This is a genomic window from Neobacillus sp. DZ-9 (genome assembly GCF_059587065.1).
In genome coordinates, this window is the sequence record NZ_JCAIOL010000001.1 from 471,629 (window position 1) to 529,299 (window position 57,671).

The 57,671-nt window shown below is 40.3% G+C and carries 55 protein-coding genes (1 of these 55 cut by a window edge); 44 read left to right on the forward strand and 11 right to left on the reverse strand.

Annotated elements, in window-relative coordinates; genetic code table 11:
• The 14 genes from accB to spo0A form a co-directional block, all read left to right on the forward strand.
• Positions 1-433, forward strand: partial view of an acetyl-CoA carboxylase biotin carboxyl carrier protein gene (accB, locus tag AC59HZ_RS02395; RefSeq protein WP_496544295.1) — the 3' portion only. The gene continues 77 nt to the left of window position 1, outside the view; the window shows 433 of its 510 coding nt (coding positions 78-510); the start codon falls outside the window, past its left edge; the stop codon is at positions 431-433.
• A 14-nt stretch (positions 434-447) separates the two neighbouring features.
• Positions 448-1,803 carry an acetyl-CoA carboxylase biotin carboxylase subunit gene (gene accC, locus AC59HZ_RS02400; RefSeq protein ID WP_496544296.1) on the forward strand — a complete coding sequence of 452 codons (1,356 nt, stop codon included), beginning with the start codon at positions 448-450 and terminating at the stop codon, positions 1,801-1,803.
• A gap of 18 nt (positions 1,804-1,821) precedes the next feature.
• The gene (locus tag AC59HZ_RS02405; RefSeq protein WP_430072335.1) at positions 1,822-2,229 is read left to right on the forward strand and encodes an Asp23/Gls24 family envelope stress response protein; all 408 of its coding nucleotides are present in this window, start codon (positions 1,822-1,824) and stop codon (positions 2,227-2,229) included.
• A gap of 212 nt (positions 2,230-2,441) precedes the next feature.
• Entirely contained in the window at positions 2,442-2,840 is a 399-nt protein-coding gene (nusB, locus tag AC59HZ_RS02410; RefSeq protein WP_496544297.1) for a transcription antitermination factor NusB, read from the forward strand.
• Positions 2,841-2,878: 38 nt separating this feature from the next.
• The gene (gene folD, locus AC59HZ_RS02415; protein WP_496544298.1) at positions 2,879-3,736 is read left to right on the forward strand and encodes a bifunctional methylenetetrahydrofolate dehydrogenase/methenyltetrahydrofolate cyclohydrolase FolD; all 858 of its coding nucleotides are present in this window, start codon (positions 2,879-2,881) and stop codon (positions 3,734-3,736) included.
• A 66-nt stretch (positions 3,737-3,802) separates the two neighbouring features.
• Positions 3,803-5,161, forward strand: coding sequence for an exodeoxyribonuclease VII large subunit (xseA, locus tag AC59HZ_RS02420; RefSeq protein ID WP_496544299.1), 1,359 nt, complete (start codon positions 3,803-3,805; stop codon positions 5,159-5,161).
• Positions 5,151-5,384 (forward strand): exodeoxyribonuclease VII small subunit, encoded by a 234-nt coding sequence (locus AC59HZ_RS02425; protein WP_335715157.1) that lies wholly within the window; start codon positions 5,151-5,153, stop codon positions 5,382-5,384. The genes xseA and AC59HZ_RS02425 overlap by 11 nt, the downstream gene beginning before the upstream one ends.
• A 2-nt stretch (positions 5,385-5,386) precedes the next feature.
• Positions 5,387-6,280, forward strand: coding sequence for a polyprenyl synthetase family protein (locus tag AC59HZ_RS02430; protein WP_496544300.1), 894 nt, complete (start codon positions 5,387-5,389; stop codon positions 6,278-6,280).
• A gap of 240 nt (positions 6,281-6,520) precedes the next feature.
• Positions 6,521-8,416: a 1-deoxy-D-xylulose-5-phosphate synthase gene (gene dxs, locus AC59HZ_RS02435; protein ID WP_496544301.1), complete on the forward strand. Its 1,896-nt coding sequence runs from the start codon at positions 6,521-6,523 to the stop codon at positions 8,414-8,416.
• Positions 8,417-8,419: 3 nt separating this feature from the next.
• Positions 8,420-9,250 carry a TlyA family RNA methyltransferase gene (locus AC59HZ_RS02440; RefSeq protein WP_496544302.1) on the forward strand — a complete coding sequence of 277 codons (831 nt, stop codon included), beginning with the start codon at positions 8,420-8,422 and terminating at the stop codon, positions 9,248-9,250.
• Between the two features lie 151 nt (positions 9,251-9,401).
• Positions 9,402-9,851, forward strand: coding sequence for a transcriptional regulator AhrC/ArgR (gene ahrC, locus AC59HZ_RS02445; protein ID WP_223591477.1), 450 nt, complete (start codon positions 9,402-9,404; stop codon positions 9,849-9,851).
• Positions 9,852-9,866: 15 nt separating this feature from the next.
• Complete coding sequence (recN, locus tag AC59HZ_RS02450) at positions 9,867-11,555, forward strand: DNA repair protein RecN (protein ID WP_496544303.1); 1,689 nt, start codon at positions 9,867-9,869, stop codon at positions 11,553-11,555.
• Between the two features lie 122 nt (positions 11,556-11,677).
• Positions 11,678-12,967, forward strand: a complete 1,290-nt coding sequence (gene spoIVB, locus AC59HZ_RS02455; protein WP_496544304.1) for a SpoIVB peptidase — start codon at positions 11,678-11,680, stop codon at positions 12,965-12,967.
• Positions 12,968-13,252: 285 nt separating this feature from the next.
• Entirely contained in the window at positions 13,253-14,047 is a 795-nt protein-coding gene (gene spo0A / locus AC59HZ_RS02460) for a sporulation transcription factor Spo0A (protein ID WP_496544305.1), read from the forward strand.
• A 74-nt stretch (positions 14,048-14,121) separates the two neighbouring features.
• On the opposite strand, the gene AC59HZ_RS02465 is transcribed toward spo0A, so the two are convergent.
• Entirely contained in the window at positions 14,122-14,262 is a 141-nt protein-coding gene (locus tag AC59HZ_RS02465) for a YycC family protein (RefSeq protein ID WP_430072305.1), read from the reverse strand.
• Between the two features lie 39 nt (positions 14,263-14,301).
• Here AC59HZ_RS02465 and AC59HZ_RS02470 point away from each other — a divergent pair, with 39 nt between their 5' ends.
• A complete protein-coding gene (locus AC59HZ_RS02470; protein ID WP_496544306.1) occupies positions 14,302-15,030 on the forward strand; it encodes a glycerophosphodiester phosphodiesterase in 729 nt (242 codons plus the stop codon).
• A 13-nt stretch (positions 15,031-15,043) separates the two neighbouring features.
• Here the strand turns inward: AC59HZ_RS02470 and AC59HZ_RS02475 are convergent, their stop codons facing one another.
• Positions 15,044-15,277 (reverse strand): DUF2627 domain-containing protein, encoded by a 234-nt coding sequence (locus AC59HZ_RS02475; RefSeq protein WP_496544307.1) that lies wholly within the window; start codon positions 15,275-15,277, stop codon positions 15,044-15,046.
• A gap of 222 nt (positions 15,278-15,499) precedes the next feature.
• Between AC59HZ_RS02475 and AC59HZ_RS02480 the strand changes: the two genes are divergently transcribed.
• From AC59HZ_RS02480 to AC59HZ_RS02565, 18 genes are all read left to right on the forward strand, one after another.
• A complete protein-coding gene (locus AC59HZ_RS02480) occupies positions 15,500-17,575 on the forward strand; it encodes a sigma-54 interaction domain-containing protein (protein ID WP_496544308.1) in 2,076 nt (691 codons plus the stop codon).
• Between the two features lie 132 nt (positions 17,576-17,707).
• A complete protein-coding gene (yqiS, locus tag AC59HZ_RS02485) occupies positions 17,708-18,607 on the forward strand; it encodes a phosphate butyryltransferase (protein WP_496544309.1) in 900 nt (299 codons plus the stop codon).
• A gap of 35 nt (positions 18,608-18,642) precedes the next feature.
• The gene (bcd, locus tag AC59HZ_RS02490; protein ID WP_496544310.1) at positions 18,643-19,746 is read left to right on the forward strand and encodes a branched-chain amino acid dehydrogenase; all 1,104 of its coding nucleotides are present in this window, start codon (positions 18,643-18,645) and stop codon (positions 19,744-19,746) included.
• A gap of 98 nt (positions 19,747-19,844) precedes the next feature.
• The gene (buk, locus tag AC59HZ_RS02495; protein ID WP_496544645.1) at positions 19,845-20,948 is read left to right on the forward strand and encodes a butyrate kinase; all 1,104 of its coding nucleotides are present in this window, start codon (positions 19,845-19,847) and stop codon (positions 20,946-20,948) included.
• A 22-nt stretch (positions 20,949-20,970) separates the two neighbouring features.
• Positions 20,971-22,392 carry a dihydrolipoyl dehydrogenase gene (lpdA, locus tag AC59HZ_RS02500; protein ID WP_496544311.1) on the forward strand — a complete coding sequence of 474 codons (1,422 nt, stop codon included), beginning with the start codon at positions 20,971-20,973 and terminating at the stop codon, positions 22,390-22,392.
• A gap of 40 nt (positions 22,393-22,432) precedes the next feature.
• Complete coding sequence (locus tag AC59HZ_RS02505; protein WP_496544312.1) at positions 22,433-23,431, forward strand: thiamine pyrophosphate-dependent dehydrogenase E1 component subunit alpha; 999 nt, start codon at positions 22,433-22,435, stop codon at positions 23,429-23,431.
• 2 nt (positions 23,432-23,433) lie between these two features.
• Entirely contained in the window at positions 23,434-24,417 is a 984-nt protein-coding gene (locus tag AC59HZ_RS02510) for an alpha-ketoacid dehydrogenase subunit beta (protein WP_496544313.1), read from the forward strand.
• A gap of 39 nt (positions 24,418-24,456) precedes the next feature.
• Positions 24,457-25,755, forward strand: a complete 1,299-nt coding sequence (locus AC59HZ_RS02515) for a dihydrolipoamide acetyltransferase family protein (RefSeq protein ID WP_496544314.1) — start codon at positions 24,457-24,459, stop codon at positions 25,753-25,755.
• A gap of 114 nt (positions 25,756-25,869) precedes the next feature.
• A complete protein-coding gene (locus tag AC59HZ_RS02520) occupies positions 25,870-27,738 on the forward strand; it encodes a methylmalonyl-CoA mutase subunit beta (protein ID WP_496544315.1) in 1,869 nt (622 codons plus the stop codon).
• Positions 27,739-27,793: 55 nt separating this feature from the next.
• Positions 27,794-29,917 (forward strand): methylmalonyl-CoA mutase, encoded by a 2,124-nt coding sequence (scpA, locus tag AC59HZ_RS02525; protein ID WP_496544646.1) that lies wholly within the window; start codon positions 27,794-27,796, stop codon positions 29,915-29,917.
• Positions 29,918-31,042: a methylmalonyl Co-A mutase-associated GTPase MeaB gene (meaB, locus tag AC59HZ_RS02530; protein WP_496544316.1), complete on the forward strand. Its 1,125-nt coding sequence runs from the start codon at positions 29,918-29,920 to the stop codon at positions 31,040-31,042. It begins immediately after the preceding gene.
• Between the two features lie 78 nt (positions 31,043-31,120).
• Complete coding sequence (locus tag AC59HZ_RS02535) at positions 31,121-31,558, forward strand: BrxA/BrxB family bacilliredoxin (protein ID WP_496544317.1); 438 nt, start codon at positions 31,121-31,123, stop codon at positions 31,556-31,558.
• A gap of 123 nt (positions 31,559-31,681) precedes the next feature.
• Complete coding sequence (locus AC59HZ_RS02540; protein WP_496544318.1) at positions 31,682-32,854, forward strand: M20 family metallopeptidase; 1,173 nt, start codon at positions 31,682-31,684, stop codon at positions 32,852-32,854.
• A gap of 234 nt (positions 32,855-33,088) precedes the next feature.
• Positions 33,089-33,865 carry a transporter substrate-binding domain-containing protein gene (locus AC59HZ_RS02545; RefSeq protein WP_496544319.1) on the forward strand — a complete coding sequence of 259 codons (777 nt, stop codon included), beginning with the start codon at positions 33,089-33,091 and terminating at the stop codon, positions 33,863-33,865.
• A gap of 27 nt (positions 33,866-33,892) precedes the next feature.
• Positions 33,893-34,552, forward strand: coding sequence for an amino acid ABC transporter permease (locus tag AC59HZ_RS02550; RefSeq protein ID WP_496544320.1), 660 nt, complete (start codon positions 33,893-33,895; stop codon positions 34,550-34,552).
• Positions 34,545-35,267 (forward strand): amino acid ABC transporter ATP-binding protein, encoded by a 723-nt coding sequence (locus tag AC59HZ_RS02555; protein ID WP_496544321.1) that lies wholly within the window; start codon positions 34,545-34,547, stop codon positions 35,265-35,267. Before AC59HZ_RS02550 ends, AC59HZ_RS02555 begins: the two co-directional genes overlap by 8 nt.
• A gap of 258 nt (positions 35,268-35,525) precedes the next feature.
• The gene (locus tag AC59HZ_RS02560) at positions 35,526-36,515 is read left to right on the forward strand and encodes an aromatic acid exporter family protein (RefSeq protein WP_496544322.1); all 990 of its coding nucleotides are present in this window, start codon (positions 35,526-35,528) and stop codon (positions 36,513-36,515) included.
• A gap of 18 nt (positions 36,516-36,533) precedes the next feature.
• Positions 36,534-37,052: a L,D-transpeptidase gene (locus tag AC59HZ_RS02565; protein WP_496544323.1), complete on the forward strand. Its 519-nt coding sequence runs from the start codon at positions 36,534-36,536 to the stop codon at positions 37,050-37,052.
• Positions 37,053-37,092: 40 nt separating this feature from the next.
• Here the strand turns inward: AC59HZ_RS02565 and prli42 are convergent, their stop codons facing one another.
• Positions 37,093-37,191 (reverse strand): stressosome-associated protein Prli42, encoded by a 99-nt coding sequence (prli42, locus tag AC59HZ_RS02570; protein WP_496544324.1) that lies wholly within the window; start codon positions 37,189-37,191, stop codon positions 37,093-37,095.
• Between the two features lie 159 nt (positions 37,192-37,350).
• Between prli42 and mce the strand changes: the two genes are divergently transcribed.
• The 4 genes from mce (at position 37,351) to AC59HZ_RS02590 (ending at position 41,887) form a co-directional block, all read left to right on the forward strand.
• Positions 37,351-37,764: a methylmalonyl-CoA epimerase gene (gene mce, locus AC59HZ_RS02575; RefSeq protein ID WP_496544325.1), complete on the forward strand. Its 414-nt coding sequence runs from the start codon at positions 37,351-37,353 to the stop codon at positions 37,762-37,764.
• 1 nt (position 37,765) lies between these two features.
• Positions 37,766-39,316: an acyl-CoA carboxylase subunit beta gene (locus AC59HZ_RS02580; protein WP_496544326.1), complete on the forward strand. Its 1,551-nt coding sequence runs from the start codon at positions 37,766-37,768 to the stop codon at positions 39,314-39,316.
• A 99-nt stretch (positions 39,317-39,415) separates the two neighbouring features.
• Positions 39,416-40,537: a tripeptidase T gene (locus AC59HZ_RS02585; protein WP_496544327.1), complete on the forward strand. Its 1,122-nt coding sequence runs from the start codon at positions 39,416-39,418 to the stop codon at positions 40,535-40,537.
• 72 nt (positions 40,538-40,609) lie between these two features.
• Complete coding sequence (locus AC59HZ_RS02590) at positions 40,610-41,887, forward strand: DNA polymerase IV (RefSeq protein WP_496544328.1); 1,278 nt, start codon at positions 40,610-40,612, stop codon at positions 41,885-41,887.
• Positions 41,888-41,930: 43 nt separating this feature from the next.
• Here AC59HZ_RS02590 and zwf read toward each other — a convergent pair whose 3' ends face one another.
• Positions 41,931-43,412 (reverse strand): glucose-6-phosphate dehydrogenase, encoded by a 1,482-nt coding sequence (gene zwf, locus AC59HZ_RS02595; protein ID WP_496544329.1) that lies wholly within the window; start codon positions 43,410-43,412, stop codon positions 41,931-41,933.
• A gap of 214 nt (positions 43,413-43,626) precedes the next feature.
• Between zwf and rnz the strand changes: the two genes are divergently transcribed.
• On the forward strand, positions 43,627-44,550 hold the full coding sequence (gene rnz, locus AC59HZ_RS02600; RefSeq protein WP_496544330.1) for a ribonuclease Z: 924 nt from the start codon (positions 43,627-43,629) through the stop codon (positions 44,548-44,550).
• 46 nt (positions 44,551-44,596) lie between these two features.
• Here rnz and namA read toward each other — a convergent pair whose 3' ends face one another.
• The 3 genes from namA to proC form a co-directional block, all read right to left on the reverse strand.
• Complete coding sequence (gene namA, locus AC59HZ_RS02605) at positions 44,597-45,616, reverse strand: NADPH dehydrogenase NamA (RefSeq protein ID WP_496544331.1); 1,020 nt, start codon at positions 45,614-45,616, stop codon at positions 44,597-44,599.
• A 76-nt stretch (positions 45,617-45,692) separates the two neighbouring features.
• A complete protein-coding gene (locus tag AC59HZ_RS02610; protein WP_496544332.1) occupies positions 45,693-46,841 on the reverse strand; it encodes a glycosyltransferase family 2 protein in 1,149 nt (382 codons plus the stop codon).
• A 68-nt stretch (positions 46,842-46,909) separates the two neighbouring features.
• Positions 46,910-47,752 (reverse strand): pyrroline-5-carboxylate reductase, encoded by an 843-nt coding sequence (proC, locus tag AC59HZ_RS02615; protein ID WP_496544333.1) that lies wholly within the window; start codon positions 47,750-47,752, stop codon positions 46,910-46,912.
• 438 nt (positions 47,753-48,190) lie between these two features.
• Between proC and AC59HZ_RS02620 the strand changes: the two genes are divergently transcribed.
• The 3 genes from AC59HZ_RS02620 to AC59HZ_RS02630 all read left to right on the forward strand — a co-directional run bounded on the left by AC59HZ_RS02620 (position 48,191) and on the right by AC59HZ_RS02630 (position 53,241).
• Entirely contained in the window at positions 48,191-49,159 is a 969-nt protein-coding gene (locus tag AC59HZ_RS02620) for an MBL fold metallo-hydrolase (RefSeq protein WP_496544334.1), read from the forward strand.
• Positions 49,160-49,177: 18 nt separating this feature from the next.
• Positions 49,178-49,975: an SDR family NAD(P)-dependent oxidoreductase gene (locus AC59HZ_RS02625; protein WP_496544335.1), complete on the forward strand. Its 798-nt coding sequence runs from the start codon at positions 49,178-49,180 to the stop codon at positions 49,973-49,975.
• 98 nt (positions 49,976-50,073) lie between these two features.
• Positions 50,074-53,241 (forward strand): DEAD/DEAH box helicase, encoded by a 3,168-nt coding sequence (locus tag AC59HZ_RS02630; RefSeq protein WP_496544336.1) that lies wholly within the window; start codon positions 50,074-50,076, stop codon positions 53,239-53,241.
• Between the two features lie 351 nt (positions 53,242-53,592).
• On the opposite strand, the gene AC59HZ_RS02635 is transcribed toward AC59HZ_RS02630, so the two are convergent.
• On the reverse strand, positions 53,593-53,784 hold the full coding sequence (locus AC59HZ_RS02635) for a YqzH family protein (RefSeq protein ID WP_430062341.1): 192 nt from the start codon (positions 53,782-53,784) through the stop codon (positions 53,593-53,595).
• Positions 53,785-53,946: 162 nt separating this feature from the next.
• Here AC59HZ_RS02635 and AC59HZ_RS02640 point away from each other — a divergent pair, with 162 nt between their 5' ends.
• Together AC59HZ_RS02640 and AC59HZ_RS02645 are read left to right on the forward strand one after the other, a co-directional pair.
• Complete coding sequence (locus tag AC59HZ_RS02640; protein WP_496544337.1) at positions 53,947-55,206, forward strand: Y-family DNA polymerase; 1,260 nt, start codon at positions 53,947-53,949, stop codon at positions 55,204-55,206.
• Positions 55,207-55,296: 90 nt separating this feature from the next.
• Positions 55,297-55,635: a YolD-like family protein gene (locus tag AC59HZ_RS02645; protein ID WP_496544338.1), complete on the forward strand. Its 339-nt coding sequence runs from the start codon at positions 55,297-55,299 to the stop codon at positions 55,633-55,635.
• A gap of 37 nt (positions 55,636-55,672) precedes the next feature.
• Here AC59HZ_RS02645 and AC59HZ_RS02650 read toward each other — a convergent pair whose 3' ends face one another.
• Positions 55,673-55,879, reverse strand: a complete 207-nt coding sequence (locus AC59HZ_RS02650) for a CDGSH iron-sulfur domain-containing protein (RefSeq protein ID WP_496544339.1) — start codon at positions 55,877-55,879, stop codon at positions 55,673-55,675.
• Between the two features lie 65 nt (positions 55,880-55,944).
• On the opposite strand from AC59HZ_RS02650, the gene AC59HZ_RS02655 reads away from it, so the two are divergent.
• Positions 55,945-56,277, forward strand: coding sequence for an iron-sulfur cluster biosynthesis family protein (locus AC59HZ_RS02655; protein WP_496544340.1), 333 nt, complete (start codon positions 55,945-55,947; stop codon positions 56,275-56,277).
• 18 nt (positions 56,278-56,295) lie between these two features.
• Here AC59HZ_RS02655 and AC59HZ_RS02660 read toward each other — a convergent pair whose 3' ends face one another.
• Both AC59HZ_RS02660 and AC59HZ_RS02665 read right to left on the reverse strand, forming a co-directional pair.
• On the reverse strand, positions 56,296-57,216 hold the full coding sequence (locus tag AC59HZ_RS02660; RefSeq protein WP_496544341.1) for an alpha/beta hydrolase: 921 nt from the start codon (positions 57,214-57,216) through the stop codon (positions 56,296-56,298).
• Between the two features lie 297 nt (positions 57,217-57,513).
• Positions 57,514-57,654: a hypothetical protein gene (locus tag AC59HZ_RS02665; protein WP_496544342.1), complete on the reverse strand. Its 141-nt coding sequence runs from the start codon at positions 57,652-57,654 to the stop codon at positions 57,514-57,516.
• Positions 57,655-57,671: the final 17 nt, after the last annotated feature.

Below are 57,671 nucleotides of genomic sequence, written 5' to 3' on the forward strand. Positions count from 1 at the left end.
TGACGGTTCTAAAATTAAAATGAAAAAGAACGGAGCTCAAGTGGTAACGGCTGTACAACCAATTCCACAAGCTGCAGCTCAAGTGGCGGCTGCACCTGTTCAACCAATCCCAGTTGCACCTGCTGCGGCAGTAGAGGTAGTAAAGCAGGAATCAGCAAAAGTGGAAGCAACTTCTCAAGCTGATACAGCAAATTTACACAAGATCACTTCGCCGATGGTTGGAACTTTCTATGCGTCACCAACTCCAGATGCTGATGCTTATGTTAAGGCAGGTACAAAGGTATCCAAGGATTCCATTGTTTGTATCGTAGAAGCGATGAAATTATTTAACGAAATTGAAGCAGAAGTAAATGGAGAAATTGTTGAAGTTCTTGCCAAGAATGGCCAATTAGTAGAATACGGACAGCCTTTATTTTTAGTAAAGCCTGAATAAGGAGCGATAACAGGATGATTAAAAAACTGTTAATTGCAAACAGAGGAGAAATTGCAGTTAGGATTATCAGAGCCTGCCGAGAAATGGGAATTGAATCAGTTGCCGTATTTTCTGAAGCAGACCGCGAAGCATTACATGTACAGCTTGCCGATGAAGCCTACTGTATTGGACCAACTTCATCAAAAGACAGTTATTTAAACGTTACCAATATTATTAGCGTTGCAAAGCTAACCGCTTGTGATGCCATACATCCAGGATATGGTTTCTTAGCTGAGAACGCTGATTTTGCAGAGTTATGCAGAGAATGCAATATCACCTTTGTTGGACCAAGTCCAGAGGCCATTAACAAGATGGGAACCAAGGATATTGCAAGGGAAACGATGCGGGAAGCAGGCGTCCCAATTGTTCCAGGGTCAACGGGCATCATTAATAATATTGATGAAGCACTTGAGCTTGTAAAAAAGATTGAATATCCCGTTATCATTAAAGCAACAGCCGGCGGAGGCGGTAAAGGTATCCGCGTTGCTAAAAATGAACAGGAATTAATTAAAGGAATCAATATTACTCAGCAGGAAGCATTAACAGCATTCGGGAATCCAGGTGTTTATATTGAAAAATATATCGAGGATTTCCGCCATGTTGAGATACAGGTGCTAGCTGATAATTATGGAAACACGATCCATTTAGGAGAACGTGATTGTTCCATCCAACGCAGACTTCAAAAACTTCTCGAAGAAACTCCTTCACCTGCATTAGATGGCGAAATTCGCACAGAAATGGGAAATGCAGCTGTTAAAGCGGCGAAAGCAGTTGATTATTCAGGTGCCGGCACGGTAGAATTTATTTATGACTATCGTAATCGAAAGTTTTATTTTATGGAGATGAACACTAGGATTCAGGTGGAGCACCCTGTTACCGAAATGGTCACAGGAATCGACCTTATTAAAGAACAAATTCGTGTTGCAAATGGTGAAAAGCTTTCCTTAAAACAACAAGATGTCACCTTCACAGGCTGGGCAATTGAATGTCGGATTAATGCAGAGAATCCGGAGAAGAATTTTCTCCCTTCTGCTGGGAAAATCAAAATGTACTTACCGCCAGGCGGTTTGGGTGTTCGGATTGATTCAGCAGCGTACCCAGGATATACAATTCCACCATACTACGATTCGATGATTGCGAAAGTTATCACATATGGAAGCAGCAGGGAAGAGGCAATTTCAAGAATGAAGCGCGCTTTAAGTGAATTTGTGGTGGAGGGAATTCAAACAACCATTCCGTTTCATTTAAAACTGCTTGAGCATGAAAAATTCGTAGAAGGCCAGTTTAATACGAAATTCTTAGAATTGCATGATGTGATGAAATCAGTCTAAAATCTGGAGGTGTTTTTGATGAGCGAATTCAGCATCTTGGAAATGGAACAAGGTAATAACGGCCTTGGGAAAATTGAGATTGCTCCTGAAGTAATTGAAGTTATTGCAGGTATTGCCGCATCCGAGGTGGATGGTGTTGCAGGCATGCGCGGAAATTTTGCAACAGGTGTAGTTGAGCGCCTTGGGAAGAAAAACCATGGTAAAGGCGTGAAAGTGGAGCTAACCGAATCAGGAATAAAAGTAGACGTCTATTGTTTAATGAAATTTGGCGTTTCTATTCCAACGGTTGCTGGGAAAGTCCAAGATAATATTCGTCAGGCGCTGCTTAATATGACGGCATTGGATGCGGAAGAGGTTAACATTCATGTTGTTGGCATCCAATTTGAAACCCAAAAAATCGAGCCTGAAATTGATTCAGAAGTATAAAATGAAAACCAAAGGAGCCAATTCCTTTGGTTTTTTCCTTTTTTTAAAATAAAAGCGGTTGCAAATTAGAAAATTGTCTTTGTAAATGTGCGAATCGTTTTTAGTTATGCTATTATCATTTTATGTGTAAGGTTTCACGATTACCTTAATACTATATCTTGTATATAAAATAGACAAATTTACTTAATATCCCTAAAGGAGTTAAAGGTATAATGAAAAGAAGAACAGCCAGGGAAAAAGCGTTGCAGGCGCTTTTTCAAGTCGATGTAAGCAATACTGAACCAGGATCAGCTATTGAACATGTTTTGGAAGGAGAGGAAGGCGACGAATATCTATCAAAGCTTGTTTTAGGTGTGGTTGAGCACAAAGATGAAATTGACAAATTAATTATCGAAAACCTTGAAAAATGGTCTATGGACCGGCTGGCAACAGTTGATCGAAACTTACTAAGAATTGCAGTGTGTGAACTAAAATTTTATCGTTCTGAAGTACCAGAAAAAGTTATTTTAGATGAGGCCATTGAAATCGCAAAAATTTTCGGAGATGACCAATCAAGCAAATTTATTAACGGTGTTCTTTCAAAGGTAAAAGAAAAAATTCTTAATGATTAATTGATTGGGTTTTCTCTAGGGTTAGGGAGAGAAGGAAAATGACCGCTGAAATTATTAATGGAAAAGAAATTGCTGCAAAGAAACGATTAGAAATTGCTGTAGAGGTTCAAAAACTTAAAAGTCAAGGAGTCACCCCAGGATTATCCGTTATTCTTGTTGGAAATAACGATGCTTCCCGGACATATGTTAAGAGCAAACAAAAAACATGTGAAGAGCTTGGGATGTACTCCCTTTTGATTACGATGCCAGAGGCAGTTTCTGAAGAGGAACTTTTGTCAAAAATTGAAGAGTTGAACGCAGATCCATCCATCCATGGAATATTAGTCCAACTGCCACTCCCAAAACATATTGATGAAACAAGGGTAATTGAGTCGATTTCTCCGTTAAAAGATGTTGATGGCTTTCATCCGATTAATATTGGCAGAATGATGACTGGACAGAATGCTTTTCTACCATGTACTCCTTACGGTATTTTGGTACTTCTTGAAGAAACAGGTATCCAGGTAGAAGGAAAGCATGTGGTTGTTGTTGGAAGAAGTAATATTGTGGGCAAGCCGGTAGGACAACTTCTTCTTAATAAAAATGCAACAGTAACGTATTGTCACTCCAAAACAGAAAATTTAGCAGTACATACAAGGCAGGCAGATATTTTAATTGCTGCTGTGGGAATTCCGAATTTTATCAAAGCTGACCATGTAAAAGAAGGCGCGGTAGTCATCGATGTCGGAATAAATCGCAATGAGGCAGGTAAGCTCTGTGGTGATGTTGCTTTTGATGATGTTAGCGAAAAAGCCGGCTATATTACTCCAGTTCCAAAGGGAGTTGGCCCGATGACGATTACTATGCTTATGTACAATACCTTAAAATCGGCTTCTGAAAGTATCGGAGGGTTTTAAGCAGGATCTTGTCCTTATCATCGATAAGGACAGTTTTATTCTCTAGGTTAAATAAAAGGAGCGGCCATGCAGGAACAACCATATTTATCTGTGAATGCTTTAACCAAATACATAAAAAGAAAATTTGATGCGGACCCACATTTACGTGATATCCATGTAAGAGGGGAAATTTCGAACTTTAAACAGCATTCGAGTGGACATATGTATTTTACCTTAAAAGACGAAAAAGCCCGCATACTAGCCGTTATGTTCTCCGGTCATTCAAGGTTTATGAAGTTTTCGCCTGAAAACGGAATGAAAGTGATTGTCAAAGGTGACATCACTGTATATGAACCAGGTGGTCAATATCAAATTTATATAAAAGAAATGCAGCCGGACGGAATTGGAGAATTATTTTTGGCATTTGAGCAATTAAAACAACGGCTTGAAGCAGAAGGCTTATTTGCTTTGGAAACCAAAAAAGCCCTTCCGTTATTTCCTAAAACTGTAGGAATCATCACATCTCCAACCGGGGCAGCGATAAGGGATGTTATTACCACAATTAAAAGGCGGTATCCCATTGCTAATATCCTTGTTTTCCCTGCACTTGTGCAAGGTGAGAACGCTGCCCCGTCAATTGCCAGGCAAATTGAAAGAGCAAATACTATGAAAGAAATTGATGTATTGATTGTCGGCCGCGGCGGTGGATCAATTGAGGAGTTGTGGGCGTTTAACGAGGAACTTGTAGCCCGAGCGATCCATCAATCGCAGATTCCAATTATTTCAGCCGTCGGACACGAAACCGATTTCACGATTGCCGATTTTGTGGCTGATCTAAGGGCGCCAACTCCAACGGGTGCCGCTGAACTTGCTGTTCCCCATATTGAGGAATTAATGGATAGGGTTCTGCAGCGCCAAACACGGCTGATTAGGGCGATGCAGGAAAAATTTCGGTTTGAAAAGGAACGATTAAGCAGAGTACAAAAATCGTATGCTTTCCGTTATCCTCATCGTTTATATGAACAAAAATTGGAGCAGGTCGATAAGCTAACTGAACTGCTTGTACGTGGAAGTTCTCGCTTGGCTTCGATTAAAAAGGGACAGCATGACCTTCTTCATAAACGTTTGCAGAGGAATCACCCGAGCGAGGCCTTAGCTGCAGCCAAAAAAAGTTTTGACCGTACACAAAAAGACATGAACCGTGCAATGCACAAAATATTATCCAAAAAACAAACAGATTTTGATCGACTAGTATCAACTTTACAGGCATTAAGTCCGTTGAAAATAATGGAACGCGGTTACAGTTTAGCTTATTCAGCAGAAAATCGTCTGGTCAAAAGTGTCAGCCAGGTAAAAGTGAATGAACAGGTACAGATTCAATTAACAGATGGCAGTCTTTACTGTAAAGTGGAGAACATAAAGGAGAGCGAAAAAAGTGCCGAATGAAAATAAATTATCATTTGAAGAGGCAATGACGAAGCTCGAACAAATCGTCGATAAACTTGAAGAAGGTGATGTTCCTTTAGAGGAAGCGATTATCTTCTATAAAGAAGGTATGGAATTATCCAAACTTTGTCATGATAAATTAAAAAGCGTAGAAGAACAGCTGACGCAAATCATTACGGAGGATGGACGCACGGAGAATTTTTCCGTTGCTGAGGAGGAATAGACTTGGAAGCCGGTTTACTTCATACATTTTCACAAGATTATAAGCAGCTCCTTGAGAATAAACTTAAATCTCTGGTTGAAGAGCTCGATGCACCCTCTATCATCAAAGAATCAATGATCTATTCCCTTGAAGCAGGAGGAAAAAGAATTCGTCCCTTATTATTATTCGCAACATTGGATGCGTTTGGAATGGACCCAAACCAAGGACTTTTTGCTGCAGCTGCAATTGAAATGATACATACTTACTCCTTAATCCATGATGACCTGCCAAGTATGGATAATGACGATCTTCGAAGGGGGAAGCCAACCAATCATAAAGTGTTTGGAGACGCCATCGCAATTCTGGCTGGGGATGCATTACTAACCTATAGTTTTGAGGTTGTTGGTAAAATGCCAAATGAATATGCCACCCCTGAGACAAAGCTAAAGTTAATGATAGAAATGGCAAAGGCTGCAGGAACGGAAGGAATGGTAGGCGGTCAAGTAGCAGATATGGAAGGAGAGGGGAAAGCCCTTTCCCTAGCGGAATTAGAATATATCCATATTCATAAAACTGGGAAACTGTTGAAATATAGTGTTTTAGCCGGAGCGATTATCGCTGGTGCCAATCAAAGTCAACTAGAAAATTTATCAGCATTTGCCCATCATCTTGGTCTTGCTTTTCAAATTCAGGATGATATCCTTGATGTGGTTGGAAATGAACATTTAATTGGAAAGCCAGTTGGAAGTGACAACACAAATCAAAAAAGCACTTACCCGCTATTGTTATCTCTAGATGGGGCTAAAGATGCTTTACAAAGGCAAATAAAACTGGCAGAGGAACATTTGGAAAAGACAGGTTTAGATACGGAATTACTGTTGGAATTAACGGAATTAGTTGCTTCGAGAGACCATTAAGATTGGCTATTTGAGGCAATGAAATAAGTGTGTTATAATTGTTTTCAATGTAGAAAACGTTGTCAATGCCGTTATCACTTTCGTGTTAGCGGCTTTTTTTAGAAGGCTATGATAAATGGAATGGTTGATTTTTTAAAACTGTTGATTGGAGCGGAAATCGAAGCGCCTGGAGCGCAAATCAACAACCAAGTTTACCAGAACCTTTTAGTATGAAAAAGTATGAAAGTGAGTGGTCCAAACATGGATCTATTATCAATAAAAGACCCATCCTTTTTAAAAAGGATGTCAAACAAACAACTGGAGGCTTTAAGTCAGGAAATTCGCCAATTCTTGATTGAAAAGTTATCTGTAACTGGAGGCCATATTGGACCTAATTTAGGTGTAGTAGAATTAACAATTGCCTTACATAAATGCTTTGAAAGCCCAACTGATAAAATTATTTGGGATGTGGGCCATCAATCCTATGTCCATAAAATTTTAACGGGAAGAGCTTGTGAGTTCGATACTTTAAGACAGTTCAAAGGCCTTTGCGGCTTTCCAAAACGAATTGAGAGTGAACATGACGTATGGGAAACAGGACATAGTTCAACATCTCTTTCTGCTGCTATGGGAATGGCGATTGCAAGAGATTTAAAAAAGGAAAAGTCATTCGTTGTTCCTGTAATTGGTGATGGTGCCTTAACCGGAGGTATGGCTTTAGAAGCTTTGAATCATATTGGTCACGAGAAAAAAGATATGATTGTGATTTTAAACGATAATGAAATGTCAATTGCACCGAATGTAGGTGCCCTGCATAATATCCTTGGTCAATTACGTACAGCAGGAAAATACCAATGGGTGAAAGATGAGTTAGAAGTGTTATTAAAGAAGGTCCCTGCTGTTGGTGGGAAACTGGCTGCAACGGCAGAGAGAGTAAAAGACAGCCTAAAATATTTATTTGTTTCTGGCATGTTTTTTGAAGAACTTGGATTTACATATTTAGGTCCAATTGATGGCCATAACTTTGATGACTTATTTGAAAACCTTAGCTATGCGAAAAAGACAGAAGGCCCAGTACTCCTTCATGTGATTACGAAAAAGGGTAAAGGATATCAACCTGCTGAAACCGATAAGACCGGTACATGGCACGGTACGGGTCCATATAAGATGGACACTGGTGCTTTTGTTAAACCTGATAAAAAGCAGCCGCCAGCCTGGAGCAGCCTAATAAGTGAGACGGTTCGAAGGCTTGCACGTGAGGATGAACGTATTGTCGCTATAACCCCGGCGATGCCGGTAGGTTCCAAGCTTGAAGGTTTTGCCAGTGAGTTTCCTGACCGAATGTATGATGTAGGAATCGCGGAACAGCATGCTGCAACAGTTGCTGCAGGATTAGCTACTCAAAACATGAAACCTTTTTTAGCCATTTATTCAACGTTTCTGCAACGGGCTTATGATCAAGTGGTTCATGATATCTGTCGGCAAAATTTAAATGTGTTTATCGGAATTGATCGAGCTGGCTTGGTGGGTGCTGATGGTGAAACACATCAAGGTGTATTTGATATTGCCTTTTTACGGCATGTCCCTAACATTGTGTTAATGATGCCAAAGGATGAAAATGAAGGGCAGCATATGGTCTATACGGCCTTGAAATATGATGATGGTCCAATTGCCTTAAGATTTCCCCGCGGAAATGGGCTGGGTGTGCCATTGGATACGGATTTGCACAATATTCCGATTGGTACATGGGAAGTACTCAAAGAGGGGGAAGATGCTGCGATCTTAACCTTTGGAACTACTATTCCAATGGCACTAGAAGCGGCACAGCGACTTGAGAAGCAAGGGATTTCTGTAAAAATCGTTAATGCCCGTTTTATTAAACCTTTGGATGAAAAGATGTTAAATATCCTCTTAGGAAAAAATATGCCAATCCTTACGATTGAAGAAGCAGTGCTTCAAGGTGGATTTGGAAGTGCTGTTCTTGAGTTTGCCCAGACAAATGGCTATTATCATTCGCAAATAGACAGAATAGGAATTCCCGATCAATTTATTGAGCATGGTGACGTAGGCGCACTCCTTGATGAAATTGGCCTGACAACAGAGGAAGTAGTTAAACGAATTACCATTCTTGCACGAAAAAAACAACAAAGGGCTTAAATAATGAAAAATAAAGAACGTTTAGATGTTTTACTTGTGGAACGGGGATTGATTGAAACCCGTGAAAAGGCTAAAAGGGCGATAATGGCTGGTTTGGTTTATACAAAAGAAGAGCGCTTAGATAAGCCAGGTGAAAAAGTTAAAACGGATATCCCACTTAATATTAAAGGCAATATGCTGCCATATGTCAGCCGAGGAGGATTAAAGCTCGAAAAGGCATTAAAATCCTTTGAGGTGAATATCCAGGATAAGGTTCTGTTAGACATTGGAGCTTCGACCGGAGGTTTTACGGATTGTGCCCTGCAAAATGGGGCTAAATTGTCGTATGCTCTTGATGTTGGCTACAATCAGCTTGCATGGAAGCTGCGCCAAGATGATAGAGTCGTTGTCATGGAAAGAACAAATTTTCGCTATGTTACACCCGCTGATTTGAACGGAGAAATGCCGAATTTTGCCTCCATCGATGTTTCCTTTATTTCATTAACTTTAATTTTGCCTGTACTTAAAACGCTCTTAGTACCAGGAAGTGACATAATTGCCCTTATTAAGCCACAATTTGAGGCGGGCAGAGAGCAAGTAGGAAAAAAGGGTATTGTAAGGGATGAAAAAGTTCACCTTCAAGTGATTGATAAAATTATTCATTTTTCTATTCAACAAGGGTTTACTATTACGAACTTATCTTATTCACCAATTACCGGCGGAGATGGGAATATTGAGTTCCTTCTTCACCTTAAATGGGAAGGCGAAAGAGAGACGGGAGCAAACCTATTGCCGGTTTTGCCAGCTGATGTGGTTAAGGAAGCACATAGAGAATTTCATACAAAGCAAGAATAACAGGGGTAGGTTCGCTTACCCTTTTTTTGTATTTCATTGCATATTTATTAAGAAAAAAATGTACAAGTATATAAAAATGGGCTAACATATGAGTAGAAGCGACAAAATAGAACAAAATACTCAGTTGTTTTAACGACCACGAGGTGAAAGTATGAATAAAGGACAACGACATATAAAGATAAGAGAAATTATTGCCACCAATGATATTGAAACACAGGATGATTTAGTCGATGAACTTAAAAATGCAGGTTATAATGTGACTCAGGCCACCGTCTCCCGGGATATTAAAGAGTTACACCTTGTAAAAGTGCCATTAAGTGATGGGCGCTATAAATACAGCTTACCGGCTGACCAGCGGTTTAATCCTTTGCAAAAACTAAAAAGGTCATTAATAGACGCATTTGTTCGAATAGATTCCGCAGGACATTTACTTGTCATGAAATGTCTGCCGGGAAATGCTATGGCTATTGGTGCTCTCATCGATAACTTGGATTGGGACGAAATATTAGGAACCATATGCGGTGATGATACGATGCTTATTATTTGCCGGACACCAGAAGATACAGAAGTGATTACCAATAGGTTCCTTGACATGCTTTAATTGGGGGAGAGTTCCTTGTTAGCAGAATTATCAATCAAAAATTTCGCGATTATTGAAAACTTAACAATTTCTTTTAAAAAAGGTTTAACCGTATTAACAGGAGAAACAGGTGCTGGAAAATCAATTATCATTGATGCCATTCATCTCCTCGTTGGCGGAAGGGGATCGGCGGAATTTGTCCGCCATGGAGAAGAAAAGGCAGAAATAGAGGGATTATTCCAAATTGATGATCCACAACATCCAATAATATTTAAAGCTATGGAGTTCGGGATTGATATCGAAGAAGGGATGGTCGTTTTACGTCGTGATATTGCAAAGACTGGAAAAAGCGTATGCCGTATAAATGGAAAGCTCGTAACTATTTCTACACTTCGTGAAATTGGGGCTACACTAGTGGATATTCACGGACAACATGAACACCAAGAATTAATGGATGAATCTTGGCATTTACCGTTGCTGGATCAATTTGGTTCAGATGAAATCTTACCTTCACTAGAAGAATATCACGAAGTATTTCACCGGTATGAACAAACCAGGCAAAAGCTTAAATCTTTAAGTGATAATGATCAACAAACGGCCCATCGTCTGGATCTAATCTTATTTCAGTTTGATGAAATCCAAAAAGCAAATTTAAAGCCACAGGAAGATGAAGAATTATATATAGAAAAGAAGAAACTAGGGAATTTTGAAAAGGTATTTGCGTCTGTACAATCAAGCTACAACGGCTTAAACGGTGAACAGAAAGGACTGGATTGGATCAGTTTGGTCATGGGGCATCTTGAAGATGCAGCTTCTCTCGATAATGTCTACAAAGAAATTTTTGAATCGGTCTCAAATAGCTTTTACCAATTAGAGGACGCTGCCCGGTCGTTAAGAAATGAACTAGACGTATTAGAGTTCGACCCGCAAAGGTTAAATGAAATTGAAGATCGATTAAATGAAATCAACCAACTAAAACGTAAATACGGCAAAACCATTAATGAAATAGTGGAATATGCCGCTAAAATCGAAGAAGAGATTGAAACGTTGCAAAACAAAGAAACACATATTGGGGAGTTAGAAAAGGAATTGGCTTCCATCAAAAAGGATTTGAGCCTTGAAGCGAAGCAATTAACTGAACTCCGAAAAAAATGGGCAGAAAAGTTGACGAAATTAATACATAAGGAATTGAAAGAATTATACATGGCGAAAACCGTTTTTGAGATTCGCTTTGAGCCTGATATCGAGCATTTTTCCAAAACAGGTGTTGATCATGTCGAGTTTTATATCAGCACCAATCCGGGAGAACCGTTAAAACCATTATCAAAGGTTGCTTCTGGCGGAGAGTTATCACGAATTATGCTTGCATTAAAAAGTATTTTTTCTAAACATCAAGGCGTCACCTCCATTATTTTTGATGAGGTAGATACGGGTGTTAGCGGCAGAGTGGCCCAGGCAATTGCCGAAAAAATTTATAAAGTAGCATCTGATTCCCAGGTTTTATGTATTTCGCATTTGCCTCAAGTAGCGGCTATGGCTGATACACATTTATTTATTTCGAAGGTCATTAAAGGCGGAAGAACGAAAACCTCCGTCTCACCATTGAATATTGAAGAAAAAATAAAAGAAATCGGACGGATGATTTCTGGTGTGGAAATAACCGATTTAACGAAACAACATGCAGAGGAATTATTGCAATTAGCTGAAATAAATAAAAAAAATTGAAAAGCTATCCATTCTGGGTAGCTTTTTTATGTAGAACGAAGTTATAAATGATTGTCAAGGAGGCAAAATTATATATGTAGCCATTTCAGTTGTTGTAACTAGAAGCGAGGAGAGTGAAAAGTTTGAAGTTAGAGATAATTAGAAAAATTATTGGTGGAATTCTCCTTGTTTCATTAATTAGCTTTATTTTTTTTCAGCCATTGCAACAATATTTAAGTGTACCTAAAACAATCACTGTTTTTGAAGGACAAGATTATACGTTTCAAAAGGCTGTCCCGGTTTCAGCCTCTTTAGTATCTCACAATTCCACTATCACACTTGAACAGGAAAAACATTCAGTTTCGGTAAAGGCTTCAGAAAAAGGCAAAAATGAAATGCTTTTAGAATATGCCGGTATCCCCATTAAAAAGGTCGATGTACATGTCTTAAAGGATTTCCGTGTCATCCCAGGCGGTCAATCAATCGGTGTAAAATTGAATACTGTAGGAGTTTTGGTTGTCGGCCATCACTTAGTCAACACAACAAATGGAAAAAAGTCTCCAGGTGAAATTGCAGGAATTAAAGTTGGAGATATCATTACAGAAATCAATGGCAATAAAATTGAAAAAATGACAGATGTAGCGCCGTTTGTACAAGCTGCTGGACAGGATGGCAAAGCATTAGATATGATGATCAGCCGAGAAAGCGGCAAATTTAAGACTAAACTTACCCCATTAAAGGATAAAGAGGAAAATAGTTATAAGCTTGGCTTGTATATTAGAGATTCTGCTGCTGGAATTGGAACGATGACTTTTATCCATCCGCAATCCAAAAAATATGGTGCTCTTGGCCATGTTATTTCAGATATGGATACGAAAAAGCCGATTGTTGTAGAAGATGGTCAAATTGTAAGATCAACCGTAACATCAATTGAAAAAGGCAGTAATGGAGACCCGGGTGAAAAGCTAGCTCGTTTCTCTTCGGACCGAGAAATTGTCGGGAATATTACTAAGAATAGCCCATTTGGAATTTTTGGTGAATTAAATAAGGAGTTAAAAAATGGCGTGTTAGATAAACCACTGCCAATTGCTTTATCCCATCAAGTAAAAGAAGGACCAGCAAAAATATTAACAGTTGTAAACAATGACAAAGTTGAAGAATTCAATATCGAAATTGTCAGCACAATCCCGCAAAAGTTTCCGGCTACAAAAGGCATGGTCATAAAAGTAACCGACCCTAAGCTGCTTGAAAAAACGGGAGGAATCGTTCAAGGAATGAGCGGAAGTCCGATTATTCAGGATGGAAAGCTTGTCGGAGCAGTGACACATGTCTTTGTCAATGATCCAACCTCAGGTTATGGGGTCCATATTGAATGGATGCTAAATGAAGCTGGAATTAACATATATGATATGCCAAAAAATAAAGCGAGTTGATAATAGAGCAAAATAGGTAAATTTCCCTATTTTGCTTCTTCTCTTATATAAAGTTTTTTCGACAAATACCAGTTATTTTTTGGAAAAAACGCGATTTTCGTCGAAAAGATGAGGAAAACAAAGAAAAGATAAGATTATATCACTAATTTAAGAAATATTAAAAAAATGAGAGGATTTTTTGTTGCATTGTCGAATTTCTAATTTAGAATAGAATTAAGAGCTTACAGAGAATAAGGGATGAAATTGAAATAGAGATTAATGAGTCGAGTTAAGGAGGAACCGGAGTTGAAAAAAATAAAAGTATGTGTCGTTGATGACAATAGGGAACTAGTTGGATTATTAGAGGACTATATTTCGTCCCAGGATGATATGGAAGTAGTAGGTATTGCTCACAATGGTCAGGAATGTTTAGAAATGTTAAGTAATACAGATCCTGATGTTCTCGTTTTAGATATTATCATGCCGCATCTTGATGGTTTAGCGGTTTTAGGACGCCTTCGTGAACTGAAAAAAGGAGTTCTGCCAAATGTCATAATGCTGACTGCATTTGGTCAGGAGGATGTAACCAAAAAAGCGGTTGAACTTGGGGCCTCTTACTTTATTCTTAAACCGTTTGATATGGAGAATTTAGGCAGTCATATTAGACAAGTTAGCGGCAGCAGCAATTTATTTACAACACGTAAGACTCCGGCAACTAATTATCGATCCCAATCCGAACAAAAACCAAAAAATCTTGATGCCAGCATTACCAGCATTATCCACGAAATTGGAGTACCCGCCCATATTAAAGGTTATTTATACCTAAGAGAAGCGATTTCGATGGTTTATAACGATATCGAGCTGCTTGGCTCGATTACTAAAGTTCTATATCCAGACATCGCAAAGAAATACAACACTACAGCCAGCCGTGTAGAACGTGCAATCCGTCATGCGATTGAAGTAGCTTGGAGCCGTGGCAATATCGACTCCATTTCTTCGTTATTCGGATATACTGTCAGTATGTCAAAGGCAAAGCCAACGAACTCAGAATTTATCGCCATGGTTGCTGACAAACTTCGCTTAGAGCATAAGGCTTCTTGAAAGGAAGAGTAAATTAAATTAAATTAAAAAGCCTTCATTTTAGAGGAATGAGGGCTTTTTTTTGCTTTTAATTGTTAATTATTCTTTTCCTTTTCTAATTCCATTAGCTTTTGAATGAGAATATGTTGTGGCATGTGCATAAGCTGTTCAAGAGGAATATTTAATTTTTGTGCAAGCTTAAGGGCGGTATCAGGTGATAATTGTAATGGTTTCATTTGGAATCCTCCATATTTATAATTGGGATGTGAAAAAAATTGACACAAATTTTCGCGCACCGTGGTTACTCTGCTTTATTTGCTGAAAATACAATGGGTGCTTTTAATGAAGCAGAAAAAGCAGGTGCAGACGGTCTAGAACTTGATGTTCAATTAACAAAAGACGGCGAAATTGTCGTCATCCATGATGAAAAAGTCGATCGAACAACGACCGGAAAAGGTTTTGTTAAGGATTTTTTATATAAAGATATTAGAAAATTAAACGCCAATAAAAAAGGTATTAAAAAGGAAGCGATTCCTTCTTTAGCGGAAGTGCTAGAATGGCTTAAAACGAACAAACTTATTTGTAATATTGAGTTAAAAAATGGCCTGATTCCCTATGAAGGCATGGAAGAAAAGGTTATTAATCTGGTTCGTAGGCATGGTTTATCGGATAGGATTATCATTTCATCGTTTAATCACTATAGTATTGTCCAAAGTTATCGTTTAGCTCCAGAAATTGAAACGGCCCCGCTGTTTATTGAAGCAATCTATATGCCGTGGATTTACGCTCAAGCCATAAGGGCAAAAGGGATTCATCCAAGGCATTCTTCCATGTCAGATAATATAATAATCAATACAATGGAAAATGGGATAGCAGTAAGGCCCTATACTGTTAATATGGATGCTGATATGCACAGATTCTTTAATATTAATTGTACCGCATTTATTACCGATGACCCAGTAAAAGCTTTACGGATAAGAAAACAATATGAAAAGAGACCATAACTGGCCTCTTTTTTCATTTTTTAAATTTTGTTTGAACCTTATTTCTTTTTCGATCACGATGGAGGATGAATCCGGCAACAAATCCAAGACCACCAATGAAAAAGACTAATCCAACGAGAAATTGAAGCCATAATTGAGGAAATGGTGCTTGAAGAATCCCGAAGGTCATATCTCGCATCAATTTTATTCCAACTGCAGCCAAAATACCAGGGATCAATACTATGATAAGGGCAATAATCCTGCTCATGAATGAAATCCTTCCAATTTGTAATTTATTTAGGCGCTTTTCGTATCTCTCCGAAAATAGCCTTTATTAATAAGCACATCTAGATTATAACTCATGAAAATATTATTACATAGACGAAATTTGTCAAGATAAGTATTTAGCTATAAAATAGATACTGAAAAAAGTTGCATATTTTTCCTGTGTTGGAATGAAAAGATTTTCTTTAAATGAAAGGGTGGGAAAATGCAAAAGGTCATGATTGTAGGAGCCGGTAAGGGCGGTACAGCAATCTTGAAAATTTTAAAAGAATCAGAAATGCTAAACCTTCATGCCGTTGTTGATCGAAATTTGGATGCACCAGGTATACTAATGGCACAAGAAGAAGGTATTAAAACAGGGACACATTGGCAGTCTTTTCTCAAAGAAAACATCGATATTATTATTGAAGTTACAGGCAACGATGCTGTTTTTCAAGAAATACGGGACACAAAAAATAAAAAAACAGTTTTAATTCCAGGCAGTGTTGCCTTCCTCGTGGCTAGGCTTATGGAAGAAAAAGAAGAGCTCATCGAAAAGCACCAGAATGAATCCTATCAGCAGGAATTAATTTTTAATGCTGCAAATGATGGTATGGTTGTTATTGATAAAATTGGAAAGGTCATTTTATTTAATAGACGGGCAGAAGAAATAATGGGGGTCAAGAGAGATGAGGCAATTGGGAAATTTGTCGTCGAAGTTATCCCGCATAGCCGTCTGCCGCATATCCTTGAAACTAGAAGGATTGAGTCTAACCAAGAAATGATCTTAGGGAATGGTAAAAAAATTATTACCACACGTATTCCGATTATCGAAGAAAATGGAACCTTAATTGGGGCTTTCGCTGTTTTTAAAGACATTACAGAGGTTGTAAATCTTGCTGAAGAAATCACGGATCTAAAAGAAATCCAAACGATGCTGCAAGCTATAATCCACTCAAGTGATGATGCGATTTCTGTTGTGGATGAAAATGGCCGGGGCCTCCTGATCAACCCTGCATATACCCGAATTACTGGGCTTACACAAGAACAGGTTATCGGCCAGCCGGCAACCACAGATATATCTGAAGGTGAAAGTATGCACATGAAGGTGCTGCAAACCAGAAGGGCAGTTCGTGGAGTGGCGATGCGAGTGGGTCCGAACAAAAAAGAAGTAATCGTTAATGTAGCGCCCATAATCGTCAAGGGGAAATTAAAGGGCAGTGTCGGGGTTATACATGATATGTCTGAAATGAAATCGCTCAGCAGGGAATTAAGCCGTGCTAGACAGTTGATTCGTAAGCTGGAGGCAAAATACACATTTGAGGATATCATCGGAAAATCGGACGAAATGACCTTGGCAATTGAACAGGCAAAGCTTGGAGCCAAAACTCCTGCAACAGTCCTTCTTCGCGGTGAGTCTGGAACGGGAAAAGAGTTGTTTGCCCATGCCATACATAATGCAAGCGATCGTAAATATAACAAATTTATCCGTGTTAATTGTGCTGCAATAGCGGAGTCCTTGCTAGAAAGCGAATTGTTCGGCTACGAAGAAGGAGCATTTTCTGGTGCAATAAGAGGAGGAAAGACAGGCTTTTTTGAGGAAGCAAATAATGGGAGCATATTTCTCGATGAGATCGGCGAACTTTCTGCCAATACTCAGGCAAAACTCCTTAGGGTATTACAGGAAAATGAAATCATCCGAGTGGGTGGAACAAAGCCAATTACCATCAATGTAAGGATTATAGCTGCGACAAATGTCAATTTAGAAAAGGGTATTGCTAAAGGAACGTTTAGGGAAGACTTATATTATCGTTTAAATCGTATGCCGATCCACATTCCTCCGTTAAGAAAACGCAAAGATGAAATTCCGTTATTATGTGAAAGGTTGATTCAAAAAATTAATCGAGATTACGGACGAAATGTAGAAGGAATTACCCAAGCTGCCTTGCTGCAGTTGATGGGGTATGATTGGCCTGGAAATGTAAGAGAATTGGAAAATATTTTGGGCAGAGCGATTATTTTTATGAATTATTATGAAACCTTAATCGACGTCCATCACTTGCCTGAATTAAAAAATAAAAAATTAGGACATGAAATAAATTCAACAAACGAAAGTGAGTCCTTTACATTAGATCGTTCACTTTCTGAAATGATGGAAGAATATGAAGCGAATATTATTCAGCAAACTCTAACTAGATTAAAGGGCAATAAAACATTAACAGCTAAAACTCTTGGTTTGTCTGTAAGGAATTTATATTATAAGCTGGAAAAATATAATCTTGAAAAAAATATCATGCAATAAATTTCATGGTGTGAATTTTTTTGCATAGGGAAAATTTTAAAATAAAGCGTTTTCATAGCGTTTAAGTTTGGCATGGAACTTGCAATGTAATATATCGGAGTTGCAGAAATAGGAGAAGGGGTTGATGACAACTTGTTGCTTGAATCACTAATTGACAAAGCAACCCAGGTTAGTGCCAAAACAGTGGCCGTTGCAGCTGCAGAGGATGAAGAAGTTATTGAAGCTGTTTTGGATGCTCATAACCGAAATCTCGCAAATTTCATATTATTTGGTGATGAGGAAAAAATCAAAACCATTTTGGAATTGAAAAAACATGATAAAAGACATTCTAACAATCTAGAGATAATTCATGCTGAATCAAACGCATCAGCAGCTGAATTGGCAGTCAAAGCCGTTTTTAACAAACAGGCAGATGTATTGATGAAAGGCAATATTCCAACAAGCACTTTATTAAAAGCCGTTTTAAATAAGGAATATGGACTTCGAACAGGAAATGTACTGTCCCATGTAGCTGTTTTTGAGATACCTGGCTTTGAACGATTCACGATTGTTACAGATGCTGGGATGAATATTACTCCAGATTTAGAACAAAAGGCACAAATAACAAAAAATGCTGTATCCATAGCAAAGGCAATTGGAATTGAAATACCGAAAGTAGCACCTATTGCTGCCGTAGAAGTAGTTAATCCAATCATGCAGCCTACTTTGGATGCTGCTGCTTTAACGATGATGAATAAACGCGGGCAAATAACTGGCTGCATAGTCGATGGTCCATTGGCGTTAGATAATGCCGTTTCGGAGCTTGCAGCAGAGCATAAAGGAATTCAAAGTGAAGTGGCTGGAAAAGCCGATATATTATTGGTACCTACAATAGAGGTAGGTAATGTATTATATAAATCATTAATTTATTTTGCAAAAGCTAAGGTTGGAGCAGTAATTGCCGGGGCTCGAGCACCGATTGTTCTGACTTCCAGAGCTGATTCGGCGGAAAGTAAATTATATTCGCTTGCGCTGGCACTATGCTGCGTATGAAAATAGAAGGTTAACATTCGAGGAGGAATAAGATAATGGAAATTTTCAAGTACTTAGAGAAATATGATTATGAGCAAGTGGTATTTTGCCAAGATAAGCAGTCAGGATTAAAAGCTATTATTGCTATTCATGATACAACTCTTGGACCAGCATTAGGCGGAACCCGCATGTGGACATATGAATCTGAGGAAGCAGCCATTGAAGATGCTCTTCGTCTCGCAAAAGGAATGACTTATAAAAATGCTGCCGCTGGTTTAAATCTTGGCGGAGGAAAAACAGTTATCATTGGTGACCCTCGCAAGGATAAGAATGAAGAAATGTTCCGTGCCTTTGGCCGATATATTCAGGGGCTGAATGGCCGATATATTACTGCAGAAGACGTTGGTACCACTGTTGCCGATATGGATTTAATCCACGAAGAAACAGATTATGTAACAGGAATTTCACCAGCTTTCGGTTCTTCTGGAAATCCTTCACCGGTAACTGCATTCGGTGTTTACCGAGGAATGAAAGCCGCTGCCAAAGAAGCATTCGGTACAGATTCACTTGAAGGAAAAGTGGTTTCAGTCCAAGGTGTTGGGAATGTTGCCTACACTCTTTGCGAATATTTGCATAAAGAAGGCGCGCAGCTTATTGTAACAGATATTAATAAAGAGGCTGTTAATCGTGCTGTGGAAGCATTTGGTGCACGTGCAGTAGATCCTAAGGAAATTTATGGTGTTGAGTGTGATATTTATGCTCCATGTGCTCTTGGGGCAACCATTAATGACGATACAATTCCACAACTAAAGGCAAAGGTAATTGCAGGTTCTGCTAATAATCAATTAAAAGATACCCGTCACGGCGATATCATTCATGAAATGGGAATTGTTTATGCTCCTGATTATGTTATTAATGCCGGCGGAGTCATAAATGTTGCCGACGAGCTTTATGGATACAACCAGGAACGTGCGATGAAAAAAGTTGAACAACTCTATACAACGATTGAAAAAGTAATTGAAATTTCTAAACGTGATGGTATTCCAACATATGTTGCTGCTGATCGGATGGCAGAAGAGAGAATTGCAAAAATACGTAATTCCAGAAGCCAATTCTTGCAAAATGGACATCATATTCTTAGTCATAGAATTTCAAGATAAGCAATTTTTGTGTTATAAGGTTGGGGGAAGAACGCTGAATGGAAATTCAGCGTCTTTGCCTTTCATTAAGAGAAATTGCTCAATTGGAGGTTAAAAAGTTGTCAGATAAAGAATATCGAATTCTCGTCATCAACCCAGGCTCGACATCCACTAAGATTGGGGTTTTCGATAATGAAATTTCCATTTTTGAAAAAACAATTCGCCATGATGCAGATATAATCAATTCTTATTCAAATATTATTGAACAATACGATTTTAGAAAAGCTACTATTTTGGAAACACTGGATAAAGAAGGAATAAATATTTCAAAATTGAGTGCCGTTTGCGGGAGGGGTGGATTACTTCGTCCCATCGAAGGTGGCACCTATGCGGTCAATGAATTGATGCTAAAAGACTTAAGGGCTGGTTTTTCAGGACAGCATGCATCAAACCTTGGCGGTATCATTGCTTACGAAATAGCGGCAGGTCTTAATATTCCAGCATATATTGTAGATCCGGTTGTTGTCGATGAACTCGATCAAATAGCAAGAATTTCCGGATTCGCTTTAATTGAAAGAAAAAGTATCTTCCATGCCTTAAATCAAAAGGCAGTTGCAAGAAGAATCGCAAAAGAATTAGGTAAAAAATACAATGAGCTGAACTTAATCGTAACCCATATGGGCGGCGGAATAACCGTTGGTGTTCATAAGCAAGGAAAAGTTATTGATGTAAATAATGGTCTCCATGGTGATGGGCCTTTCAGTCCAGAGCGTGCAGGGACTGTTCCTGCGGGGGATTTAATTGCTCTGTGTTATTCGGGGGAATATTACCGGGAAGAAATTATGAAGAAACTTGTTGGCCAAGGAGGACTTGTTGGATACCTTGGAACGAATGATGCCGTTCAGGTGGAAGAAAGGATTGCTGCTGGTGACAAGGAAGCCAAGCTTGTCTACGATGCAATGGCCTATCAGGTTGCTAAGGAAATTGGGGCAGCAAGTGCCGTATTGGCCGGTAAAGTAGATGCCATTGTGCTAACAGGCGGTCTTGCTTATGGTAAAGGTTTTGTGAAAGAAATATCAGATAGAATAAATTGGATTGCCGATGTTATTATCCATCCTGGTGAAAACGAACTTCAAGCTCTAGCAGAAGGAGCTCTTAGGGTCTTGCGCGGTGAAGAAGAGGTAAGGGTCTACCCAGGGAATTTTACAACAGCTAACATTTAAGAAATTTGGGGAGGAAATTTAAATGGCACAAGAATATGATTTAGTCATTCTTGGCGGTGGAACAGGCGGTTATGTAGCTGCCATTCGCGCTTCTCAGCTTGGCTTAAAAACAGCGATTGTCGAAAAAGGTAAATTAGGCGGAACATGTCTTCATAAAGGCTGTATTCCTAGTAAGGCACTCCTACGAAGTGCAGAAGTTTTCGCAACAGCAAAACATAGTGAGGATTTCGGCGTTTTTACAGGAGATGTTTCCGTCAATTTTACTAAGGTTCAGGAAAGAAAAAATAAAATTATCGATCAGTTACATAAGGGTGTTCAGCATTTAATGAAGCAAGGGAAAATTGATGTCTATGAAGGCCTTGGACGTATCCTAGGGCCATCCATTTTTTCACCAATGCCAGGAACGATTTCCGTTGAAATGAATAATGGATCTGATAACGAAATGCTAATTCCGAAAAATGTGATAGTTGCGACTGGATCAAGACCAAGAACCCTTCCTGGACTTGAAATTGACGGGGAATATGTCATGTCCTCTGATGAAGCACTTCAGCTCGAGGAGCTTCCAAGCTCGATCATTATTGTCGGCGGCGGTGTAATTGGAATTGAATGGGCATCCATGCTTTCAGATTTCGGGGTAGAAGTAACTGTCATTGAGTATGCTGACCGAATCATTCCGACAGAAGATAAGGAAATCTCTAAGGAAATGCAGCGTTTAATGAAGAAGAAAGGGATTAAACTCGTAACAAGTGCTAAAGTCCTTTCAGAAACACTAGTAAAAGATAATGGAGTTGCCATTTCAGCGGAAGTAAAAGGTGCTGTGAAAGAGTTTAAAGCCGATAAACTGCTAGTTTCTGTTGGCCGTCAAGCAAATACAGAAGGAATTGGACTTGAGAATACCGAAATACAAGTGGAAAAAGGTTTTATCGTAACAAATGAATTTTACCAAACGAAGGAATCACATATTTATGCGATTGGTGATGTCATTGGCGGCCTGCAGCTTGCACATGTGGCTAGCCACGAAGGAATAATTGCCGTTGAGCATATTGCTGATAAAGATCCTTCAAATCTTGATTACAATCTAGTTTCAAGATGTATTTATTCAAGCCCTGAAGTATCAAGTGTCGGGATTACAGAGGACCAAGCGATAGAAAAAGGCTTAAAAGTAAAGGTCGGAAAGTTTTCATTCAGGGCAATAGGTAAAGCTTTAGTTTTTGGAGAATCGGATGGATTTGTTAAAATTGTTGCAGATGAAGAAACCAATGATATTCTAGGGGTGCATATGATTGGACCTCATGTAACTGATATGATTTCAGAAGCTGGGCTTGCGATGGTTTTAGATGCAACACCATGGGAAATTGGCCATACTATTCATCCGCACCCAACATTATCTGAAGCCATTGGAGAAGCTGCTCTGGCAGTGGACGGAAAAGCGATTCATTCATAATAAAGACTTTTTTTACAAACAATCGGGAGGTTAGAAATTAATGGTAGAAAAGCGTCATGAAGCTTTAGGGTTAAGCGACGGAAAAGTATTGGAAATGTATGAAACGATGCTTTTAGCCCGCCGCATAGACGAACGGATGTGGCTATTGAATCGTGCTGGGAAAATTCCTTTTGTTATTTCTTGTCAGGGACAGGAAGCAGCTCAGGTTGGTGCAGCATTTGCCCTTGATCGTGATAAGGATTATGTACTACCATACTATCGCGACATGGGGGTTGTATTAACATTCGGGATGACTGCAAAAGAACTGATGCTTTCAGGATTTGCTAAAGCGGAAGATCCTAACTCAGGAGGACGGCAAATGCCAGGGCATTTTGGTCAAAAGAAAAACCGGATTGTCACTGGTTCTTCGCCAGTTACTACCCAAGTTCCACACGCAGTAGGTGTTGCTCTTGCTGGGAAAATGGAAAGAAAAGATCTTGTTACGTTTGTTACGTTTGGCGAAGGTTCCTCAAACCAGGGGGATTTCCATGAAGGTGCAAATTTTGCAGGTGTGCATAAGCTTCCAGTCATTTTTATGTGCGAAAACAACAAATATGCTATCTCTGTTCCAATAGAAAAGCAATTGGGCTGTGAAAAGGTTTCTGATCGGGCAATTGGTTACGGAATGCCAGGATTTACTGTTGATGGGAATGATCCATTAGAAGTTTATAAAGTGGTAAAAGAAGCTGCAGACCGCGGTCGCCGCGGCGAGGGAGCTACTTTGATTGAAACTATATCTTACCGTCTGACACCACACTCTTCCGATGATGATGACCGTTCTTATCGGGCGCCGGATGAAGTGGCCAAGGCGAAAACACAGGACCCGATTATCACTTTTGGAGCTTATTTAAAAGAAACCGGAGTAATGAATGACGAGTTGGAAAAAGAAATCAACGACCGTGTGATGAAATTGGTGAATGAAGCAACTGATTATGCTGAAAATGCTCCGTATTCTGCACCAGAAGAAGCGTTGAAATATGTTTATGCGGAGGGAGTATAGGCATGGCAGTAATTTCTTATATTGATGCGGTAACAATGGCCATTCGTGAAGAAATGGAGAGAGATCCCAAGGTATTTGTCCTTGGGGAAGACGTTGGAGTTAAAGGTGGGGTATTTAAGGCTACCCAAGGATTATATGAACAATTTGGTGAAGAACGTGTTATTGATACACCGTTAGCTGAATCAGCCATTGCTGGGGTAGGTATCGGGGCAGCGATGTACGGAATGCGTCCAATTGCGGAAATGCAATTTGCTGATTTTATCATGCCAGCAGTCAATCAAATAATTTCAGAAGCTGCTAAAATTCGTTTTCGTTCCAACAATGACTGGCATTGTCCTATGGTCATTCGTGCACCATATGGCGGGGGAGTTCATGGAGCACTCTATCATTCCCAATCGGTAGAAGCAGTATTTGCCAACCAGCCTGGCTTGAAAATTGTCATGCCTTCTACTCCTTATGATGTTAAAGGTTTATTAAAAGCAGCAATCCGTGATAATGACCCTGTATTGTTTTTTGAGCATAAACGGGCCTACCGTTTAATTAAAGGAGAAGTTCCATCGGATGATTATACGCTGCCAATTGGAAAGGCAGATGTAAAGCGTGAAGGAGAAGACATCACCGTCATTACATACGGACTTTGTGTTCATTTTGCCCTTCAAGCCGCTGAAAAATTAGCGAAGGATGGAATTTCTACTCATATTCTTGATCTGCGTACTGTTTATCCACTTGATAAAGAAGCCATCATTGAAGCGGCTTCAAAGACAGGAAAAGTGTTGCTTGTAACTGAGGACAATAAAGAAGGAAGCATTATTAGTGAAGTGTCAGCGATTATTGCCGAAAACTGCTTATTTGAATTAGATGCACCGATTATGCGATTAGCAGGCCCGGATGTACCGGCAATGCCATATTCTCCAACAATGGAAAAATTCTTTATGGTAAATCCTGATAAAGTGGAAAAAGCAATGCGCGAGCTGGCTGAATATTAATTTTTCTAATGGAATGTTTTTCTTAAGGAGGTTTCACCATTGGCAATTGAACAAATAAAAATGCCGCAGTTAGGCGAAAGTGTTACCGAGGGAACGATAAGCAAGTGGCTTGTTTCTATCGGAGATAAAGTGAATAAATACGACCCTCTCGCTGAGGTTATGACAGATAAAGTAAACGCGGAAGTTCCTTCCTCCTTTACAGGTGTGATTAAGGAACTAATTGCCGGCGAAGGCGATACATTGGCCGTAGGAGAAATCATTTGTACAATCGAAATTGAGGGCGGCAATGGTGCAGAGGTAGCACCAGTTGAACAAAAAACAGCAGTCGCTGAATCAGTCGCAGCTCCTCAAGCGGACCAAGGAAATAAAGCCCGTTACTCACCTGCCGTTCTAAAAATTTCTCAAGAGCACGGCATTGATTTATCACAGGTGTCAGGCACCGGTGCCGGCGGCCGGATTACTCGGAAAGATTTATTAAAACTAATCGAATCCGGAACGATTCCTGCTGCAGGTGCCAAAGTGGAAGACTCACAACAGCCAGCGACTGCAAAGCAAGAGGTTGTTCCACCTGCAGTAAAAAGTCAGCCTGTATCTACTCCTGCCGCTGCTCCAGCAGCGAATATCCCAGTCGCCGCAGGTGATATTGAAATTCCGGTAACAGGAATTCGTAAAGCGATTGCTGCCAATATGCTCCGAAGCAAGCATGAAGCACCACATGCCTGGACGATGGTTGAAGTTGATGCAACAAATCTTGTGGAATACCGAAATTCCCTTAAGGATGAATTCAAGAAAAAAGAAGGCTTCAATTTAACCTTCTTTGCCTTCTTTGTAAAAGCTGTAGCACAAGCACTTAAGGAATTCCCGCAAATCAATTCAATGTGGGCTGGAGACAAAATTATCCAAAAGAAAGATATAAATCTTTCAATTGCTGTTGCTACGGAGGATGCTTTATTTGTACCGGTTATTAAAAATGCCGATGAGAAAACAGTTAAAGGAATTGCACGTGAAATATCCGAATTAGCTGTTAAGGTGAGGACTGGAAAACTTCGTTCAGAAGATATGCAGGGCGGCACGTTTACCGTTAACAACACAGGTTCATTCGGCTCTGTTCAATCAATGGGGATCATTAATTATCCGCAAGCGGCAATTCTACAAGTCGAATCCATTGTCAAACGACCTGTTGTAATGAATAATGGCATGATTGCTGTCCGTGACATGGTAAATCTTTGCATGTCACTTGACCACCGCGTATTGGACGGTCTTATCTGTGGCCACTTCCTCGCACGGGTAAAGGAAATCATTGAAAATACATCAAAATCTACGACATCCATATATTAAAGAAAATAAAAGAAAAGCCGCTGCCTGTATGGGCGGCGGTTATTTTTATTGCCTGATTTCAATATCTATCCTAAAATAGAATTAATTGAATTTTTATAATTTAATTGAAAGGGGATGAGTGGTTTGGAAAAATTAAGGACTCAAACTTTCCCTCCCAAATCGATTCAAGATTGGGAAGAAAAAGCCGAACAATCCTTAAAAGGAAGAAAAATTGAATCTTTACAAAATACTACATATGAAAACATCATTTTGAAACCGCTTTATTCTCGTAAGGATGAACAGCTAGTTCCTGAATATCCGGGTGGATCGGATTCAAGAAGAGGTATACATCCATTAGGATATGTTACGAATGAATGGAAGGTTGCACAGCTAATCACAGCTGAGACTGCTGGTGAACTGAAAATTAAGCTTCATGAAGCAATAAAAAAAGGACAAACGGCTATTTCATTTGAAGTAAGAGAAGAGCTTTGTGAATCTGAAAGTTTTGCAGATTTATATCAGAAATATCCTTTCGCATTAAATACAAAATGGCTGCAGTCTGATTTTTTAACAAAGTTAGACAGCCATATTAGTGAAAAGGAAAAGGTTACTGGTTATATTGCAAATGACCTCATTTCTCTTTTTGCAGAAACAGGAATTCTTTCGGAAGAACTCTTCGAAAAGTGGACAGAGGATGTTAAGTATGCAGAAAAGATATTTCCACAATTACGAAACATCCTTATAAGCACTACTCCTTATCATAATAGTGGAGCAAATGCTGTCCAAGAGCTGGGAATTGCAGCTGCCACTGGAGTTTTTTATTTACAACAACTTATTGAAAAAGGGATGGACCTTAATTCAATAACCAACAAAATGGTTTTTCAATTTTCAATTGGCAGCAACTTTTTTATGGAAGTGGCGAAGTTGAGGGCAGCCAGAGTCATCTGGGATCGAATATCCGAGCTATATGGTGCTGAAGGTGATTCACGTAAAATGCATATCGCGGCCCAAACTTCCACTTTTACCAAAACAATTACAGATTCACATGTGAATCTTCTTCGTTCTGCAAATGAGGCATTCGCCGCTGTTTTAGGGGGAGTCCAATATTTACAAGTAAGCTCCTTTGACGAAATGACCGGAGCAAACGCTTTCTCTGAACGAGTTGCACGAAACATTCAGTTGATTTTAAAGGAAGAGGCCCATTTACAGAAGGTAATTGACCCGGCTGGCGGCTCTTGGTATATTGAATCGCTGACTAATCAATTAGCTGAAAAGGCGTGGAGCTTTTTCCAACAAATTGATGCAAAGGGCGGAATACTTGAAGTCTTAAAATCTAATTGGCTTCAACGAGAGCTCGAGGCTGTTTTTGAAAAAAGAAATTCTGATATCCAAACTAGAAAACAGAGTATTGTTGGAACAAATGTATACGCAGCACTTGATGAAAGTTTACCTAATAATCAATCCTCCCAAACAAAGGAATCTCTCAGCAATAAAGATTCACTATTGATTGAAAGAATTCAACAACGAAGATTGTCAGAACCATTTGAGGAGCTGCGATATAAGGCCAAATTAATTGAGGAAAAATCAGGGTCTACTCCATCTGTAGGCATGATTTGTCTTGGTGAATTAAAACAATACAAGGCAAGACTTGACTTTATGAAAGGCTTCTTAGCTGCGGGAGGCATCAAGATTGTTGAGAGTAAACCAATCTTCAATCTGGAAGAAGCTAGACAATTTCTAAAAGACCTAGCGACGAATTTTGTTTGCTTCTGTGGCACAAATGAACAATATGAATTGCTAGGTAATCAAATACTGGCTGCCCTAAAGGCAGAATTTCCAAATCAGACGTTCCTTTTGGCAGGACTTCCGGAAAAGGAAAGACAGGAAGCGTGGCAAAAGGATGGTGTCGCCCAGTTTGTTCATGTTAAAAGCAACTGCTATGAAACTGTTTCGACCATCCTAGAATCAATGGAGGTAAGCTCAAGTGAAGAAACAAAAGCCTGATTTTCAAAATAAACCGTTATTTGATAATCCAGAACTCCTTTCTAAAGAAGAATGGCTGAAAAAAGCAGAAAAAGAAATCAATGCTTCCATCGATGATTTACTGTTTGAAACCAATGAACAAATTAGTTTAAAACCCATTTATTCAAAAGAAGATCGAGATGGCTTAGAGCATATCGATGACTTGCCAGGGCTCCCGCCATTTACCCGTGGCCCTTATCCGACAATGTATGTGAATCGGCCGTGGACAGTGAGACAGTATGCTGGCTTTTCAACAGCGGAGGAAAGCAATGCTTTTTACCGCAGGAATCTTGCGATGGGACAAAAGGGTCTATCCGTTGCTTTCGATTTGGCAACCCATCGCGGCTATGATTCAGATCATCCGCGCGTTGTTGGAGATGTTGGGAAAGCCGGAGTTGCGATTGATTCTATTCTCGATATGAAAACATTGTTTGATGGCATTCCACTTGATCAAATGTCTGTATCAATGACAATGAATGGTGCAGTCCTTCCGATTTTAGCCTTTTTTATCGTAACTGCTGAAGAGCAGGGTGTCAGTCAGGAGAAGCTTTCCGGAACGATTCAAAACGATATTTTAAAAGAATATATGGTGCGAAACACGTATATCTATCCTCCAGAAATGTCGATGAAAATTATAGCGGATATTTTTGAATATACGTCCAAATATATGCCAAAGTTTAATAGCATCAGTATTTCCGGCTATCATATGCAGGAGGCGGGAGCACCGGCAGATTTAGAATTAGCCTACACTTTAGCAGATGGATTGGAATATGTAAGGACTGGACTTAAAGCGGGAATTGAAATTGATTCGTTTGCACCAAGGCTTTCTTTTTTCTGGGCGATTGGTATGAATTATTTTATGGAAGTAGCAAAAATGCGTGCGGGCCGCCTTATCTGGGCAAAAATGATGAAATCTTTTAACCCTAAAAGTGAAAAATCATTGGCACTAAGAACCCATTCTCAAACCTCGGGCTGGAGCTTGACAGAGCAGGATCCATTCAACAATGTAACCCGGACGTTAATTGAAGCACATGCGGCAGCGATGGGGCATACCCAATCCCTTCATACAAATGCGCTTGATGAAGCTATCGCCTTACCGACTGACTTCTCCGCAAGGATTGCCCGGAACACTCAGCTGTTTTTACAGGAAGAGACAGGTATTACAAAAGTTATTGATCCATGGGCAGGTTCCTTTTATGTTGAAAAATTAACCGATGAATTAGTGCAAAGAGCTTGGACACATATTGAAGAAATTGAAAAACTTGGCGGTATGGCAAAAGCGATTGAAACCGGACTTCCAAAAATGCGGATTGAAGAGGCAGCAGCCAAAAGGCAGGCGCAAATTGATTCAGGAAAAGAGACGATTATTGGTGTAAATCGTTACCGTCTTGAGAAAGAGGAAGCAATCGATATTCTTGATATCGATAATACTGCCGTTCGCTTAAAGCAAATCGAAAAATTAAATGCATTAAAGATGAGCCGAGATGATGAAAAGGTTAATGAAGCTTTGGCTGCCCTAACGAAAGCAGCCGAATCAGGTGAACGGAATCTATTGGAACTCGCTGTCCAAGCTGCACGAGCAAGGGCAACACTAGGTGAAATTTCAGATGCGATTGAAAAAGTGGCAAGCCGTCATAAAGCGGTAATCCGCTCTATTAGCGGCGTATACAGTCAAGCGTTTACCAATGAAGAAGAAATTGCCGCAATGAAACAAATGACAGACGAATTCCTTGAAAATGAAGGTAGAAGACCAAGAATTTTGATTGCGAAAATGGGGCAGGACGGTCATGACCGCGGTGCCAAGGTTATTGCAACGGCTTTTGCGGATCTCGGGTTTGATGTAGATATCGGCCCTTTATTTCAAACTCCCGAGGAATCAGCCATGCAGGCAGTTGAAAACGATGTACATGTGATCGGTATGAGCTCACTGGCTGCAGGACATAAAACATTACTTCCACAACTTGCCAGCGAATTAAAAAAGCTCGGCAGAGAGGATATTTTAATTGTTATTGGCGGTGTCATTCCAGCTCAGGATTACCAATTTTTGTATGACAATGGTGCAGCGGCCATTTTCGGTCCTGGGACTATTATTCCTGTTGCAGCCGGGAAAGTAATCAAGGAGATTTATAAACAGCTTGGTTATGAGGAAGTGGCACAGTAAATGGACGGGGATAAGAGACCAGAATGGAGCGACCCAAACGAGCCTGATAAATTTTCAAGCATTATTCGTAAAGGCCAAATACAGGAAGGGCAAGAAATTTCCATTCAAAAAAATTTGCGGTTTCAAAAGCGCAAATCGAGCGAGCAATCAGTCGATGAATTATATGGTGGGGTGCTGTCAGGAAACAGAAGCCAGCTTGCCCGTGCGATTACCCTGGTTGAAAGTAATGCGGAACAGCATTTTCATAAGGCTCAAGAGCTCCTTCAAAAACTATTAACACATACCGGTAATTCGGTTCGGATTGGAATTACAGGTGTCCCTGGAGCAGGAAAAAGCACTTTTATAGAAGCATTTGGTACGTTTCTATGTGAGTTAGGGCTCCAAGTTGCTGTGTTAGCCATTGACCCATCCTCTAGCATTAGCGGAGGCAGCATTCTTGGAGATAAAACGCGGATGGAGCAGCTTTCCAGAAATCCAAGGGCCTTTATTCGACCATCCCCAACAGCAGGGAAACTTGGAGGAGTGCACCGTAAAACAAGGGAAGCGATGCTGATCTGTGAGGCTGCCGGGTATGACGTAATCTTGATTGAAACTGTTGGTGTCGGTCAAAGTGAAACCATCATCAGAGATATGGTAGACTTCTTTATGCTCCTAGTTTTAACTGGGGCAGGAGATGAATTGCAGGGGATGAAGAAGGGAATCATGGAACTTGCCGATGCGATAATTGTTCACAAGGCTGATGGGGCGAATCAACCAAAAGCAGAGCAGACAAAAAAAGAATACAACCGTATTCTTCATTTCCTTCAGCCTGCAACGAAGGGCTGGAACACCAAGGCTTATACTTGTTCGTCCTTAACAGGAGATGGTATTAAAAATATTTGGAATGTCATAAAAGAATTTGAAGCATCAGGGAAATTAGCAGGTGTTTTTAACGAAAGAAGAAATAGTCAGCAACGGGATTGGCTTTATTCCATGATTACAGATCAGCTTCAATACAGTTTTTTCCATCATCCGGCAGTAAAACTGAAATTACCCCAACTGGAAAACGAAGTCATTGCGGGCGAAAAAACGGCGGCGTCTGCCGTGGAAGCCTTATTCGATGCGTTTTTGAATAAAAAGGTTTAGTGGGCGAATGGATTATTTGAAAAAATCACTTTTTTACTGTTATCATATAGTTATAAAGAATTAGAAGGAGTGAAGTTGATGAGCATGGATTTTAACTTTTTCATGAATGATGTAGTTAAACAGGCACGCCAAGAAATCGCGGCGGCTGGCTATAAAGAGCTTAAAACACCTGAAGAGGTGGAAGCTGCACTTGAACAAAAAGGAACAACCTTAGTAATGATTAATTCTGTCTGCGGCTGTGCAGGCGGGATTGCCCGCCCTGCAGCGGAACATTCCCTGCATTATGATAAACGTCCAGACCATCTTGTCACCGTTTTTGCCGGCCAGGATAAGGAAGCAACGGAAAAAGCAAGAAGTTATTTCACCGGGTATCCACCATCCTCTCCGTCATTTGCTTTATTGAAAGACGGAAAGATTGTCTCCATGGTTGAACGCCATCAAATTGAAGGCTACGACCCGGCAACGGTGGTTGCAAAGCTTCAAAATGAATTCGAACAGCACTGTGAAGAAGTATAGGGAATAAAATGGAAAGGTCAAATCGTATAGCGATTTGGCCTTTATTATTGTCGAATCTTCCTTTATCGTGTATATTTATTAATTATTTCGTAATTTTAATCACTTCAAAGGGGAGTTATTGATATGAAGGACTTATTAAAAAGTTATTTAGAAAACATTCAAAATAAATTATGGGAGATCAGTGATACATTGTACCATCATCCAGAATTGGGTGACCAAGAATTTAAATCCATGCAGCGCTTAGTGGATTTTCTTGAAGATAATCACTTTATAGTTGAAAAAGGGATTGTTGATAGGCAAACTGCCTTTAAAGCTGTGTATGATAGTAAGAAAGAAGGACCAACTATTGCTTATTTATCAGAATATGATGCTTTGCCTGAGATAGGGCATGGATGCGGCCATAATATGATTGGAACGATGAGTGCAGGTGCAGGTGTTCTTTTAAGCAAGGTTGTTGATGAAATTGGTGGAAGGGTTGTTGTATTAGGTACTCCGGCAGAAGAAACAAATGGCGCAAAAGTTCCCATGGCAGAACAGGGAATCTTTGATGATATCGATGCAGCGATGATTTTACATCCAGCTGATGAATCTTATGAAAGCGGTGATTCACTGGCAATGGATGCCATACAATTTGAATATAAAGGCAGGACAAGCCATGCAGCCGCTTCTCCTGAAAAGGGAATTAATGCACTAGATGCAGTACTACAATTATTTAACGGGATAAATGCTCTTAGACAGCATGTCACTTCAGATGTTAGAATTCACGGAATCATTAAAGAGGGCGGGGTTGCGGCCAATATTGTCCCAGATAAAGCGATAGCCCAATTTTATGTCCGTGCCAACAACCGCAGTTATTTAAATGAGGTTGTTGAAAAGGTAAAGAACATAGCAAATGGTGCTTCTTCAATGACTGGGGCGGAGCTCGAAATTAGTAATTACGAATTGAGCTATGACAATATGGTAACGAACTATACCCTATCTCAGTTGTTTACAAACAATCTTCTATCAACTGATGTAAAAGAGGTAAAAAAAGCTAAAAATTCTTATGGTTCCATTGATATGGGAAATGTGAGTCACGTTGTTCCTGCCATTCATCCGTATATCGGTCTTGATTCTCCTGGATTAATCGCACATACAAGGGAATTTGCGGACTTAACTATTACCGACAACTCTCATAAGATCCTTTCTAATGGTGCCTTAGCCCTTGCCTTAACTGGTTTTGATGTAATCACCAATAAAGATATATTAGAAAAAATAAAAAATGAATTTCGTCAGCAGTTAGTTAGTGAGGCATAAATATTAGCAGTACCTCTCTATAATGAGAGGTACTTTTTTATTTTAATAAATCATTTTACATAAAAATACTATTAATGTTTAATCTATTTAATATAATTGCATCGGAATTATTTGAATATTTTTATATTAAAAAAATATCTTTTCAAAATAAAATCCATGTGTTATTATTCGTTTTGTTGAATAAAAATTCAAGTTGTTATAAAAAAATATCTTTATAATATAGGAGGAGACATCATGAAAAAGACGATTTTAACATTCACTCTTATCCTAACTTTAGTTGTTTTAGCTGCATGCGGCCAAACTAATAAGGACGGAGCAAATGGAGGAAAAACCACAGACAAGAAAGTATTAACGATGGCAACATCTGCTGATTTTGCTCCATTTGAATCAAGAGATCCATCCGGCAAGGTTGAAGGATTTGATATTGACTTGGCGAATGCTATTGCAAAGGAATTAGGTTATAAATTAGAAATTAAAGACATGAAGTTTGATGGCTTAATCGGTGCCTTACAAGCTAAGCGAGTAGATATGGTTCTTGCTGGTATGTCTGCAACAGAAAAGCGCAAGAAAAATGTTGATTTTTCAACTCCTTATAACCATTCAGGTGAAATGTTCTTAACATTAAAAAATGCTAATATTAAAACAGTTAATGATCTAAAAGGAAAAACAGTTGGAGTCCAGTTAGGCACGATTCAAGAAGAAGGGGCAAAAACACTACAAAAAAAGGTTGATTTTACTCTTAAGCCACTTGATAATGCCACAACTTTAATTCAAGAACTATTATCTAACCGTATTCAAGTCGCTTATCTAGATAAATCAGTTGCTACAGGGTACATTAAGGAACAAGGGTTAGCTGGATTTGATGATCCAACAACAAGTTCTCCAGGAATGGCAGTTGCATTTCCTAAAGGCAGTGACATGATTGACGATGTAAATAAGGCACTTAAAAACATGGAGGAAAACGGTAAACTCCAGGAATTAAAAGATAAGTGGTTAAAAGATCAACAATAATTAAAATATTGAAGTGAGGTGTAAGGCATGAATTTGGATTTTAGCCAAATTGTGCCTTATATTCCTTTTATCCTAAAAGGAATATGGGTTACATTAAAATTTGTTGTTTTTTCGATTATTTTTGGATTTGCACTTGGGACTATTTTAGCCTTGTTTAAGATTTCACGGAACAAAGCATTGAATTTTTTTGGAGATGCCTATACATCTATTTTTCGTGGTACACCATTAATTTTGCAATTAATGCTTATCTATTTTGCTATTCCACAATTAACTGGTTATGACATTTCACCATTTTTATCATCAATTTTAGCATTTGGCCTAAATTCATCAGCCTATGTTTCTGAAATTATCAGGGCAGGAATTCAAGCGGTAGATAAGGGTCAAACTGAAGCTGCGCAAGCACTGGGAGTCCCTTATCGTTTAATGATGAAGGATCTAATTTTGCCCCAAGCGTTAAAAAATATATTACCTGCACTTATGAACGAATTTATTACCTTAACAAAAGAATCAGCTATTGTTTCAACAATTGGTTATTTAGATTTAATGCGCCGTGCTCAGGTTGTTGGAGCAGATACCTATCGGAACTTTGAGCCTTTGATATTTGTTGGTTTAATTTATTGGATATTAGTTATGGGATTAACACTTGCTGGTAAACGAGTTGAAAGGAGGATGAAATTTAGTGATTAAAGTAGAAAACCTCTATAAACAATTCGGAGAAAATGAAGTCCTAAAAAATATTTCTACCCATATTGATAGTGGAGAAGTTGTTTCCATTATCGGACCATCAGGTTCCGGCAAGTCCACCTTCCTTCGTTGTTTGAATTTGTTGGAGACACCAACGCAAGGGAAGGTCTGGATAAATAATCATGAGATTACCGACAGGAAAACGAATATCATGAAAGTTCGTGAACAAATTGGTATGGTTTTTCAGCACTTTTATTTATTTCCCCATTTGACAGTTTTAGAAAACTTAACCTACGCACCGATGAAGGTTCAAGGGGAATCAAGGGAAACTGCTGAAAAAAAAGCTAGAGAATTGCTGGCTAAAGTTGGTCTTTCCGAAAAAGAGAAAGCTTATCCAAATAATCTTTCAGGCGGACAGAAGCAGCGTGTTGCCATTGCTCGTGCTTTGGCAATGGAACCAAAGCTGATGTTGTTTGATGAACCTACTTCAGCGCTTGACCCGGAAATGGTAAAAGAAGTTTTGAACGTTATGAAGGACCTGGCACAATCAGGAATGACCATGGCCATTGTAACCCATGAAATGGGATTTGCACGGGAGGTTTCTGACCGCATCATGTTTCTGGATGAGGGAAAATTATTAGAAGAAGGCTCTCCAAATGAATTTTTTAATAATCCTCGTACAACCAGAGCAAAGGACTTTCTGGAAAAAGTGTTATAATTATATTACTGAAGATAATAAAAGATGGTCATTATGATCATCTTTTTATTTGGGCTAAATTAAAGGCAGTTGTTGATATTTAACACTGTTGATTGAAGCGGAAGGCGCGAAGACTCCTGCGGGAGTACGGGTCAGGGGAGACCCCGCAGGCGCCAAAGCGCCGAGGAGGCTCCCCGGCACGCCCGCGAACCGCACGCGGCTGGAGCGCAAATCAACAACTAAGTTTCTCAGAGCCTTTATTAATATAGGAGAGTTTAAATGAAATTTCGCATTGGTTATCGGACAATCAAAACTGCAGTAGGCACTGCAGCTTCAATCTTAATCGCCCAGCAGCTTGGCCTTAACAATTACGCTTCTGCAGGGATTTTAACTATTTTATGTATTCAAGTGACGAAAAGAAGGTCTCTTAGGACCTCCTGGGATCGATTTTTGGCATGTGTATTAGCCATGCCTTTTTCTGCTTTGTTCTTTGAGGGAATCGCGTACCATCCAATCGTTATCGGGGTTATGCTGTTTTTCTTTATCCCAATTCTTGTCATGTTAAAGGCCAAGGACGGTATTGTTACTAGCAGTGTCATAATTCTACATATTTACATGGCTCAAAAAATTTCTGTGGCAAATTTTTTAAATGAGCTAGGTGTCATTATTACAGGAATCGGAGTGGCTCTCCTCATCAATCTTTATATGCCAAGTGCCGATAGAAAACTAAGGGACTATCAACGTAAATTAGAAGAAAACTTTAAAATTATTTTATGCGAATTGGTTCGATACTTACGAGCGGGTGAAAGCGATTGGGGAGGGAAAGAGATTACTGAATGTGCCCGCTTGCTCGAAGAGGCAAAAGCACTAGCTTTCAGAGATGTAGAAAATCATCTTTTAAGAGATGAGAATCTTTATTTTCATTATTTCAAAATGAGAGAAAAGCAATTTGAAATCATTGAACGTGTCATGCCGATTGTCACCTCCATTACCAGAACAGTTAGGCAAGGGAAGATGGTTGCTGACTTCCTGGAAGAATTGTCTGAAAATGTTCATCCTGGAAATACAGCTCATATTTATATTGAAAAATTAAGAGACATGAAAAAGGAATTTGAAGAAATGGAGCTTCCAAAAACTAGAGAGGAATTTGAAACGAGGGCAGCACTGCTTCAATTAGTGAAAGAAATGAATAACTACCTCATTATTAAAAGTTCATTTAAAGGAATGGAATCTTTCATGAATGAAAGGAAGAAAGTTGAAGCAAACTAGGAAAAAAAAGGCAGGTGGATGAATTTGATAAAAATCTTATCGCCAATCCTGATTGCTTTTTTCCTTTCTCCGCTTTGGCCGTTAGGACCAAATCCAGTACCAGGAGCACCATTTGTCATTGTCAATAAGAGTAAAAATGAACTGGCTTTTATTAGTGAGAACAAAGTTCAAACAGTGGTTAGTGTTGGAACAGGCAAGACACAAGAATTAACACCCGAAGGACTTTTTACGATTACTGTAAAAGCAAAGGAACCATATTTTCGAAGAGAGAATATTCCTGGCGGCGATCCGAAAAATCCTCTAGGGGCTAGATGGATTGGCTTTGATGCAAAGGGAACGGATGGCAGGACCTACGGAATTCATGGGACCAATCAGCCTGCTTCAATTGGAAAATATGTTTCACAGGGCTGTATCCGCTCGCAAAATGAGGTAATAAAATCGTTATTTCCATTAATCCCGTTGGGGACAAAGATTCTTGTCACTTCTTCAAAAAAATCCTTTGAATTGCTGGCCCAAGAAAATGGAGCAATAAAATGAGGAAAGGGAATGTTCGAATTGAACATTCCCTTTTATATGGTTAACGAATAAATTGGCCGATTCCAATTAGGAGGGTTGACGCAAGCATGGCAAACAACATTAAATAAACAACAATTTTACGATTATTCTTTTTTGACAATCTAGGGACCTCCTTCATTTATAAACCTATATTTATATTGTACAGGGAAAAGCCTAAATGAACAATGGAACAACTCCGGCAATTTAGGAAGGAATTATGAACTTTTTACCGAATACAATAATTGTCGAATTATTTTTATATTGGAACAGAGGGGAAAACATGATTAAAAAAGTCGACCATATCGGAATAGCTGTTAAATCATTAGAGAATGCATTACCTTTTTATACGGAAGTATTAAGTCTGCCACTATTAAAAATTGAAGTGGTTGAAAGCCAAAAGGTTAAAGTTGCATTTTTGCAGGCAGGGGAAACTAAACTCGAACTGCTGGAACCTATGTCAGAGGAAAGTACCATCGCTAAATTTATTGAAAAACGCGGTGAAGGCATTCACCATGTCGCACTTGGAGTAAACTCTATTGAAGAAAGAATTTCGGAATTGAAAGAAAAAGGGATTCGTATGATTGACGAAAGCCCAAGGCTGGGCGCAGGGGGAGCACATATTGCCTTCATGCATCCAAATTCGTCTTCAGGTGTATTATACGAGTTATGTGAAAAGAAAGGACTGAAGGGGTAACATGATCGACATCTATGAAAAAATTAACGAATTGTATGATAAGCGCAGAGAGGTTGAGCTAGGCGGCGGCGACGAGCGAATCGATAAACAGCATGAAAAAGGGAAACTGACTGCCCGAGAAAGAATTGAGCTTTTAGTTGATAAAGGAAGCTTTGTTGAACTAAATCCATTTATTGAGCATCGTACCAATGATTTCGGGCTCGATGAACAAAAAGGGCCTGGCGATGGAGTTGTAACCGGTTACGGCAAGGTAAATGGCCGTCCGATTTATTTATTTTCCCAAGACTTTACTGTTTTTGGCGGTGCCTTAGGGGAAATGCATGCTAAAAAGATTGCCAATGTGATGGATTTAGCGGCGAAAAATGGCGCTCCATTTGTTGGTCTGAATGATTCCGGCGGCGCTAGAATCCAGGAAGGTGTTGTCTCGCTGGATGGTTATGGCCATATTTTTTACCGTAATGCCATTTATTCAGGGGTCATTCCGCAAATTTCCGTCATTATGGGTCCATGTGCCGGCGGTGCAGTTTATTCTCCAGCCATTACGGATTTTGTGTTTATGGTCGAAAAAACAAGCCAAATGTTCATTACCGGTCCTAAGGTAATCGAGACGGTAACCGGTGAAAAAATAAGTGCAGAAGACCTTGGCGGGGCGGATGTCCATAACTCGATTAGCGGCAACGCCCATTTCCGTGCTTCGACTGAGGCGGAAGTGCTGAAGGATGTTCGAAAGCTTTTAGGTTACCTGCCGCAAAACAATGAAGAAAAACCGCCAAGGCTTAATTCGGAGGTAGAAAATGATTACCGTCCGGATTTAACCGACGTTATTCCCTTTGATGCAGTAAGGCCTTATGATGTTCGGAAGGTGATTGAACAAGTAGTAGACGGCGACTCCTTTATGGAAATTCAAAAGGATTTCGCAAAAAATATTGTCGTAGGATTCGCGAGAATTAAGGGCGAACCGGTCGGCCTTGTCTGTAATCAGCCAAAGGTTATGGCTGGGGGTCTAGATATTGACTCATCTGATAAAGCTTCAAGATTTATTAGAACCTGCGATGCGTTTAACATTCCTATTATTACTTTTGAAGATGTGACGGGGTTCTTCCCAGGCGTTAAGCAGGAGCACGGAGGAATCATCCGTCATGGTGCAAAGATTTTATTTGCCTACTCCGAAGCAACCGTACCTAAATTGACAGTAATTTTAAGGAAGGCATATGGAGGGGCGTACGTAGCCCTTAACAGTAAATCGATTGGGGCAGACCTTGTATTCGCATGGCCAAATGCAGAAATTGCGGTAATGGGTCCACAAGGTGCAGCAAATATTATTTTTTCTAAGGAAATTCAAAACAGTGAAAATCCAGAACAAACAAGGCAGCAAAAGATTGAAGAGTATCGGGAAAAATTCGCGAATCCGTATGTGGCTGCATCAAGAGGAATGGTCGATGATGTCATAGACCCGCGGGAAACGAGAATCAAAATTATTCAAGCACTCGACATGCTCAGAAATAAAAAAGAGTCCAGACCATATAAAAAACATGGAAATATTCCTTTATAAATTGTAAAAGGCAGGTCTATAACCTGCCTTTTATTTGATGGTATGAACTTGAAAAGGTATACTGAAATAGTGAGTACATAACTGGGAGGGTTTCTACAAATGATTAATCAGGAACGTCTTTTAAATGAATTTTTAGAACTTGTACAAATTGACTCGGAAACAAAATTTGAGACTGAAATTGCAAAGATTTTAAAACAAAAATTTTCTGATTTAGGTCTTGATGTTTTCGAAGACGATACAACAGCTGTGACTGGACATGGTGCAGGAAACTTAGTATGTAATTTAGCGGCTACTAAAGAAGGGATTGATCCGATTTATTTTACCTGCCATATGGATACGGTTACTCCTGCGAAAGGAGTAAAACCATCGATAAAGGATGGCTATGTTGTAACGGATGGTACCACAATACTAGGTGCAGATGATAAAACGGGGATTTCTGTTATGCTTGAAACTATTCGTGTTTTAAAAGAACAGAACATTGAGCACGGTTTAATCCAATTTGTTATCACGGTTGGTGAAGAATCAGGTTTAGTTGGTGCAAAAGCCCTTGACCCTTCCTTAATGAAAGCAAAATATGGCTATGCGCTTGATAGTGATGGATTAGTTGGTAATGTGATTGTAGCAGCTCCAACCCAAGCAAAAGTGAAAACGACTATTTATGGAAAAACTGCTCATGCCGGTGTCGCTCCAGAGAAAGGGGTTTCGGCGATTACCATCGCTGCCAAAGCAATTTCCAGAATGCCGTTAGGAAGAATTGATCAAGAAACAACGGCAAATATTGGCCGTTTTGAAGGTGGTTCTGCTACAAATATCGTTTGCGACCGTGTTGACATTTTAGCTGAAGCACGTTCCTTGATCCCTGAGAAAATGGAAGCACAGGTCGGTAAGATGAAGGAAGCTTATGAAACCGTTGCAGCTGAAATGGGCGGCAGAGCAGAGGTAGAAGTAGAAATCATGTACCCAGGCTTCAAATTCGGCGAAGGTGATCAAGTAGTAGAAATCGCCCGCAAGGCTGCCGGGAAAATCGGCCGCAGCTGTGAATTGCAGCATAGCGGAGGGGGCAGTGATGCTAACGTAATCGCTGGATTCGGCATTCCAACCGTTAACCTTGCCGTTGGCTATGAAGAAATTCATACCACCAACGAACGCATGCCGATTGAAGAACTATACAAGCTGGCAGAAATGACCATTGCGATTATCAACGAAGTAACCAATCAATAATTTTGAAGGAGGGCCAAGGGCTCTCCTTTTTGTTATACTTAAATTATCAATTGTTTTAGGAAGTGTGTCGGCATGAAGGAAATGTATCCGAAGAATGGTCGTGTCATTTTACATGTTGATATGAATAGTTTTTACGCATCAGTTGAAATGGCGTATGACCCATCTCTTAAGGGAAAACCGCTAGCCATTGCCGGAAACGCGGAGGAAAGACGAGGAATCATCGTCACCTGCAGCTATGAAGCAAGGAAGTTCGGTGTGAAAACAACGATGCCGCTCTGGGAAGCCAAAAAGCTTTGTCCGCAGTTAATCGTAAAATCTCCTAATTTTGATCGTTACCGGGCTGCCTCTATGGGGATGTTTGACATCCTAAGGCATTACACAACACTTGTAGAACCTGTTTCGATTGATGAGGGGTACATGGATATAACAGAAAGCTTTCAATTTGGCAGTCCTATTGAAATAGCAGAAAACATCCAAAAAAGAATACTTGAGCAGCTGGATTTACCATGCAGTATCGGTATTGCTCCGAATAAATTTTTAGCAAAGATGGCATCAGATATGAAAAAGCCGCTAGGGATTACCATCCTTCGCAAGCGAGATATTCCAGCAGTGCTTTGGCCTTTAAACACAAACGAAATGCATGGAGTGGGCAATAAGACAGCGGAAAAACTTACGACTATTGGGATTCACACCATTGGTGATTTAGCAAAGGGAAATGAAATTCAATTAAAAACCCTTTTGGGAATAAATGGAGTCCGCATCAAAGAGCGGGCAAATGGAATTGATCAACGGCCGGTTGACCCTGAATCAATCGAGGAATTTAAAAGCATTGGCAATTCCACAACCCTGCCTCGAGACATCAGCAATCAGCAAGAGCTTTTTCATGTCCTTGAGTCGCTAGCTGAAACGGTTTCTATAAGGATAAAGCGAAAAAATGTTTTGGCTGCGACTTTGGGAATTACCATCCGTTATAAGGACCGCCGAACAATTACCAGAAGCAAAAAATTAGCGAACCCTATTAATCAAAAAGATGATATTGCAGCGTTTGCGAAACAGCTGTTTCTAAAATCTTGGAATGGTGATGCCATTCGTTTGTTGGGAATAACTGGTTTTGATTTAGTTGAACAGGACCAAGCTTTTAAACAGTTAGATTTATTTTCATACGAACATGATGCTAAAAAGGAACCGTTACTTAAAACTCTTTCCGGCCTCCGTGAAAAGTATGGGAAAAATATTATTGAGAATGCCGGAACTCATAACGTTGACACTAGTCTCAAAATCGGAACAGGCACAAGCTTTAATAAGGATTTTCTTCGTTCTTTTCCTCAGCAAAAAGAGGATGAAGAGTAAAAAGCTCCACATTGCCCATATAGAGCAAGTGGAGCTTTATTAATTATTTGCAAATATCCACTTCTAATTCTGTTACTGGCCACCAGAAGAAGCCGTCTTTTTCTAAAAGCGCATCTGCTGCATCAGGTCCCTTTGAACCTGATACATAATTTGGAAAATCTGCTTTTGTTTGCTGCCAAACAGCTGAAATTTTGTCTACAAAAGCCCAAGAATAGGCAACCTCATCCCAATGGGTGAAATTCGTGGCATCGCCGCGCATACAATCATAAAGCAGCTTTTCGTACCCTTCAGGCGTATTCATTGCATGAATACCGGTATTTGCAAAGCTTAATCTTACTTCTTGTGCATCTAAATGGCCACCTGCTTTTTTGGCATTTAGGTGCAGAGTGATTCCCTCTTCAGGCTGTATATGAATAACAAGGAGATTTGGGTTCAGCATTTTTTCGGTTTGGTAATATAAATTCATTGGAATATCTTTAAATTGAATGACGATTTTGGTCGATTTAACCTTGAGTCTTTTTCCAGTTCGAATATAAAAAGGAACGCCGGCCCAGCGGAAATTATCAATCATCACTTTTCCAGCCACATAGGTTTCGGTATTGGATTCTTTATCAACCATAGGTTCATCACGGTATTTTGGAACCGGCTTTTCATCCATTTCGCCCTCGCCATATTGCCCGCGTACGAAATACTCATTTACTTCATCACCTTCGACTGCTCGGAGTGCACGAAACACCCTGACTTTTTCAGACCGAATTTCATCTGTTGTCAGCCTGATTGGCGGCTCCATCGCCAGTAATGCCACCATTTGCATCATATGGTTTTGGAGCATATCTCTAAGGGCGCCGCTAGACTCATAATAGCGGCCGCGTTCTTCCACACCAAGTGTTTCGCTGGAAGTAATTTGGATATTGGAGATGTATCGATTATTCCAAAGGGGTTCAAAAATGGCATTGGCAAATCGAATGACTTCGATATTCCGCACCATTTCTTTTCCTAAATAGTGATCGATCCGGTACACTTCTTTTTCCGAAAAAGCGGTTCGAATTTGGTTGTTTAATTCTTTTGCGGATTCTAAATCATGTCCGAATGGTTTTTCAATGACAAGGCGCTTATAGCCCGATACATCTGTAAGTCCATCGGATTTTAAATGCAAGGCGATTGGACCGAAAAATTCCGGTGCCATGGCTAAGTAAAAAATGCGGTTTCCTTCCAGTTTATAGTGTTCATCAATTTGGTCGGCAAAGGTTTTTAAGGAGGCGTAGGAATTTGAATCAGATACATCATGTGCTTGATAATAAAAATGCGAGATGAATTCATCAATATTTTCATTGTTTCCAATTGCCGATACTACGGATTCCTTCACAGATGCCTGAAAATCATCCTTAGGCATAGGTCTCCTGGCAACGCCAATTACCGCAAATTTATGAAATTTCCCTTTATTGTATAACCGGTAAAGAGAAGGGAAAAGCTTCCTTTTCGCTAAATCACCAGTTGCTCCAAAAATCATGATTAAAGAAGTCATGTTTTCTTCCACGTTAAAAGCCCTCATTTCTAAAGTTTGATGCTTATGTAGTTTATACTTAACAAGTATTTAATTTAGCGCTTATGATTAGGTTTCGCAAATATAATGATTTGCATGTATCAAATTACTAAGACAAAACAGGTAGAGAAGCAATCTGCAGCAGTTTATGCTATAGTATTTGGAAGTATGTTCGGTATAGAGAGGAGATTAGAATTTGGACATTTTTTTCTTAGGAACCGGCGCAGGAATGCCCGCAAAGCTTCGCAATGTCACGTCCATTGCCCTTAAATTATTGGAGGAGCGGGGTGCAGTGTGGTTATTCGATGCCGGTGAAGCAACGCAGCATCAAATCCTGCATACATCGATTAAACCTCGGAGAATTGAAAAAATCTTCATAACCCATCTTCATGGGGATCATATATACGGTCTTCCAGGCCTGTTATCGAGCCGATCTTTTCAGGGCGGGGATACCGAAGTAACAGTATTTGGACCCAAAGGGATAAAAGAGTTTATTCATGTTAGTCTATCCTTAAGTCAAACCTATTTAAAGTATTCGTTGTCCGTCATTGAAATCTCCGAGGGCATTATTTTTGAAGATGATCAGTTTTCCGTCGAAGCTCGTTTGCTCGATCACGGAATACCTTCCTATGGGTATCGGATTGTCGAAAAGGACAGGCCCGGTACGTTGCTTGCCGATAAGTTAATTGAAGCAGGTGTTCAGCCAGGTCCTATTTTTAGAAAGATTAAGAATGGTGAAGCAATAACTCTTGATGATGGCAGAATCATTGAGCCGCATCAGTTTCTTGGTCCTGAACAAAAGGGGAGAATCGTTACCATTTTAGGAGATACTCGATTTTGCGAAAATGCCATTGTTTTAGCAAAAAATGCTGACCTTTTAATCCATGAAGCAACGTTTGCAAAAGGAGAAGAACAGCTGGCATCCGATTACTTTCATTCCACAACCCATCAAGCTGCAGAAATTGCCAGAGAGGCAGGATGTAAGGAGTTGTGCCTGACCCATATCAGTTCACGTTATGATCGAAATGCCTGGAAAGAATTAGTTGACGAAGCCAAAGAAATCTTTCCAAATACGGACATATCTGAGGATTTTAAAGAAATTAATATTTCTCTTAAATAAATAAAAAGGCACTTACCCAGATATCTGGTAAGTGCTTTGTAGTTTATTAGATCCAGCCGCGCTCGTATTGTTTTGGTCCTTCAATGCTGACACCAAGTTCTTTCGCTGCGGTTCTTGGCCAGTATGGATCCCTTAATAATTCACGTGCTAAAAAGACTAATTCGGCCCGTTCGTTTTGTAAAATTTCCTCCGCCTGAATCCCGGAAGTGATTAAGCCAACTGCACCGGTAGGGATGTCAGCACCATTCATAATCGCCTCTGCATATTTAACCTGATAGCCCGGATAAACATTAATGGGTGCCGGAACCACTGCACCAGAGCTTACGTCAATTAAATCGACACCCTGTTCTTTCATCCACTGAGAGAAGGTTATGTAATCTTCCGGTTTTAAGCCGTCATCATGGTAATCATGAGCGGAAACACGCACAAAAAGGGGCCCCTCCCAAACTGCTTTGATGGCATCAATGACTTCTTGCAAGAATCGGTAGCGATTTTCAGCTGATCCTCCGTATTCATCGGTTCTTTTGTTGGAAAGAGGTGAAAGGAATTCGTTTATCAAATATCCATGCGCTCCGTGAATCTCAATTACATCAAAGCCAGCCTCGGCAGCCCGCTCGGCACCCTTCTTAAAAGCTTCCACGGTTTCTTCAATTTCGGATTTTGTCATTTCCTTTGGTGTTTTCATTTTATCATTGAAAGCGAGCGCGGAAGGGGCAAAAATTTCTCCTTCTAACATCGCTTTTCGACCTGCGTGTGCTAGCTGAATGCCCATTTTGGCCCCGTGTTCTTTACCAAGCTTAACTAGTTCTTGGAATCCTGCAATATGGTCATCATTCCAGATGCCTAAATCCTGTGTTGAAATCCGTCCCTGAGGTGTTACTGCTGTTGCTTCTACAATAATGAGGCCGACCTGGCCAACTGCCCTGCTTGTGTAATGCGTGCGATGCCAGTTTTGAATATGCCCATCCTCATTATGACTGGAATACATGCACATTGGCGCCATGACAATTCTGTTTTTGAATGTCACACCCTTAATTGTATAAGGAGTAAATAATTTAGCTGTCATGTTAAGGAGCCTCCTTCAACTATTTTTTTACAATCTTAGTATAGCAAAAGGCTCCAAGATAATTAAAAATTCTGCTTCAGTCGTTATCTCTAAGCTCGCTTAATCGGTAGGTGGTGCCTCTCCAGACTATTCCTCCACGTTTAAACGTAAGGATACTTGCTCTAATAATTGAATAAATAAACAGCAAGGCCGTAATCGGAAATACTGCAAAAAGAAAAGGGGAGAATCGCGTCATTTTCTTCACGATCATCCAATACAGAATTCCACTCGCCGCAATATTTCCTAAACTGAGCAGGGCAATGGTTTTATTTTTCGAAAAAACTGTCACAAAGGGGAGCACATGAGTGACAAAAACTCCAAATATCGAGAAAAGCACCATGCTGATTCGATAATTTAGTCCTGCAAATGTATTTTTTTCAAGACCCACAAATGCCTCTTTTAAGCTGCCATACCATTCGACTTCAATTAATTTGAGCGCGGTGGCAATCCTTTGCCGGTATCCTGCTTTTTTCATTTTCATCCCCAGCTGCAAATCATCATCCGGCCGCATTTTCACTTTTTCATGCGTACCAAACTCTTCATAGGCCGCTTTTGATACGAGGTTAAACGCCCCAATTCCCGTACCGATTTTCGACTTTGGGTTATTTGCAGACCATGGCCGCTTAAAATAGGAGAAGCCAAATAGGAAGAAGGCGACAAAGGTTTTCAGCCAAAAATTGTTTGCGTTCAAATTTGGTGCCGCTGTTAAATGATCCAGCTGGTGTTTTTCAAAATAATGGAGGGCCTTTGCGAATGCTTCTTTTTCATACTTTACATCCGCATCTGTAAATAATAGCCATTTGCCTGAGGCCCCCAGAGAACCTTGATATAAAGCATGATTTTTCCCAAGCCAGCCCCCAGGCAAGTTCTTAATGTGGAGAACTTTTATTCGCGAGTCAAGTCCCATTAATTCGTTCATGATTTTTCCGGTATGATCACTTGAACGGTCATTGACAAGAATCCATTCCACATTTCTATAGGTTTGCCTCAGTTGACTGATGATGCTTGATCTTATTTGTGTCTCTTCATTACGGGCTGCCACAATTACCGACAATAATGGCCCATTTTCTAAGCTTTCTTCGCATTCAAGCGTATCTAAATTTTTAAAACCAAAATGGGCATCTATGAGAAAAACAATCCAAACCATTATGCCCAAAGAGAATAAAACGGTAAGTATGGTGTCCATATCTTCAGCCCTCTATAATCAATGTTATACTATTAGTTTAAGAGAACTATGGATTACGATACAACTTTTTAATTTGTTTTTCCTACCTTAAGCTGTGAACAGAGGGCATCTCCCATTTTCCTTGATTGGGCAGTGGCTGCTTTAATACAGGAAATGAATGCCTCTTGAACCCCGTTTTCCTCCAGAATCCGAATACCGGCTTCCGTTGTACCGCCTGGACTTGTCACTTCTTTCCGAAGCTGCGTCGAGGTTTTACTGGAGTTTTTAACCATCTCTGCCGCTCCTATTAACGTTTGCACAATTAATTCACTTGCCATTTCCTTTTCTAATCCAACCTCTACGGCACTTTTTTCCATTGCCTCAATCAGGTAATAAATATAGGCTGGGCCGCTGCCGGACAAACCTGTTACAGCATCGAGCTGTTCTTCGGCAACAAAGGCTGCAAGCCCGACTGTTCCAAACAGCTTTTTAGTAGTTTCTAGCTGCTCGGTGGTGACACGCTTATTAACTGCGATGGCGGTCGCCGATTTTCCTACTGCCGCAGACGTATTAGGCATGGACCTAGCGATGGAAAGGGATTTATTTGCTAGAGTCTCAATTGTATTCATCGAAACCCCTGCTAGAACAGAAACAACCAGCATTTGCTCGGTTAAATGCCCGCGAATATAGTCGATTGCCGATGCCGCATCCTTTGGTTTCATTGCTAACATCACAATGTCCGCCCCATCAAAAAGTACATTCAAATCATACGTTCCCCGGACACCATATCGCTCTTTTAGTTTATTTAATCGTTCCTGATTAGAATTATTTGTTACCCATATATTTTTTCTATCAATTAAACCTTTTTCGAGAATGCCGGAAATAAAGGCTTCAGCCATCGAACCTGCGCCAACAATTGCGATTTTTTTCATGATTATCCCTCCTTAATGTTTGCGAAAAAAACAAAAAGACCCTTCATCCACAAAGGACGAAAGGTCTATCTTCCGCGGTACCACCTTCATTTACCCAAGTTGGAACAATACACAACAAGGGTTCACTCGACTCCGTTAACGCCGGACATACGTTAGGTTTTCCTAAATGCTCATAAGGTAGGTTCAATGATTAAGAGGGCGGTGAAGCCTTTCAGCCTTCGAGCTTCACTCTCTTTTGCCATTTCTCATTTACTGGCCTTACTCATCGCTTCGAACAAATGAAATTTTAATAGTGATTATGCAAGAAAAATAGCCTGTCTGTCAAGAAATAAATTTAAAGAATTTTTTATTTTTTCTAAAAAATTATGTAAATATAATGACATTGGAAAAAATAATCGTTACACTTTAAATTAACCATTATGTTAAGGGGTTTTGAAAATGACTGAATGGAAAGATGGAATTGCCAAGATTACGTTGCCGACTCCTTTTGCTGTTGGCGATGTTAATGTTTATTTGATTAGGGGGGAACGTTTAACGCTCGTTGATACGGGCGCGAAAACGGAAGAATCGTGGAATTCCCTGACAGAACAAATGGCTGAATTAGATTTAAGCCCGAATGATATCGAGCAGGTAGTGCTTACTCATCATCACCCCGATCATGCCGGGATGCTCGATTTTTTTCCCAATTCGTTAGAGGTGTATGGACACCCGCTTAATGAAAGATGGATTCATCCAAATGAAGCTTTTTTTCAAGAACAAGAATATTTTTTCCTAGAGCATTTTAAGGCGTTCGGATTACCGGAGGAATATTTTACGATACTTCCAAAACTAAGAAAGACGATGAAGTATATGTGTAATCGGTCGCTTACCGGACATCTCTTGGAGGGCATGAGACCTCTGGGACTACACGATTGGAAGGTAATCGAAACCCCTGGACATGCACAAAGTCAAATTGCGCTTTTTAGGGAAAAGGACGGAGTTTTGATTGGCGGGGATTTAATACTTGCTCATATTTCACCTAATCCATTACTTGAGCCGCCGGCGCCTGGAGAAGAAGAGAGGCCTAAGCCGCAGCTTCAGCATAACGATTCGATGAAAAAACTGCTTCACTATCCGATTCATTGTGTCTATACCGGTCATGGTGATGAAGTCTATCAGTTAGCTGAACTAATTGAAAAAAGGCTAACCCGCCAGCATGAGCGTGCGATGACGGTGAAAACTTGGCTTAAGGAAGAGGAACTTACTGTATTTCAAATCTGCCAGCGGCTGTTTCCATCTGTCTATCAACGTGAATTGATGTTGACGATTTCGGAAACGGTTGCTCAGCTTGACTATTTAGCCTCTATCGGGGAGATTATTAGTAGAGCTGGTCAGCCTGTGGTATATCAAGCAAATCCACGGGATTAACTCTGATGGGGTGTATAAATGGTTAGGGAACAGTTAAAAGGTAAAAATATTGTCATTACTGGTGCATCTGGAGGAATCGGAGCAGAAATCGCCAAACTTTGCGCGGCAAGCGGCGCTAATCTAGTCCTCCTTGCACGAAGCATTGATAAGCTTGAAAAGCTGCAGGCAGTATTGCAGCAAAATTATCAAGTAAGAGTAGATGTTTTTCAGCTTGATGTGTCTGATACTAATCAAGTTCAAAGCGTTTTTAAGCAGATTTTTGCTGAAATAGGACAAATAGACATACTTGTGAATAATGCAGGCTTTGGGGTTTTCCGTGAAGCGCATGAAGCCCCAATAGATGAAATTAAGGAAATGTTTGAAGTAAATGTCGTAGGGCTGATGGCCTGTACCAACATGGTGCTGCCGCAAATGCGCGAGCGGCGCTTTGGGCATATTATTAATATTGCTTCACAAGCTGGAAAAATTGCCACTCCGAAATCGAGTGTCTATTCTGCCACTAAGCATGCTGTTCTTGGCTACACCAATGCTCTTAGAATGGAGCTCTCCGACTATAATGTTCAGGTAACCTCTGTGAATCCGGGGCCGATTGCCACTAATTTTTTTAACATTGCCGATGAAAAGGGCACTTATGTTAAAAATGTTCAGCGGTATATGCTTCAGCCAGAGTATGTGGCAAATAAGGTCGTTGAAAGCATGCTGACGAAAACGAGGGAGATCAATCTGCCGCGCTGGATGAACCTGGGAAGTGTCGTCTATGTTCTATTTCCACGGTTGTTTGAGCGACTGGGAAAACGAATGCTCAGTTCTAAGTAAGGGAAAAGCTGCCTGGTCAAGGCGGCTTTTTGTATGGGAGCAGTTCTATAAAAATGTTATAATGGGTAATCTAAATGACCTCAGGAAGGAGTCCCCTATTGAATATAAGATTGCATCCAAAAATGATTAAAGAATTGTGCGGGACTGTCTCCTTCAAAAGAGGCGAGGCTTTTTACCGTTCCAATAAAGTAACCATTGAAAATTACGGTCCTGACCGATGTGAAGCATTAGTATCCGGAACAGAGGATTTCCATGTTGTGATTGAAAGGGAAAACAATGGTGGTTTTCGAACAAAGTGCACGTGTCCTGTGTTGACTTCCTTTCAAAAGGATTGTCAGCATATTGCTGCAGTATTGCTAGTCATATACGAGCATCAACGTAAAGGAACCACTCCCTTTCGAGAGGGTTCTTCAAACAGGGGGGAGAATCTAGCAGAGGGGGTGCTGAACCTCTTCAACAACCAGCCCATACGCTCTAGCGGGCATCAACTCCATTTTGAAAATAGAACCGTGCTTAAAGTCGAACTTACCTGTAAACCAATTTTGATTGATGAACAGTACACTCTCGGAATGCAGATAAAGATTGAATCAGCAAATGTACAAAACATCCGGGACTTTCTTAGCGCCGTTGATCAGGGGCGACCATTTAAGCTTTCTAGCCTATTCTGTTATGAACCTTACCTGCATTGCTTTCAACATGAAACTGATTCCGTGATTAAGCAACTAATACAAGTGATTCAAGATAATAAGCATACAGGCGAACAAGAACTGCTTCCGATTCCGCCTTCTTCCTGGAAGCAGCTGCAGCCATTGCTTTCGAAGGCACCATTGGTGAAGCTTAAATACAATGGAAATATCTATGATAGTTTAGTTGTTACGGACGAGCTGCCTCCGTTAAAGTTTGAATTTAGCGAGACGGATGGCAATGGCTATTGTTTAAAGGTTAAAGGATTATCTAATATGATTATCTTAGATTCTTACGGGTCTGTTTTATCGGCAGGGAAAATCGTTACGATGAAAACGGAGGACTGCCAGCGTTTGTCCGATCTTAAACAACTGCTAGATGCCTCAGGAACGAATCAAATTTCCATCCCTCAAGTACAAATCAAGTATTTTTTAGAAAAAGTAGTCCCTGGCTTAAAAAAAATAGGTTATGTCCAGCTTTCTGATGCACTGGCAAAAGAGTATATGAAAACGCCTCTGATTGCCAAATTGTACTTGGATCGGGTGAAAAATCGCCTGCTAGCCGGGCTGGAGTTTCATTACGATAATGTTGTAATCAATCCTTTGGAGAGGCCGGATATTTATGCTGGTTCTAGAGTAATTCGTGATGAGGATAAGGAGAGCCTGATTCTGCAGCTTATGGAGGAGAGTTCATTTGTTAAAACTGAAGGCGGTTATTACCTTCACAATGAAGAATTAGAATATGAATTTCTCTACCATACTGTCCCGAAGCTCCAAAAGCTAGCACAAATTTATGCTACAACAGCTGTACGAAACAGGATTTTTAGAGAGAATCCCCGCCCGAGCTTGAGGGTAAGGGTGAAAAAAGAACGAACAAATTGGCTCGAATTTAAATTTGAACTAGGAATTCCTGAGCAGCAAATTAAAGAAGTTCTAACGGCCCTAGAGGAAAAGCGGAAATTTTATCGGCTTCGGAATGGTGCGCTGTTGTCGTTAGAGACACGGGAGTTTAAGGAAATCCAACGGTTTTTAACGGAAATACCAGCAGAGAAGAAGAATCTTGAAGATAGCTTCGAGCTATCGATTATGCAGGGACTGCCGCTGCTTGATTCGGTTGATGACAGTCAGGTGTTCATTGCGGAAGAATCCTTTCGTCAATTCCTTGAAAGTCTCCGCAATGCCGGCAGCTTAGAGTTTGCAGTGCCATCCAGTTTAGATTCGATTTTACGGGACTATCAAAAACGCGGTTACAAGTGGATGAAAACACTTGCCCATTACGGATTTGGCGGAATTCTAGCTGATGATATGGGCCTTGGAAAAACATTGCAAAGCATTACGTTTATTTTATCAGAGCTTGAGAACATCCGTGCAAAAAAGCAGCCGGTTTTAATTGTCTGTCCTTCCTCTTTACTGTATAACTGGCTGAGTGAAATGATGAAATTTGCTTCAGAAATTCAAGCTGTTGTCGTGGATGGCAATCAAGCTGAGAGGCATCGTATCCTGAAGGAAGCTTTGCAAATGGACGTGGTTATCACTTCGTATCCTTTGCTGCGTCGGGATCTCAAGTGGTACGAGAACCAAGATTTCCACACTGTCTTTTTTGATGAAGCACAAGCCTTTAAGAACCCACTGACCCAAACGGCACGGGCGGTAAAAAGGCTTAAGGCGGATTATCGATTTGCCTTGACCGGAACACCGGTAGAAAATTCTCTCGAAGAACTTTGGTCTATTTTTCATGTCGTCTTTCCTGAACTATTTCGTGGCTTAAAGGAATTCTCAAACCTATCAAGGAAAAAGATTTCTCGTAGAGTCCGGCCATTCTTATTGCGAAGGATGAAGGAAGACGTCGTTTCCGAGCTTCCGGAAAAATTAGAGTTTACGGAATCAGCAGAACTTCTTCCAGATCAAAAGAAGCTGTATGCCGCGTATTTGGCTAAGCTGCGAGAGGATACACTTAAACATTTGGACAAGGAAACCATCCGGAAGAACCGGATAAAAATCCTAGCAGGTTTAACGCGCTTGCGGCAGATTTGCTGCCATCCGGCTTTGTTTGTGGACGGATACAAAGGCAGTTCTGCTAAATTTGAAATGCTGATGAGGCTTATTGAGGAATCCAGGCTTTCAGGAAGGAGGGTGTTGATTTTCTCGCAGTTTACAAAAATGCTTGATCTTATAGGGAGAAATTTAGCGGTTAAGGACCTTCCTTTTTTCTATCTTGATGGCGCGACCCCGTCTGAAGAACGCTTGGAAATCTGCAATCGATTTAATGAAGGGGAACGCGATTTCTTCCTTATTTCGCTTAAGGCTGGCGGTACAGGACTTAATTTGACGGGAGCGGACACGGTCATTTTGTATGACATTTGGTGGAATCCGGCGGTCGAGGAGCAGGCCGCAGACCGGGCCCATCGCATCGGCCAGAAAAATGTTGTCCAGGTCATCAAGCTTGTTTCCCGAGGCACCATCGAAGAGAAAATCAGCGAACTGCAGGACAAAAAAAGACAGCTGATTGAAGAAATCATTGACTCCGAGGAGCAGGGCAAATCCGTTTTAACCGAGGAGGATATACAAGAAATATTATCTTAACATAATTTATGGGGAATTCTTGCATGTTTTTCTATGGGGCAATTTGCATGGAATTCCTGTTGCTTTTGTCCCATAGAGCTTTTCTATGGGGCAATTTGCATGGAATTCCTGTTGGTTTTGTCCCATAGAGCTTTTCTATGGGGCAATTTGCATGGGGTTCCTGCTGGTTTTGTCCGATAGAGCCCTTCTATGGGACAAATTGCATGGAATTCCCGCTGGTTTTGTCCCATAGAGCCCTTCTATGGGACAGTTTGCATGGGGTTCCTGCTGGTTTTGTCCCATAGAGCTTTTCTATGGGACAGTTTGCATGGGATTTCCGCTGGTTTTGTCCCATAGGGCTCTTCTATAGAATCATCCTGTTAAAAATTCATACACCATATCATTTACTACCTCATATAAATCCGCACTCGGTTCTTCGTCTTTTGTTTGAAGAATCCGATTCACAAGTACCTCCAAATCTTTCTCATCAACAGGCATCGAATCCGCCTCATAATACTGTTTAAAACAATTCTTGATCATTTTAACGACTAATTTTTTCTCCATAAAAACGCACCTCAACGTTATTATACTGTTTTGCCGCTTAATCTCCATCTAAAAAAACAGGCAAAAAATTTCCATTGAATGAGAACGTATATTCGCTTATCATAATAAATATAATAATAAAGAACAAATGTTCCACTTTTGAAAAACTGTGAGGGGAAAGCCATGGTGGATTATAGCACACTGCCGCAAAATAAAATTCTATGTGTGGACATGAAGAGCTTTTATGCAAGCTGTTCGGCTGTTATGAGAGGTCTTGACCCATTGAATTGCTATTTAGCGGTGGCTGGCAACTTGGATCGGCAGGGAAGTGTCGTACTTGCTGCTTCCCCGCGCCTCAAAAAAGAATTTGGCATTAAAACAGGTTCGCGGCTATTCGAGATTCCAAAAGACCCAAGAATTCAAATTGTTGAGCCAAGGATGGCAACGTACTTACGTGTTTCAACTGAAATTTCCCGTGTCTTTAACCGCTACGTTCCAAAAGAAGCCATCCATACGTACAGCGTCGATGAAAGCTTTATTAAAGTCGATGGCGCGGTTCACTTATGGGGGAATGCTCGGACGATTGCCGAAAAAATAAAGGACGATATTGAACGGGAATTTCAGCTGCCGTGCGCCGTCGGCATTGGCCCGAACATGCTCATGTCAAAGCTTTGTCTGGATCTGGACGCAAAGAAAAAAGGAGTGGCTGAGTGGACGTATGAAGATGTAAAGACAAAGCTTTGGAACGTATCCCCGCTTAGGGAAATGTGGGGAATTGGCCGGCGTGTCGAAAAGACATTAAACGGAATGGGGATTTTTACGGTTGGCCAGCTGGCCCGCTATGATTTAGAAAAGCTGGAAAAGAAGTTCGGCATTATGGGAAACCAGCTTTATCATCATGCCTGGGGAGTGGATCTTTCTGAGCCAGGAGCCCCAATCATCCAGGGGCAAATCAGCTTTGGAAAAAGCCAAATTCTTTTAAGGGATTATAAAGAGGAAAAGGAAATCAAGGCCGTTATTTTAGAAATGTGCGAGGAAGTGGCCCGGAGAACAAGAACGCGCCGTAAAGCAGGGAGGACCATTAGTCTCAGCATCGGTTACAGCCAAGATGAATTTGGCGGCGGCTTTCATCGTTCCCGAACGATTCAGCAGCCAACGAATGAGACGATGGAGCTTTACCGCGTCTGCCTTGAATTGTTTCATGAAAATTATACAGGCAAGACGGTAAGGCAAATTGCGATTGCCCTCGGAAATATTGTTGAAGACTGCGAGCTTCAGCTTGATCTTTTTGACTTGGGTGCCTATAAGAGGCGGGAGCTTGGCTATGTAGTGGATGCAGTCCGCCGCCGCTTCGGTTCGGGCTCGCTGCTGCGCGCTGTTTCCTATACAGCAGCTGGAACTGCAAAGCACAGGGCAACACTAGTGGGCGGGCATAAAATGTAATTAGAAAAGCGGAAGCGCCTAGGCGCTGGAGCTAGACAGTTATCAAATTTAAGGCGAATTCTGAGTGAATAAGAAAGAAGGTAGAGGCGTATGGCGATTCGCGACCGCGGCAGAATCAAATGGACGTCGATGATGCTTCCTGAGCATGTGAAATTGCTCCGGGATTGGGTAAAAGAAGATGAATACGAACAGAAAAGAGAAATGGATGAGCAGCAGCTCGAGCTCATGAATGAGACCTTGTCTGAAGCAATTGAATTTGATCAATATATTACAATTACGCATTACCATAACCGGAATTATGAAATTGTGATTGGCAAAATTCATTACTGGGACGAAATGGCTCAAAGGCTTCATGTAGTAGACCGTTTTGAAGAAGTGCACCGGATTCCCATAGATGCGATTGCCGATATAAGGCTGACGGACGCATAAAAAGCGCGGCTTCTATCATGAAGCCGCGCTTTTTAAACTATTCACCTTGAGGAACCCGGACTTGTGATTCGAAATTTCCTTTATGCGAGCCATCGCAAAAAGGTTTGTTTTTTGATAAGCCGCAGCGGCAGAGAGAAAAAGATGGTTTAGTAGTATAAACATTGCCTTCCCCATCAAGTAATTCCACATCACCGGTGATTCTTAGAGATCCGTTATCATTTACTTTGATTTGAACTTTGGACAAAGACTGACACTCCTTTAAAAACATATGATACAATCATCATATGCCTAATGAGGGAGGGTTTAAACGTGGAAATTATAATTACAGCAGAAGCGGCAGAAAAAATTAATGAAAGAACCGCAAACCGCGAAGGCTATTTAAAATTAAAATATGATACAGATGGCTGCGGCTGCGCCGTAAACGGTGTAATTGCCTTATGGTATGTTACCGAATTAGAAAATACCGACATCGCGATTGAAACAAACGATAGAACGGTTTATGTAGAAAAATCCAAAATGGTCTTCTTTGATGAACAAATGAAAATTGATTTTTCCAAGGCAACTAATTGCTTTCAATTAAAAAGCCCAGGGCAAATCCTGAACGGACATATGAGCCTAATACTGAAAGAAAAAACAGACTGATCCAATGGACAGTCTGTTTTAATTAAGCAAAGGCTGATGAACATATTTTTGTAGAAATTCATCAATCACCCGTTCGTAATCAGCGGGATTTTCGTTAAAGGATTGGGCATGGCGCCCGTTGGCTGCAAGATAGAGCATCTTCGGCCCTTTCTTTTGTTCAAATAGTTCTTTCGTCATGGTAGGAAGAATAAAATCATCCTTTTGGCTGTGAATGAACAAAACGGGATGTTTGATGTTCTCAATGACCGAAATCGGAGAAACATTCCGAATGGAATATTTATCACGTAACCTTAAAAGAGCGTCACCGATCGGCAGCAAGAGTCCGGGGATAAGTTTAAAATCTTTTTTAATCAGGTAGGCAAGCTGTTCTTTAAAATCAGAAAAGGGACAGTCGGCAATATAAAAATCAGCGCCATCCTCTAAAAGCCCTGCATATAACAGCATTGTCGCTGCCCCCATCGATTCCCCGTGAATTCCAAGTTCAAGATTGGGCCCTTTTTCATTTTTTAGCCAGTCAACAACTGTTTTTAAATCAAATTTTTCATAGTGGCCAAAGCTGGTTGTTTTCCCGCCGGATTCCCCGTGGCGGCGATGGTCATAAATCAAGGCATTGAACCCGCGCTCAAGGAAAAGGTTTGCATATTTAATCGAATTAATTTTCGTTTCGGTAACACCATGCGTAATAACGATATAGCGGTTGGTCTCGTGGGGTTCAACCAAAAGGGCTTTAATGGTGTAGCCGAAAGGAGAAGGTATATCCACTTCCCGTTGTGGAAGGGAATTAAATTCATCAGGCTTATACCTGCCTGCATCCTTTTCCCGCTTTAAGATAAAATCCTCGTCCTTTTTTTTCATATACATGATACGGTTTGTAAAATATAACGCGAGAGATAACCAGAAAAAAAGTAAAATGAACAAAGCTCGAAATGCCTTTTTCAAAAGCGGCACCTCCCGAAATGTTTAATATAACATATGAAAAAAATAAACTTCATGCGCCCATAAATTTTAACATGAAAAAAGCCGCTGATACCAATTTAGCGGCTTAAGCTCATAACACAAATTACATGACATCGCACTTTGAGAAATGTCCGGCTCCAGCGCCAGGGGCTCGCAGGTCTACAGTCAATCCGGCGAAAAGGGTAAAAAGCAACCTTTCCGCCGGCTCGTCTTATGCTTGTCGCCCCTAGGAAAAAATGAACTACTTTTTTCCCTGGACAAGGCGCTTCCGCTTTTCTATTATGACTCTGCATTTTGTCGCTTCGTTGGATGAATCGCTTTGTTCATCTCTTCAGCGGCCATCGTCCGTGTGCCGCTACCGCTTGTTTCTGCATAGTCTTTGCCCTTTTGGCTGTTTCCCTTGTCACGTTTTTGGCTCATAAATAAATCTCCCTTCA

What these genes read in the sequence shown, in the direction of transcription:
- accC (WP_496544296.1), top strand. Translation starts at nt 448, where the DNA reads ATGATTAAAAAACTGTTAATTGCAAACAGAGGAGAAATTGCAGTTAGG.
- AC59HZ_RS02405 (WP_430072335.1), top strand. Translation starts at nt 1,822, where the DNA reads ATGAGCGAATTCAGCATCTTGGAAATGGAACAAGGTAATAACGGCCTT.
- nusB (WP_496544297.1), top strand. Translation starts at nt 2,442, where the DNA reads ATGAAAAGAAGAACAGCCAGGGAAAAAGCGTTGCAGGCGCTTTTTCAA.
- folD (WP_496544298.1), top strand. Translation starts at nt 2,879, where the DNA reads ATGACCGCTGAAATTATTAATGGAAAAGAAATTGCTGCAAAGAAACGA.
- xseA (WP_496544299.1), top strand. Translation starts at nt 3,803, where the DNA reads ATGCAGGAACAACCATATTTATCTGTGAATGCTTTAACCAAATACATA.
- dxs (WP_496544301.1), top strand. Translation starts at nt 6,521, where the DNA reads ATGGATCTATTATCAATAAAAGACCCATCCTTTTTAAAAAGGATGTCA.
- AC59HZ_RS02440 (WP_496544302.1), top strand. Translation starts at nt 8,420, where the DNA reads ATGAAAAATAAAGAACGTTTAGATGTTTTACTTGTGGAACGGGGATTG.
- ahrC (WP_223591477.1), top strand. Translation starts at nt 9,402, where the DNA reads ATGAATAAAGGACAACGACATATAAAGATAAGAGAAATTATTGCCACC.
- AC59HZ_RS02465 (WP_430072305.1), bottom strand. Translation starts at nt 14,262, where the DNA reads ATGAAACCATTACAATTATCACCTGATACCGCCCTTAAGCTTGCACAA.
- AC59HZ_RS02475 (WP_496544307.1), bottom strand. Translation starts at nt 15,277, where the DNA reads ATGAGCAGGATTATTGCCCTTATCATAGTATTGATCCCTGGTATTTTG.
- AC59HZ_RS02480 (WP_496544308.1), top strand. Translation starts at nt 15,500, where the DNA reads ATGCAAAAGGTCATGATTGTAGGAGCCGGTAAGGGCGGTACAGCAATC.
- bcd (WP_496544310.1), top strand. Translation starts at nt 18,643, where the DNA reads ATGGAAATTTTCAAGTACTTAGAGAAATATGATTATGAGCAAGTGGTA.
- lpdA (WP_496544311.1), top strand. Translation starts at nt 20,971, where the DNA reads ATGGCACAAGAATATGATTTAGTCATTCTTGGCGGTGGAACAGGCGGT.
- AC59HZ_RS02505 (WP_496544312.1), top strand. Translation starts at nt 22,433, where the DNA reads ATGGTAGAAAAGCGTCATGAAGCTTTAGGGTTAAGCGACGGAAAAGTA.
- AC59HZ_RS02510 (WP_496544313.1), top strand. Translation starts at nt 23,434, where the DNA reads ATGGCAGTAATTTCTTATATTGATGCGGTAACAATGGCCATTCGTGAA.
- AC59HZ_RS02520 (WP_496544315.1), top strand. Translation starts at nt 25,870, where the DNA reads ATGAGTGGTTTGGAAAAATTAAGGACTCAAACTTTCCCTCCCAAATCG.
- meaB (WP_496544316.1), top strand. Translation starts at nt 29,918, where the DNA reads ATGGACGGGGATAAGAGACCAGAATGGAGCGACCCAAACGAGCCTGAT.
- AC59HZ_RS02535 (WP_496544317.1), top strand. Translation starts at nt 31,121, where the DNA reads ATGAGCATGGATTTTAACTTTTTCATGAATGATGTAGTTAAACAGGCA.
- AC59HZ_RS02540 (WP_496544318.1), top strand. Translation starts at nt 31,682, where the DNA reads ATGAAGGACTTATTAAAAAGTTATTTAGAAAACATTCAAAATAAATTA.
- AC59HZ_RS02545 (WP_496544319.1), top strand. Translation starts at nt 33,089, where the DNA reads ATGAAAAAGACGATTTTAACATTCACTCTTATCCTAACTTTAGTTGTT.
- AC59HZ_RS02550 (WP_496544320.1), top strand. Translation starts at nt 33,893, where the DNA reads ATGAATTTGGATTTTAGCCAAATTGTGCCTTATATTCCTTTTATCCTA.
- AC59HZ_RS02560 (WP_496544322.1), top strand. Translation starts at nt 35,526, where the DNA reads ATGAAATTTCGCATTGGTTATCGGACAATCAAAACTGCAGTAGGCACT.
- AC59HZ_RS02565 (WP_496544323.1), top strand. Translation starts at nt 36,534, where the DNA reads ATGAATTTGATAAAAATCTTATCGCCAATCCTGATTGCTTTTTTCCTT.
- mce (WP_496544325.1), top strand. Translation starts at nt 37,351, where the DNA reads ATGATTAAAAAAGTCGACCATATCGGAATAGCTGTTAAATCATTAGAG.
- AC59HZ_RS02580 (WP_496544326.1), top strand. Translation starts at nt 37,766, where the DNA reads ATGATCGACATCTATGAAAAAATTAACGAATTGTATGATAAGCGCAGA.
- AC59HZ_RS02585 (WP_496544327.1), top strand. Translation starts at nt 39,416, where the DNA reads ATGATTAATCAGGAACGTCTTTTAAATGAATTTTTAGAACTTGTACAA.
- AC59HZ_RS02590 (WP_496544328.1), top strand. Translation starts at nt 40,610, where the DNA reads ATGAAGGAAATGTATCCGAAGAATGGTCGTGTCATTTTACATGTTGAT.
- zwf (WP_496544329.1), bottom strand. Translation starts at nt 43,412, where the DNA reads ATGACTTCTTTAATCATGATTTTTGGAGCAACTGGTGATTTAGCGAAA.
- namA (WP_496544331.1), bottom strand. Translation starts at nt 45,616, where the DNA reads ATGACAGCTAAATTATTTACTCCTTATACAATTAAGGGTGTGACATTC.
- AC59HZ_RS02610 (WP_496544332.1), bottom strand. Translation starts at nt 46,841, where the DNA reads ATGGACACCATACTTACCGTTTTATTCTCTTTGGGCATAATGGTTTGG.
- proC (WP_496544333.1), bottom strand. Translation starts at nt 47,752, where the DNA reads ATGAAAAAAATCGCAATTGTTGGCGCAGGTTCGATGGCTGAAGCCTTT.
- AC59HZ_RS02620 (WP_496544334.1), top strand. Translation starts at nt 48,191, where the DNA reads ATGACTGAATGGAAAGATGGAATTGCCAAGATTACGTTGCCGACTCCT.
- AC59HZ_RS02625 (WP_496544335.1), top strand. Translation starts at nt 49,178, where the DNA reads ATGGTTAGGGAACAGTTAAAAGGTAAAAATATTGTCATTACTGGTGCA.
- AC59HZ_RS02635 (WP_430062341.1), bottom strand. Translation starts at nt 53,784, where the DNA reads ATGGAGAAAAAATTAGTCGTTAAAATGATCAAGAATTGTTTTAAACAG.
- AC59HZ_RS02640 (WP_496544337.1), top strand. Translation starts at nt 53,947, where the DNA reads ATGGTGGATTATAGCACACTGCCGCAAAATAAAATTCTATGTGTGGAC.
- AC59HZ_RS02645 (WP_496544338.1), top strand. Translation starts at nt 55,297, where the DNA reads ATGGCGATTCGCGACCGCGGCAGAATCAAATGGACGTCGATGATGCTT.
- AC59HZ_RS02665 (WP_496544342.1), bottom strand. Translation starts at nt 57,654, where the DNA reads ATGAGCCAAAAACGTGACAAGGGAAACAGCCAAAAGGGCAAAGACTAT.